We start from the raw sequence: 56,670 nt of genomic DNA, 5'->3' as shown, positions 1-56,670 counted from the left end.
TACCGGCGCCCTGGAGACCGGCGAGCATGATCACGGTGGGCGCGGTCTTGGCGAACCGCAGGCGCCGGGTCTCGCCGCCGAGGATGGAGACGAGCTCCTCGTTGACGATCTTGATGACCTGCTGGGCGGGGTTGAGAGCCTGCGAGACCTCGATGCCGAGGGCGCGCTCCTTGACCTGCTTGATGAAGGACCGGACGACCGGCAGGGCGACATCCGCTTCGAGCAGCGCGATACGGATTTCGCGCGCGGTGGCGTCGATGTCCGCCTCGGACAGACGGCCCTTGCCGCGGAGGTTCTTGAAGGTCGCTGCAAGGCGGTCGGAGAGGGTATCGAACACGGCGGTCGCGGATCCTCGGTGTCGGGGGCGGTCGGATTGCCCTCCAGGGTATCGGGCCGCTCGAAGTGTGTGCCCCCGCCCGCCGGATCCGGCGCGCGGGGGCGGTTGGGCCGGGGGTTCAGCGGAGCGCCGATTCCAGGGTGCGGGCCAGGTCGATGGCCTCCTCGTCGGGGAGGAGGGTGCCGTCGGGGCGGGTCACGTACAGGGTGTCGACGGCGTTCGCTCCGAGTGTCGACACGTGGGCGCTGCGGACGCGGACCTCGGCGCCCTCCAGGGCGCGGCCGATGCGGTGGAGGAGGCCGGGGGCGTCCTGGGCGCGGACCTCGATGACGGTGGCGAGGCGGGAGTCGGCGGCGGCGACGGTGACGCGGGGCGGGGGTGCGGTGAGGCCGCGGCGGCGCGGGTAGGCGGCTTCGCGTTCGGCGAGGCGGGCGGGGATGTCGAGGGAGCCGTCGAGGGCGCGGACGAGGTCGGCGCGGAGCCGGGCGGCCTCGGGGAGGGAGCCGTATTCGGCGGCGACCCGCCAGTCGAGGACGAGGACGGGTCCCGGTGCGGTGCCGAGGCCGGTGGGGAGGTCGACGGCGCGCAGGTCGGCGGCGCGGACGGTGAGCCGGTGCAGGGCGAGCACGCCGGCGACGGCGGGGAGGACGCCGGGCCGGTCGGGCAGGGCGATGGCGAGTTCGACGCCGATGGGTTCGGCGCGGTCGGGGTCGGCGGGGTCGGGGTCGGCGGGCGGTTCGGTGCGGGCGCGGAGGGTGAGGACGGGTTCGCCGGTGCGCAGGGCCTCGATGGCGAGGCGTTCCTGTTCGGCGCTGGGGGCGGCGGCCTCGGGGTCGGGCGGGGTCTCGCCCGCGAGGACGCCCGCGACGCGTTTGACCAGGTCGGCGACGAGGGAGGCGCGCCAGGAGGACCAGGCGGCGGGGCCGGTGGCGAGGGCGTCGGCCTCGGTGAGGGCGTGGAGGAGTTCCAGGGTGCCGACGGTGCCGACGGCGGTGGCGACGGAGCGGACGGTGGCGGGGTCGTCGAGGTCGCGGCGGGTGGCGGTCTCGACGAGGAGGAGGTGGTGGCGGACGGCGGTGGCGATGGTGGTGACGTCGGTGCGGTCGAAGCCGATGCGGGTGGCGAGGTCGCGGGCGATGGTCTCGCCGGCGACGGAGTGGTCGCCGGGCCAGCCCTTGCCGATGTCGTGGAGGAGGGCGGCGACGAGGAGGAGGTCGGGGCGGCCGACGCGGCGGGTGAGGGAGGAGGCGCGTACGGCGGTCTCGACGAGGTGGCGGTCGACGGTCCAGGTGTGGACGGGGTTGCGCTGGGGGCGGCAGCGGACGCGTTCCCAGTCGGGGAGGAAGAGGGTGATGAGCCCTTCGGCTTCGAGGGCCTCCCAGACGGGGACGGTGGCCTCGCCGGCGCCGAGGAGGGTGACGAGTTCCTCGCGGGCCTCGGCGGGCCAGGGCACGGGCAGGGGTTTGGCGGCGGCCGCGAGGCGGCGTACGGCGTGCAGGGAGATCGGCAGGGCGGACTGGGCGGCCGCGGCGGCGGCCCGCAGGGGCAGGACGGGGTCGCGTTCGGGGCGGGCGGTGCGGGCGAGGACGACCTCGCCGTCCATCTCGACGACGCCTTCGGCGAGCGGGGTGCGTTCGACGGGTGGTTTTCCGGCGCCGGCGCGGCCGGAGGCTCCGCGGCCGCCGAGGAGGGTGCGCAGGCGGGGTCGGGTGGAGCGGGCCTTGAGGACGCGGTGGACCTCGCGCCAGGTGACGTCGGTGGCGTACGAGATGGTCCGGGCGGCCTCGTACACCTCGCGGAGCAGGGTGTCGGCGTCGAGGAGGCCGAGTTCGCGGGCGACGGCGTCCTGTTCCTGGAGGGCGAGCCGGTCGGTGGCGCGGCCGGTGGTGAGGTGGAGGGCGTCGCGGGCGTCGAGGAGGCGGCGGCGGGCTCCGTCGAGGCCTTCGCGGGGGGCGTCGGCGACCCAGGTGGCGGCGACGGCGCGGAGGACCTGGGCGTCGCGGAGGCCGCCTCTGGCCTCCTTGAGGTCGGGTTCGAGGAGGAACTGCAGCTCGCCGGTGCGTTCGGCGCGTTCCCGGCAGAGTTCGTGGAGTTCGGGGAGTCGCTTCGGGGCCTGGTTGCGCCAGTCGGCGAGGACGGTCGTGCGGAGGGCGGCGACGAGTCCGTGGTCTCCGGCGAGGGGCCGGGCGTCGAGGAGGCCGAGGTGGACCTTGAGGTCGTCGGCGGCGGTGGCGCGGGCTTCGGCGGGGGTGCGGACGGAGTGGTCGAGGGCGAGCCCGAGGTCCCAGACGGGGTACCAGATCCGGTCGGCGAGGGCGGCGACGGCGGCCTTGTCGGCGGTGCCGTCGTGGAGCAGGAGGAGGTCGAGGTCGCTGCGGGGGGAGAGTTCGGCGCGGCCGTAGCCGCCGACGGCGACGAGGGCGGTGCCGCGGGGCGGGGCGGCGGCCGTGAAGAGCCCGGCCAGCCAGTCGTCGGTGAGCCGGGAGAGCGCGGTACGGCGCGGCGGCCCGGACCGCTCCTTCTCGTGGAGGAGGAGCAGCCGGGCCGCCGCGTAACCGCCGGGTCCCGATTCTTCGGTCTCTTCGCTGACTTCGAGGCTCGTCACCCGGCGGCTCCTTCGTGTGCTTACAGTGCGTCCGGACCGCGTTCGCCGGTGCGGACCCTTACGGCGGTCTCGACCGGCACGCTCCACACCTTGCCGTCTCCGATCTTGCCGGTTCGGGCGGCCTTCACGACGACGTCGATGAGCTGTTCGGCGTCCTCGTCCTCGACGAGGACCTCGATGCGGATCTTGGGGACCAGGTCGACGGTGTACTCGGCGCCCCGGTAGACCTCGGTGTGGCCGCGCTGGCGGCCGTAGCCGCTGGCCTCGGTGACGGTGAGGCCGTGGACGCCGAAGGCCTGGAGGGCCTCCTTGATCTCGTCGAGCCGGTGCGGCTTGACGACCGCGGTGATGAGCTTCATGCGTCCACCTTCGTGTTCTCCGTGACGGCCTGGGCGGTGGCGGTGGAGCGCGAGGACGCGCCGCCGCCGGCTCCGCTGAAGTCGTACGCGGTCTCGGCGTGCTCGACCTGGTCGATGCCGGAGACCTCGTCGTCCTCGCTGACCCGCATCCCCATCGTCTTGTCGATGATCAGGGCGAGGATCGCGGAGGCGATCAGAGAGTAGGCGAGGACGGCGAAGACGCCGACGGCCTGCTTGCCGAGCTGTTCGAGGCCGCCGCCGTAGAAGAGGCCCTTGGCGTCGGACTGGACGCCGCCGGTGGCGAAGAGGCCGACGAGGAGGGAGCCGATGACACCGCCGACGAGGTGGACGCCGATGACGTCGAGGGAGTCGTCGTAGCCGAACTTGTACTTGAGGCCGACGGCCATGGCGCAGAGGAGGCCGGCGATGGCGCCGACCGCGATGGCGCCGAGCGGGCTGACGGCGCCGCCGGCCGGGGTGATGGCGACGAGTCCGGCGACCGCGCCGGAGGCGGCGCCCAGGGTGGTGAAGGAGCCGTGGCGGATCTTCTCGTAGGCGAGCCAGGCGAGCATGGCGGCGGCGGTGGCGACCTGGGTGTTGACGAACATCACGGCACCGACGCCGTCGTCGTTGCCGAGCCAGGAGCCGGCGTTGAAGCCGAACCAGCCGAACCAGAGGAGACCGGCGCCGAGCATCACGAGCGGGAGGCTGTGGGGGCGCATCGGGTCCTTCTTGAAGCCGACGCGCTTGCCGATGACGAGGATGACGCCGAGGGCCGCGGCGCCGGCGTTGATGTGGACCGCGGTTCCGCCGGCGAAGTCGATGACGCCCATCTCGAAGAGCCAGCCGCCGGAGCCCCAGACCCAGTGGGCGACGGGGAAGTAGACGACGGTGACCCAGAGGGTGATGAAGAGGGCCCAGGCGGTGAACTTGACGCGGTCGGCGAGGGCGCCGCTGATCAGGGCCGGGGTGAGGATCGCGAACATCAGCTGGAAGACGGCGAAGACGTACACCGGGATGGTGTAGCCGTCCCACAGTTCGGTGACGCCGATGCCGCTGAGGCCGACGTAGTCGGAGGACCAGCCGATGATCGAGCCCGTGTCGGCGCCGAACGCGAGGCTGAAGCCGTACAGCACCCAGAGGATCGTGACGATCCCGAGGCTGATGAAGCTCATCATCAGCATGTTGAGGGTGGACTTGACGCGGACCATGCCTCCGTAGAAGAAGGCGAGTGCCGGGGTCATCAGCATGACCAGGGCGGAGCAGATGAGCATGAACCCGGTGTTGGCGGCAGACAGCTCGGGGGCGTCTGCTGCCAGGGTCGTGATGGCTGGTGCCATCGGCGTCTCCTCGTCGTCGGTACGGCCTGTGCGGGGCGGGGCCGGAGAGCGGCCGGCCGTGAGGGGTGGCCGGTTATGGGCCAGAGGTTGGCGCAGCGCGGTTTCCGCCGATGCCGCACGATGTTTCCGACCGGTGACGAAGGGGTGGGGCGTGTTACGCGACCGTGAACGGCCGTGTCGCGGCGGGGTGCCGTCCGTACCCTGCACAGCCCCCGCACAGCGGAAAAACCGGCCCCGCCGGGCGTCCGTGTGACCTTGCGGCGGGGGAGCCGAGTCGGGCAGTACGGGACGTCCGGCGCGGCCGGGGTCGGGGGCCTCGCGGGGGGCCGGGGGGGGTCAGACCGCTTCGGCGGCCTCGGGCAGCAGCTGGGTGAGGCGGTCGGTGAGCTGGACGACCTCGGCGACGTCGCCGAAGCCGCGGGCGGCGTGGTCGACGGTCTTGCGGAGCCGGGTGTTGACCCGCTCGGAGCGGATGCTCCGGGCGACCCCGAGGGCCTTCTCGGCGAGGACGACGGACTGCTCGGGCTCGCGCTTGAGGAGGTGCACGGTGGCCATGCCGATGAGGTTGAGCGCGTACGACCGCTGGTGGTCGGGGTCCTTCTCGAAGAGGGCGACGGCCCGCTCCATGACGGGCTCGGCGAGCGAGGCGTAGGTCGGGGAGCGCCCGGCGACGTAGGCGAGGTCGCGGTAGGAGTGGGAGTTCTCGCCGTTGAGTTCGGCCTCGGAGAAGAAGCCGATCCAGTCGGGCTCGGGCTCGCCGTCGAGGCCGACGTCGGAGAAGGTGTCCTCGGCCATCCGGACGGCCCGCTTGCACTTGGAGGGCTGGCCCATGTTGGCGTAGGCGCGGGCCTCCATCGCATACAGCATGGCCTGGGTGCGCGAGGTGGCGCAGTCCCGACTTCCGTACTGGGCGAGGTGGATGAGTTCGAGGGCGTCGTCGGGCCGGCCGAGGTGGATCATCTGGCGGCTCATCGAGGACAGGATGTACGAGCCGAGGGGCTTGTCGCCGGCTTCCTTGGCGGCGTGCAGGGCGAGGACGAAGTACTTCTGGGCGGTGGGCTGGAGGCCCACGTCGTAGCTCATCCAGCCGGCGAGTTCGGCGAGTTCGGCGGCGCAGGTGAAGAGGCGCTTCGCGGTGGCGGCGGGCTGGGGCTCCTGGAGGAGGTCGGTGACCTCGTGGAGCTGGCCGACGACGGCCTTGCGGCGGAGTCCGCCGCCGCACTGGGCGTCCCACTTGCGGAACATGGCGGTGGTGGATTCGAGGAGGTCGAGTTCGAGCTCGGAGAGCCGGTTGGGGCGGCGGGCGTCGGCGAGGGGATCGGGGCGCTCGATGTCGCCGGCGGGGGTGGGGACGAGCCAGCGCTGCATCGGTTCGATGAGGGCGGGTCCGGCGGCGAGCGACAGGGACGAGCCGAGGAAGCCGCGGCGGGCGAGCATGAGGTCGCTGCGGGAGAACTCGCTGAGCAGGGCGACGGTCTGCGGTCCGGCCCAGGGCAGGTCGACGCCGGAGACGGACGGCGACTGGTGGGCGGTGCGCAGGCCGAGGTCCTCGACGGCGACGACGGAGCCGAAGCGCTCGGAGAACAGCTCGGAGAGGATGCGCGGGATGGGCTCGCGGGGCTGTTCTCCGTCGAGCCAGCGGCGTACGCGCGAGGTGTCGGTGGAGATGTGGTGCGCGCCCATCTGGCGCGCCCGGCGGTTCACCTGCCGCGCGAGTTCGCCCTTGGACCAGCCGCTGCGCACGAACCACGAGCCCAGCTGCTCGTTCGGGCGCTTGCCGGCAGTCGTACCGTCTGCGCCGTTGCCGCCCACTGGAACGCCCCCATCCACCTGATTGCCTGTCTGCTGTGCGAACCCCTATCAGAATGCCGTGTCTTGCGGCACCCGTCCGGCGTTCGCACTCCTTCGAACTGGAAACCGGGTTGCCTCCGGCATACCCACGCGTGCGCGCCACCCCGGGGTTCGAGTACCGAAAGTAATCCTACGATCACGTCTCCACGAGGGCGATTCAAGAAACGCCACCATTCGCCACCCCTTCGAATGAACTCGTCCGCCGTGGAACGCGATTCACTTGACATGCGACGAACCGGAGTCGGCGGACGGATGCGCGGAGAGGCGTGCACACCGGCCCGCACCACCCCTCGCACGACCGCGCACCAGAAGCACGCGGCGGAGCGTGACGAAGGGTGACGACGGTGCTCCGGGTCGTAACCACCGGCGCGCTCGACCCGTTGGAGGGGACATGGGTTTCACGATCGGCGGCATTCGTGAGATGCGGTCCGGCGTACGCCGCCGCGTACGCACGACGGAGTGCACAGCGGTGGCCGAGTACACGGGGCTGTGGGGCTGGGACGTGACCCCCGGGGCGCGGGCCGTCTCGGGCCAGTGCTCCTGCGGGGATCCGGCGTGTGCCGCCCCGGGCGCGCACCCCCTCTCCTTCGCTGAACCGGTCCCGGCGGGCGCCGGGCTGGACGACGCGACGAAGGCGTGGTCCCGGTATCCGGGGGCGGCGCTGCTGCTGCCGGTGGGCAGGGCCTTCGACGTGATCGAGGTCGCGGAGGCCGCGGGCCGCCGGGCGCTCGTCCGTCTGGAGCGCATGGGGCTGCCGCTGGGCCCGGTGTGCGCGACGCCGACCGGGCGGGCACGGTTCTTCGTGGCGCCGGGTGCGGCGGCCGAGCTGCCGCAGCTGCTGTACCGGATGGGCTGGGACGACGCCGATCTGGATCTGCACTGTCTGGGGCCGGGCAGTCACATCACCGCTCCCCCGTCGGACCTGGGCGGGCTCGGGCCGGTGCGCTGGCTGCGGCCCCCGAGGCTCGACACGGCGGGCGCGCCGCCGCAGGCGCGGCTGCTGCTGGGCACCCTGGCGTACATCTGTCACCGGACGCACCTCTGATCCGCCTCGGGGTTCCGGTACGCGGAAGGGCCCTCGCCGTGTGACGGCGAGGGCCCTTCCGTGTGCCGTGCGGGGTGTCAGTCGCCGATCAGGGCGTCGACGAAGGCGCCCGGCTCGAAGGGGGCCAGGTCGTCCGGGCCCTCGCCCAGGCCGACCAGCTTGACCGGGACGCCCAGCTCGCGCTGGACGGCGACGACAATGCCGCCCTTGGCGGTGCCGTCGAGCTTGGTCAGGACGATGCCGGTGATGTCGACGACCTCGGCGAAGACGCGGGCCTGGGTCAGGCCGTTCTGGCCGGTGGTGGCGTCGAGGACGAGGAGGATCTCGTCGAGCGGGCCGTGCTTCTCGACGACGCGCTTGACCTTGCCGAGCTCGTCCATGAGGCCGGTCTTGGTGTGGAGGCGGCCGGCGGTGTCGATGAGGACGACGTCGGCGCCCTCGGCGATGCCCTCCTTGACCGCGTCGAAGGCGATCGACGCCGGGTCGCCGCCCTCCGGGCCGCGGACGGTGCGGGCGCCGACGCGCTCGCCCCAGGTCTGGAGCTGGTCGGCGGCGGCGGCGCGGAAGGTGTCGGCGGCGCCGAGGACGACGGACTTGCCGTCGGCGACGAGGACGCGGGCCAGCTTGCCGGTGGTGGTGGTCTTCCCGGTGCCGTTGACGCCGACGACCATGACCACGCCCGGTACGTCGGTGGGGCTGTCGGTCTTCACCGTGCGGTCGAGGTCGGGGCCGAGGAGGGTGATGAGCTCCTCGCGGAGCAGAGCACGGAGTTCCTCCGGGGTGCGGGTGCCGAGCACGCGGACCCGCTCGCGCAGCCGCTCGACGAGCTCCTGGGTGGGGGCGACGCCGACGTCGGCCGTGAGAAGGGTCTCCTCGATCTCCTCCCAGGTGTCCTCGTCGAGGTGCTCGCGGGACAGGAGCGTGAGCAGCCCCTTGCCGAGCGAGTTCTGGGAGCGGGCGAGGCGGGCGCGGAGCCGTACGAGCCGGCCGGCGGTCGGCTCCGGGACCTCGATCTCGGGGGCCGCGGGCTCGGCGACGACGGGGTCCTCGACGGCGACCGGCGTCTCGGTGGCCTCCTCGGCGGGGAGTTCGACCTCCTCGACCGTGCGGCGTGGTTCCTCCCGCGGCGTCTCCGCCTCCTCGCCGACGTGCGGTTCGGCGGGCGGAGCGGTGATGGTCGGCGTGGTGGACGGCGGCTCGGCCGGCGGCAGCTGCTTCTTCTTGCGGCCGCTGATCACGAGCCCGCTCGTCACGGCGACGGCGACGACCAGTGCGATGACTACAGCAAGGATGAGTTCCATAACCTGACCAGTATCGGCCAAGAAGAGACCGGAGACGGAGCACGTACGCTGGGTGGGTCCCCCACATCTGTACGGAGTACCCCCATGCCCCACGACGCCTCCGAAGCCGCAGGCGCGACGCACGACGGCGCGATGGAGACCCGCGGTCTCGAACCCGTCCCCGACGCGGAGCGGACCGGCCGTGTCCGCGAGCTCTTCCCGACCTGGGTCGCCGCCAACATCAGTGTGCTGCTGCTCACGATGGGTGCCGGCCTGATCGTCTTCAACGGTCTGAACTTCTGGCAGGTCCTGATCGTGGCGATCGCCGCGCCCGTGCTGTCGTACGGGATCGTCGGCCTGATCTCGATCGCGGGCAAGCGGGGCGGTGCGCCGGGGATGGCGCTGTCGCGGGCCGTGTTCGGCCAGCGCGGAAACCTTTTTCCCGGGTCGTTGATCTGGGTGGCCCGGTGGGGCTGGGAGACCATCAACGCGGTCACCGGCGCCTACGCGGTGCTGACCGTGCTCGACCTCCTCTTCGGCGTGAAGTCGAACACGCTCCTCATCGTGGTGACGCTGCTGCTCTTCGTGACCTGCACCTTCCTGGTGTCGGGGCTCGGGATCAACGCCCTGCGGGTGTGCAGCAAGTGGTCCACGTACCTCTTCGGTGCCTTCTCGGTCCTCGTCCTGGTCTACCTGGTGGCGAACACCGAGTGGTCGGCGGTCTTCGACAAGCCGGCCGGTTCGACGGCGATGATGATCGCGGGCATCGGCACGATCGCGGCCGGCGGCATCAGCTGGGTCCCCTCGGGCCCCGACTTCACCCGCTACCTGCCGCGTACGGCCTCCTCGAAGGCGATGGTCGGCTCGACGATCGGCGGCGCCGGGATCGTCGTCCTGCCGATGGTCCTGATGGGCGCGGTGATGGCGGTGTCGACCCCGGACCTGGCGTCGGCGCAGGACCCGGTCTCCTTCATCGGTGAGCTGCTGCCGATGTGGATCTCGGTGCCGTACCTGGTGATCGCCCTGCTCGGGATGCTGCTGATCAACTCGATGTCGATGTACTCGGCCGGGTTCACGGCGCAGACCCTCGGCATCAAGGTGTCGCGTGCGGCGGCGGTCAGCGTGAACGCGGTGATCAGCCTGGTCTTCGGCTTCCTGCTGATGGTGGTGGCGACCAGCTTCATCGGTTCGTTCATCTCGTTCCTGACGCTGCTCGCGGTGGCGTTCTCGGCCTGGATCGGCGTGTTCGGCGTGGACATGCTGCGGCGCCGGTCGTACGACGCGGTGGCGCTGATGGACACGGGCCGGACGAGCGCGTACTGGTACCGGGGCGGTTTCGCCTGGCAGGCGATGACGGCGTGGGCGGTGGCGCTGCTCGTGGGCCTGCTGTTCACGAAGGTCGACTGGTTCTCCGGCCCGCTCGCCTCCTCCTGGATCGGCGAGAACGGCCTGGGCTGGGCGGCGACGATCGTGGTGGCGGGCGTGCTGTACGCCGTGCTGCCGCGCTCGCCCGAGCCGGCTCCGGCGGAGTCCGCCGAGGTGCGCGAGACCGTTTCCATCTGACGCTGCGTCAGCTAACGTCCCCCTTCGCCGGTATCCCACTCGCGGAGGGGGACTTCCCATGCCCTTCACAGTCGTACGGTTCAACCTCGTCGATCCCCGCGCGACCCCGGAGTCCCTCTCGGAGCGCTACCGGGCCGCCCTCGCCATGGCCGCGTACGCCGACGGGCACGGGGTCGACACCGTGCAGACCGAGGAGCACCACGGGGTCGCGAACAACTGGCTGCCCTCCCCCTTCGCCTTCGCGGGCGCGGTCTTCGGCGCCACGGAGCGGATCGCGGTCACCGTCTCGGCGATCATCGGGCCGCTGCACGACCCGCTGCGCCTCGCGGAGGACATCGCGGTCCTGGACCTGCTGAGCGGGGGCCGCCTGGTGACGGTCGCCGGGATCGGCTACCGGCCGGAGGAGTACGAGGAGCGCGGCGTCGACTGGGGGCGGCGCGGCAAGCTCCAGGACCTGCTCCTGGAGACCTTGCTGACGGCGTGGACCGGTGAGCCGTTCGCGTATCGGGGCCGTACGGTACGGGTCACCCCGCGGCCCTTCACGCGGCCGCATCCGCTGCTCCTCGTCGGGGGTTCCTCGCGGGCGGCGGCCCGGCGGGCGGCCCGGCTCGGGCTGCCGTTCTTCCCGAGCGCGCACCTGCCGGAGCTGGAGGCGTACTACCGGGAGCGGTGCGAGGAGTACGGCACGGAGGGCTGGACGATGATGCCGGCCGAGGTGACCCCGCTGCTGCACCTGTCGGAGGACCCGGACCGGACCTGGGCGGAGTACGGGGAGCACTTCCTGCACGAGGCGCGGACGTACGCCTCCTGGCAGTCGAAGGACATCCGCTCGGCGGTGCGGTCGGCGGCGACGACGGTGGCGGAGCTGCGCGCGGAGGGGGTCTACCGGGTCGTCACGCCGCAGGAGTGCCTGACGCTCGGTCTGGAGAGCCTCGTGCTGCATCCGCTGTGCGGCGGGATGCCGGTGGAGGAGGGGTGGCGGAGCGTGCGGCTGTTCTGCGACGAGGTGCTGCCCGGATTGTCGGAGCGGGGGTGACGGCGAACCGCCCCGGTCCGGGGCTCGGGGCCTCGGACCGGGGCGGTCTCCGTGGGTGAGGAGCGGGGCAGCGGGGGGTTAGCCCATCTCCTCCAACGCCTTGCCCTTGGTCTCCTTGACGTACCTGAGCACGAAGGGGATCGAGAGCACGGCGAAGACCGTGTAGATGATGTAGGTGCCGGAGAGGTTCCAGTCGGCGAGGGACGGGAAGCTCGCGGTGATGGCCCAGTTGGCGATCCACTGCGCGGAGGCGGCGACGCCGAGGGCGGCGGCGCGGATCCGGTTGGGGAACATCTCGCCGAGGAAGACCCAGACCACCACGCCCCACGAGAGGGCGAAGAAGAGCACGAAGACATGGGCGGCGACGAGCGCCACGACGCCCTGGGTCTCGGGCAGTTTGCCGTCGACGAGGTCGGCGGAGAAGGCCCAGGCCTCGACGGCGAGGGCGATCGCCATGCCGATGGAGCCGACGAGGGCGAGCGGCTTGCGGCCGACGCGGTCGACCAGGACCATCGCGATCACGGTGCCGATGATGTTGATGATCGACGTGGTGAACGAGTAGAAGAACGAGCTCGACGGGTCGATGCCGACGGACTGCCAGAGGGTCGCGGAGTAGTAGAACGCGACGTTGATGCCGACGAGCTGCTGGAAGACCGAGAGCCCGATGCCGACCCAGACGATGGGCAGCAGCTTGAAGCGGGAGCCGATGACGAGCAGGTCCTTGAAGGTGGACTTGTGCTCGCTGCGCATGGCCCGGTCGATCTCGGCGACGCGCTGGTCGAGGTCGACGCCCTTGCCCTCGACCTCGGCGAGGACCTCCTTGGCCCGTTCGGTCTTCCCGACGGAGATGAGGAAGCGGGGGGACTCGGGGATGGCGAAGGAGAGCATGCCGTAGAGGAGCGCGGGCACGACCATCACGCCCAGCATCCACTGCCAGGCCTCAAGGCCGCCGATCTCGCCGCGCTGGTCGCCGTCGGCGAGCTGGAGGATGCCGTAGTTGACCAGCTGGGAGATGGCGATGCCGATGACGATCGCGGCCTGCTGGAAGGAGCCGAGGCGGCCGCGGTAGGCGGCGGGGGCGACCTCGGCGATGTAGGCGGGGCCGATGACGGAGGCCATGCCGATGGCGAAGCCGCCGATGACCCGCCAGAGGGCCAGGTCCCAGAGGGCGAAGGGCAGCGCCGAGCCGACGGCGCTGACGGCGAAGAGCACCGCGGAGATCTGCATGCAGCGGATGCGGCCGATGCGGTCGGCGATCCGGCCCGCGGTGGCGGCGCCGATGGCACAGCCGATCAGGGCGATGGCGATGACCTGGGCGAGGGTGCCGGAGCCGATGTCGTAGCGGTCGCGGATCGCCTCGACGGCGCCGTTGATGACGGAGCTGTCGTAGCCGAAGAGGAAGCCGCCCATCGCGGCGGAGGCCGTGATGAAGATGACGTGGCCGAGGTGGTCGGGGTGAGCCGCCCTGCCTTCGGACGGCGGCGGCGTGGGCGCCTGCGTGCTGGTCACATGGACTCCTGGAGGCTCCGGCTGCGTCGCCGGAACGGTGGGGGGCAAGCCCTTCCAGTGGCGCACAACTTCACGCCGCCCACCACGTGAAGGTAAAAGCAACGTTGCAGAGACTATGCCTTCAAGTTTCTAAGTCAAGAGGCGATGTCGTGTGACTTAATAGGCACTTCCCCACCCCTTGGATTCAATACTTGAACGACGTCAGGGCGAGATCGCCGAGCGGCCCGGTCAGCGGAGCCGTTGGCTGATGACTTTGGATACCCCGTCGCCCTGCATGGAAACGCCGTACAGCGCGTCCGCGACCTCCATCGTCCGCTTCTGGTGGGTGATCACGATGAGCTGCGAGGACTCCTGGAGCTCGCGCATGATCCGGATCAGCCGCTGGAGGTTGGTGTCGTCGAGCGCCGCCTCGACCTCGTCCATCACGTAGAACGGGCTGGGCCGCGCCTTGAAGATCGAGACGAGCAGCGCCACGGCCGTGAGCGAGCGCTCGCCACCGGAGAGCAGCGAGAGGCGCTTGACCTTCTTGCCCGGCGGGCGGGCCTCCACCTCGACGCCGGTGGTGAGCATGTTGTCGGGGTCGGTGAGGATCAGCCGGCCCTCGCCGCCCGGGAAGAGCCGCGAGAAGACGCCCTCGAACTCACGGGCCGTGTCCCGGTACGCCTCGGTGAAGACCTGCTCGACCCGCAGGTCGACCTCCTTCACGACCTGAAGCAGGTCGGTGCGGGTCTTCCTCAGGTCCTCCAGCTGCTCGGAGAGGAAGCGGTGCCGGTCCTCCAGGGCGGCGAACTCCTCGAGAGCCAGCGGATTGACCTTGCCGAGCTGGTGGTACGCCCGCTCGGCGGCCCTGAGCCGCTTCTCCTGCTCCGAACGGATGAAGGGGCGCGGCTCGTCGCCGCCCGCCTCCTCTCCTTCGGCGGCGGGCGAGGGCGGCACCGGCTGCTCCGGGCCGTACTCGGCGACCAGGGCGGCCGCCTCCACGCCGAACTCCTCCAGCGCCTTCGCCTCCAGCTGCTCGATCCGCAGCCGCTTCTCGGCGCCCAGCACCTCGCCCCGGTGGACGGAGTCGGTCAGCTTGTCGAGCTCGGCCTTGAGGTCACGGCCCCGGGTCCGGGCCGCCGTCAGGCCCTCCTCCCGGTCGGCCCGCGCCGCCTGGGCGGCCACCCGCTCCCGCTCGGCGCGGACCAGCGAGACCTCGACGTGGGCGAGGAGGGTCCGGGCGCCGGCGGCGACCGCGCCCGCGACCCGCTCCTCGTGGCGCAGACGGGCCCGGCGCTGCTCGGCACGCGCGCGTGCCTCCCGTTCGGCGCGGGCGGCCCGGTCGAGCGAGTCGGCGCGGCCGGCGAGCCCCTTGACGCGCTCCTCGTGGGTACGGACCTGGAGCCGCGCCTCCATCTCGGTCTGGCGGGCGTTGGATCCGTCGATCGCGAGCCGGTCGCGGGTCGCGGTGTCGGGCTCCTCGTCGCCGTCGTCCCCGAAGGCGGCGGCCTCCTGGGCCACGAGCAGCCGTTCGGCGAGCTCCTCCGCCTCGGCGGTGGCCCGCTCCAGGGCCTCCTGGGCGCGGGCGGCGGCCGCGGCGGCCCGCTCGGCCTCCCCCGCCGCTCCCCTGGCCTGCCCGGCGAGCCGGCCGAGCTCCTTGGCGACGGCGGACCTCTCGCGCTCGGCGGTGCGGCGGTGGGTGTCGAGTTCCTCGACGAGCGCGGCGGCGGTCCGGCGCCGCTCACCGGCCGTCTGCTGGGCCGTCGCCAACTCCTCGCAGCGTACGGCCAGTTCGTCGAGTTCCGCGGCGGCCTCGGCGACCGATGCCTGGACTTCGAGGAGACTCGGCGCCCCGGCGGAGCCGCCCTGCGCGAAGTGCGCCCCGAGGAGGTCCCCCTCGGCGGTGACGGCGGTGAGCGCGGGCCGAGCCCTGACCAGGTCGGCGGCCTCGTCCAGGTCGCCGACGACGACGATCCCGGCGAGCAGCCGGCGGACGGCGGAGAGGAGTTCCCCGGGTCCGCGCACGAGGTCGGCGGCGTAGGGGTGTCCCTCGGCCGGCGGAGCGGGGTCCGGTTCCGGGGCTCCGGTCAGGAGCAGGGAGGCGCGGCCCGCGTCCTGCTTGCGCAGCAGGCGGAGGGCCTCGGCGGCGGCGGAGGGTCCGGTGACGGCGACCGCGTCGGCGGCGGCGCCGAGGGCGGCGGCGACGGGGATCTCGTACCCCGGGGTGACGGTGAGGAGTTCGGCGGCCGGGCCGAGGAGTCCGCCGAGTCCGGCGGTGAGCAGGGCGCCCGTGCCGTCCTTGCGGCGCAGTCCGAGGGCGAGGGTGTCGTGCCGGGCCTGGGTGGCGGCGCGGCGGCGTTCGGCGGTGGCGGCGGCCTCGCGGGCGGCGCCGAGCGCGGCCTCGGCCTCGGCGCGTTCGCGGCGGGCGGCCTCGTACCGCTCGCCCTGTTCGGTGTCCGCCGCGTCGAGGCCGTCCACCTCCGCCGTGAGCTGCTCGTACTCCTCCTGCGCGGTGAGTGCCCGCTCCCCCGCCTCGTCGCGGGCGGTGGCGAGCCGGTCGATCTCGGCCTGGGCGGAGGAGGCGCGCGAGCGGGCCGCGTTGACCTGGCCGTGGAGGCGGGCGAGGCCCTCGCGCCGGTCGGCGAGGGCGCGGGCGAGGTCCTTGAGCCGGCGCTCCTCGGCCGCCAGCGCCTGTTCAAGTTCGGCGCGGTGGCTGACGGTGTCCTCCAGGGCGCGCTCGGCCGCCTCCAGGGCCGCTTCGAGTTCGGCCTCCTGTTCGCGGACGCGGGCGGCCTCGCGCTCCAGGTCCTCCGGGTCGCGGCCCCGGCGTTCCTCGGCGGGTGCGGCGGTGGCGCTCTTCACGCGCGCGTCGGCGAGGGAGACCGTGCCGCGGACGCGCTCGGCGAGCTGGGAGAGGCCGTACCAGTTCTGCTGGGCGCGCTCCAGGCGGGGCACGAGGGCGCGGGCCTCGGCCTCCAGCGCGGCCTCGCGGGCGAGGGCGGCGCGGAGCTCGGTCTCGGTGGTCTCCTTGCGGGCGAGCAGGGCCGCTTCGTCGGCGACCTCGGCGGTGAGCGCGCGCTGGAGCCGGACGAGGTCGTCGGCGAGGAGGCGGAGCCGGGCGTCGCGGAGGTCGGCCTGGATGACGACGGCGCGGCGGGCGACGGCGGCCTGCCGGCCGAGGGGTTTGAGCTGGCGGCGGAGTTCGTCGGTGAGGTCCTGCACGCGCGCGAGGTTCGCCTGCATCGCGTCCAGCTTCCGCAGCGCCTTCTCCTTGCGCTTGCGGTGTTTGAGGACGCCGGCGGCCTCCTCGATGAAGGCGCGGCGGCCCATCGGGTCGGCGTGCAGCACGGAGTCGAGCTGTCCCTGTCCGACGATGACGTGCATCTCGCGTCCGATGCCGGAGTCGGAGAGCAGGTCCTGGAAGTCGAGCAGCCGGCAGGTGTCGCCGTTGATCTGGTACTCGCTGCTACCGCCGCGGAACATGATCCGGGTGAGGGTGACCTCGGCGTAGTCGATGGGCAGCGCGCCGTCGGAGTTGTCGATGGTGAGGGAGACCTCGGCGCGGCCGAGGGGCGGGCGCCCGGTCGTGCCGGCGAAGATGACGTCCTCCATCTTGCCGCCGCGCAGCGACTTGGCGCCCTGCTCGCCCATGACCCAGGACAGGGCGTCCACGACGTTGGACTTGCCCGATCCGTTGGGGCCCACGACGCAGGTGATTCCCGGCTCGAACCGCAGGGTGGTCGCCGAGGCGAACGACTTGAACCCGCGGAGGGTCAGGGCCTTGAGGTGCACCCCGGGGACTCTACCGGGGCCCGTGCGTTTCACCCGCGAACGCGTAGGGCAGATCCTCCGGTGAGGAGGGGTGGGCCAAGGGGGAAACAACGGGTGAAAGAGAGAAGGGACGCCGAAGCGCCCCTTGCAATGTCCGGCTGAGCCGGCACGGGTGTTCCCACCTGGCCCCTCGGGGGCTGGGCTGTCAGGTGAGCGCAGGCTCCGCCTGGGGTACGTCGAGGTCGATGCTGTTCAGCAGCGACTCTCCCTGGTGGTGAGCGGCGGCAGCCGCGAGCGAGTCGTTCTCGGACTGAATCCGTACCAGCTCGGATTCGAGGTCCTGGACGCGCTGCTGAAGCCGTCGCATCTCGGCGAGGAGTCGCGGGTCGGAGCCGCCGACGTAACCGAGAAGCGCCTTTGCCATGATGGATGGTCCTCCACAATGAGTGACCGACCGAAGCGGTTGGGTCGTGAGGGATTTCGCACCCGCGGTGCTCGGCAGTACTGCTTGTCGTGCCGGTTCCACTGCCAAACAGCTAAGGTGCGCGGGGATTCCAGAGTCTCACCAAAAAGTTTGACGGTCAACACGATCACGCCCCGTTTGAAGGGGCGACCGAGGAGTCCACAGCCGCTCGAAGGGCGGTAGGGCCTCGCTGACTCGGTGCCTCGGGGCGTCGCGATCATCCTTACCGGGCAGCCTTCCATGACGGGCGCTCCTTGGCAACCACCAGGAGGTTTCCCCGTCACACCCCTGTTACCGCGCGTCCGCCGGGCCCCCTCCGAGGGTCACCGGGGACGGTGTCGGAGCGTGATCGTCAGCGGATGGCGAAGCCGTCGTATCCACCGCGCGGGGTGGCCCAGATCTCAGTGACGCCGTCCACGCGCCCGGGTGTGTCGTCGGAGTGGAGCCAGGCGAGCAGACGGTGGCAATTCTCACGCGCCCCTTCGGCCACCACCTGTACCCGGCCGTCGTCGAGGTTGAGGGCGAAGCCCACGAGGCCGCCGATCTCCAAAGCGTTTGCCCTGGTGAACCAGCGGAAGCCCACTCCCTGTACCCGGCCGCGCACCCAGGCGGTCATCCGTACGTCGTCACTCATGCCTGCACGCTAACGGGCGGATTGCCAGATGAGCACATCGCCCCGGCTTCTCATGGACTACAGTCCCGACCGAACACGCCTCACCCGTTCGGGCCCGCGCTGTTCGACTGGCGGTCCGAAACGGTACCGACAGCAAAGATCAGCAAAGGCCAGCAGAACCAGCAGAGGAAGGCAGAGCAGATGGGACGCCACCGTCGCGCCGGAGCCGCACCCGCCGCGGAAGAGTACGCGGCCGGTTCGGACCGCCGGCATGCGGGGGCCCGCCGCAAGCGGCGCTCCACCCCCGTGCGCACCGGACTGCTCGGCGCCTCCGCGGCCGTCGCGATGGGCGCCGTCGCCGTCGCCTCGGGCCTGCTGCCCGGCGGGGACACCTTCACGGTCGGCAGCGCCGGCACGAGCGAGCGCCCGAGCCAGTCCCGGCAGGCCCCGGAGCTGACGACACAGGGCGGGTCCACCCAGACCCCGACCGGCGACTCGGGCCCCACGGGCGGTACGCCGACCAGGGCCGGCACGGACGGCGGAAAGGCGGCCTCGCCGTCGGCCACCCCGTCCACGAAGCCGAGCCCGAAGGCCACGCCGAAGCCCAAGCCGAAGCCGACCCCGTCGAAGGCGAAGGCGGCGAGCACCGCGCCGACGAAGCCGAGGATCACGGTCGCGCCCTCCACGAAGGCCCCCGCGCCGAAGCCCAAGCCGAAGCCGGTTCCCACCACCGAGCCGCCGGCCGAGACGGCCTCGGCCCCCTCCACCGCCGACCGCGGCGAGGCCGCCGAGACGGAGGTCCTCCGTCTGGTCAACCTGGAGCGCGCCAAGGTGGGCTGCTCGCCGGTGAGCGAGGACGCCAAGCTCGCGGCGCTGGCCGGAGCGTTCAGCGCGGACATGGCGAACCGCGGCTTCTTCGACCACACGGACCCGGACGGGGCCACCCCGTGGGCGCGCGCGGAGAAGGCCGGTGTCTCGGGGCTGGGCGGCGAGAACATCGCGCGCGGCCAGGCGGACGCGGCGGCCGTGATGGAGTCCTGGATGAACAGCGACGGTCACCGCGCCAACATCCTGAACTGCGAGTTCACCACTCTGGGCGTCGGCGTGTACTTCGGTGACGGCGGCCCCTGGTGGACCCAGGACTTCGGCCGCTGAGCCGAGCCCGGTGAGGGGTGCGGGGACGACCCGTACCCCTGAGGGCACTAACTCCCCGACAGCGCCCCCGCTGCGGTAAGCGCTGTGCGGGAGTACGGTGGTGGACATGACCGAGGACCTCGCCTACGACGTGTTCGCACGGGCCTGCCCTTCGCGCGGGACGCTGGAGCACGTGACGGGCCGCTGGGGCAGCCTGACCCTGGGCGCCCTGCACGCCGGGACGTTCCGCTTCAACGAGCTGCGGCGCCGGGTCGACGGCGTCAGCGAGAAGATGCTGTCGCAGACCCTGCACGCGCTGGAGCGCGACGGCCTCGTCCATCGCGAGGCGCAGCCCACCAACCCGCCGCGCGTCGACTACCGGCTCACCCCGCTCGGCCGCGAGGTCGCGGAGCGGCTGATGGGTCTGATCGAGCTGGTGGAGGGCCGGATGCCGCAGGTCGAGGCGGCCCGGCGGAGCTACGACGCGGAGCGCACCGCTCCGGCCACCGCCCGACCGCCGGCTCCGGCCACCGCCTGAGCGCTGTCGGCGGTCGCGGCCCGACCGCTGTCTCCGGTCCTCGCCCGGCCGCTCCCCGGCACCCCGCCCGACCGCTCCCGCGTCACGCCGTGGCGCGCGGTGGGCGCTGGCAGCGCGGGCAGAAGTAGCTGGACCGGTTCATCCACGCCCGGCGCCGCATCGGCGTCCCGCAGCGGTGGCAGGGCTCGTCCTCGCGTCCGTACGCGTCGAGCGAGCGGTCGAAGTAGCCCGACTCGCCGTTGACGTTCACGTACAGGCTGTCGAAGCTGGTTCCGCCGACGTCGAGGGCCGCGTTCATGACGTCCCGGACGTGCCCGAGGAGCTCGGCGGAGCGCGGTCGGGTCAGGGTCGCGGTCGGCCGGTCGTAGTGCAGCCGGGAGCGCCAGAGTGCCTCGTCGGCGTAGATGTTGCCGACGCCGCTGATCAGCGACTGGTCGAGCAGCGCCCGCTTGACGGTGGTACGGCGCAGCCGCAGCGCGCTCTGGAAGGCCGCGTCGTCGAACGCGGGGTCCAGCGGGTCGCGGGCGATGTGCCCGATGACGTCCGGGAGGCCGTCGGGGGTCTGGTCGTGGAGGGAGAGCCCGCCGAAGGTGCGCTGGTCCACGAAGCGCAGCTCGGTGCCGGCGGCGCCCGTGGCGGAGTCGGCGGCGGACGGCGCGAAGCGGATGCGGATCCGCAGGTGCTTCTCGTCGGCCGCGTCCTCCGGCTGGACGAGCAGCTGACCGCTCATGCCGAGGTGTCCGAGGACGGAGACGCCGGTCTCGGCCAGCGGAAGCCAGAGGTACTTGCCGCGGCGCCGCGCCACCTCGAACCGCTGACCCTTCAGCCGGGCCGCGAAGTCGGCGCCACCCGCCGGATGGCGTCGCACGGCCCTCGGATGCAGCACCTCGACCTCGGTCACGGTCCGCCCGGCGACCCAGCGCTCCAGACCGCGCCGTACGACCTCGACCTCGGGCAGCTCGGGCACGGGACTCCTCCGGACGGACGTATGCGACGGTGCTTCAACCCTACCGGGGGCCGGTACGCGGAAAGACGAGAACCCCGCCCTGGGGCGGGGTTCTCGGGAAGCGGTGGTGCGGGGCCGTCAGGCCGACGCCCCGTGGACGGTCGGAGAGGGGTCGGCGACCTCTCCCGTTCCCGCCTCGGCCGCGGCCTTCGCCGCCGCCGCGCGTTCGTCCGCGGCGGCGCGAATCTCGCGCCACGCGGACTCCGCCGCCTGCTGTTCCGCTTCCTTCTTGCTGCGGCCGGTGCCGGTGCCGTACGAGACACCACCGACGCGGGCGGCAGCAGTGAAGGTCTTCTCGTGGTCCGGGCCCTCTTCGGAGACGATGTACTCCGGAACACCCAGACCCTCGGCCGCGGTGAGCTCCTGGAGACTGGTCTTCCAGTCCAGGCCCGCACCGAGGTTCGAGGACTTCTCGATCAGCGGGTCGAAGAGCCGGTGAACCAGCTCGGACGCCGCGTCGAGGCCCTGGTCGAGATAGACCGCGCCGATCACCGCTTCAAGGGTGTCGGCGAGGATGGACGCCTTGTCCCGGCCGCCCGTGCCCTCTTCGCCCCGGCCGAGCCGGATGAAGGAGCCGAGTTCGAGTCCGCGCCCGACCTCCGCCAGCGCACGAGAGTTGACCACCGCGGCCCGCAGTTTGGCCAGCTGGCCTTCCGGCAGATCGGGGTGGGTCGTGTACAGCGTGTCCGTGACCACCAGGCCGAGCACGGAGTCCCCGAGGAACTCCAGCCGCTCGTTGGTGGGCAGACCGCCGTTCTCGTACGCGTACGAACGGTGGGTCAGCGCACGCACCAGAAGGGCGGACTCGAGCCGATAGCCGAGCCGCCCTTCCAGAAGCGTGTGGGACGAGGCATGGTCCGTCTTGTCGTCCGTCTTGCGGGACTCAGACATTGCGCCTCTCACCAGCCCAATCAGACCGAGAGGACCTGGCGCTTGTTGTAGGTGCCGCAGCTCGGGCACGCGATGTGCTGCAGCTTCGGCTCCTGGCAACGCTCACACGAAACCAGGGTGGGGACCGCAGCCTTCCACTGCGACCGGCGGTGGCGCGTGTTGCTGCGCGACATCTTCCGCTTCGGAACAGCCACGGCTACTTCTCCTGCTTCTCGGCGGCGCTTCGGACGTCCCCGTCAGAGGCTTTGCCGCTCATGTTGTCCTTCTCATCGGTTCCCAGCGAACCGGCGAGTCCCTGCAGTGCCGCCCAACGAATGTCGACGGCGTCGTGGTGGTGGTCCGGGTTCTCGTTCAGGCTGGTTCCACACTCGGAACACAGGCCCGCACAGTCCTCCCGGCACACCGGCTGCATCGGCAGTGCGAGCACCACCGCATCACGCAGCACGGGTTCGAGGTCGAACATGCCGTCCTCGAGGGGGATCATGTCCTCGTCTGCCTCGGCTTCGTCGTCCGCGGCCGCCTTGGAGCGGCCCCGGTCGTCGGAGTCGGGGTACGAGAACATCTCCTGGAAGTCCACGTCGAGCGCCAGCTCGACGGGCTCCAGACACCTTACGCACTCCCCCTCGGCCGATGCACGGGCGGTGCCTGTGACAAGCACCCCTTCCATGACCGACTCAAGACGGAGATCGATTTCCACCGGAGAGCCCTCGGGCACTCCGATCACTCCTTCGACGCCCAGGTCCCGGGGGGCCTCGATCGAGCGGGAGATCCTCTGGAGGGCACCAGGACGCCGCCCCAGCTCGTGTGTGTCGAACACGAGGGGGTTGCGGTGGTCGAGGCGCGTGCTCAGGGCTCTTCCTGCTTTCGAATCGTTCTGCGTCGTGGGGTGGCCGCCAGACGTGGGCAGCAAGGATCGCGGAGATACGCGCGACCGAAGAGCCAGGATACTGGACGCTTCGCCCAGGGCCCAATCCGGGCCCCGGCGTCCCTACTGTCCCTGTTCGTACTGCCCCTGTTCGTACCTGCGGAGCTGCTCCAGGTCGATCATGCTCGTGTCGAAGAAGCTGGTCTCGTCGAGCGCGGCGGCCTGCTGCGGCTGGTGGACCGGCTGCTGGTACGCGTAGGGGTCCTGCTGCTGGTAGCCGTACGGGTCGCCCTGCTGCGGCTGCTGGTAGGCGGCGTACGGGTCGGGCTGCTGCTGGACCTGCTGGTAGGCCGCGTACGGATCGGGCTGCTGCGGCTGCTGGTAGGCCGCGTACGGGTCGGGCTGGGGCTGCTGCGCCTGCTGGGCCTGCTGGGCCGGGATCTGGACCGGCTCGGGGTCGGAGAGCTCCGCGAGCCCGGCCAGGTAGTCGGAGTCGCTGGTGTGCACGGCGCCGCCGAGACCGTCCTGGGCGGCCATGTGCTCCCCCAGGGCGTCGCTGGCGATCCGGCCGTGCAGCTTCTGCCGGCCGCGCCCGACGGCCTCCAGGGTCTTGCTGAGCACCGCCTCGAAGGCGCCGAGCTTGGCGTCGACGTACTCGTCGGCCCGGTGGATCAGGGTCTGCGGGTCGGCGCTGTACTCGGGGGCGTCCTCGTCCGGGTAGCCGTTCTGGTCGAGGCCCGGACCGCGGCCGAGGAGCTTCTCGCGGCCCCGGTCGACCGAGCCGATCGTCTTGTTGAGGACGACCTCGAAGTTGGCGAGCTTGGAGTCGACGTAGTCGTCGGCCTCGGCGCGCACCTCCTCGGCCTCGCGGCGGGCCTCGGAGAGGATGCGGTCGGCCTCCTCCTGCGACAGCCGGGCGACCTGGGTGTCGGAGACGATCGAGCCGCGCTCGGCGTGGGCGGCCTCGATGATCCGCTCGGCCTCCTGGCGGGCCTGCTCGACCATGTGCTCGCGGCCGCCGATCAGCTCCTGCGCCTGGGCGAGGGAGCCGGGCAGGGCCTCCCGTACCTCTTCGAGCAGGGAGAGCAGCTCGGCGCGGTTGACCACGCAGGATGCCGACATGGGCATGGAGCGGGCGCCCTGCACGGTCGCGACGATCTCGTCGAGCTTCTTCTGCACGTCCACCGGGTGCTCGCCACTCTCTACAGCTGGATGGAGACGGACGGGACGACTGTAAGGGCAGTCGGCGCCCGTCCGACACCAGATGACGGAGCGTCAGCGGAGGTGGCCGCGCGTCACTTCCGCGCCAGGCGCTCGGTCAGCCGGCCGAGGACCAGCGGCGGGACCAGGTGGGAGACGTCTCCGCCCCAGGCGGCCACCTCCTTGACCAGCGAGGAGGAGAGGAAGCTGTACGTCGGGTTGGTGGGGACGAAGAGGGTCTCCACGCCCGAGAGCCCGATGTTCATCTGGGCCATCTGCAGCTCGTAGTCGAAGTCGCTGACCGCGCGCAGCCCCTTGACGATGGCGGGGATGTCGCGCTGCTTGCAGAAGTCGACGAGCAGTCCGTGGAAGGACTCCACCTCGACGTTGCCGAAGTCGGCGGTCACCTCGCGGATCAGCTCGATCCGTTCGTCGACGGTGAAGAGGCCCTTCTTCGACTGGTTGATCATCACCGCGACGTGTACGACGTCGTACAGCTTGGAGGCACGGGCGATGATGTCGAGGTGTCCGTTGGTGATGGGGTCGAATGACCCCGGACAGACGGCGCGGCGCAACGTGGGTCCCTCGCTCTCCGGTCCGGTCATCGTGCGTCTTCGCACGTAGAGGCGGCGCGACCGTACCAAAACGTTCCCTCACCGTAACGACGGGCCCTCATGGGCTCGAAACCGTCCGGCCAGCCGAACTCCCCGCCTCGGGTGCTGCGCTCCACGGTGACGAGGGCATCGTCCGCGAGCCAGCCCCCCGAGCGGAGTGTGAGGAGGATCTCTCGAAGATCCTCGTCGGACACGGCGTACGGCGGGTCGAGAAAGAGCAGGTCGTAGGGGTCGGAGGGCGCCGGTCCCGTCACGATCTGCTCCGCTTTGCCGGTCCGGAGTTCGGCCCCGGGCAGGCCCAGCGTCCGGATGTTGTCCCGGATCGTCTTCGCGGCGCGCGGTTCGGCCTCCACGAGGAGGGCGTGCGCGGCGCCCCGGGAGAGCGCTTCGAGGCCCACGGCGCCGGAGCCCGCGTACAGGTCGGCGACCCGGGCCCCGTCGAGGGTGCCGAGGAACGCCTCCCAGGTGGAGAAGAGCCCCTCGCGCGCCCGGTCGGAGGTGGGGCGGGTGCCGTTGCCGGGCGGCACGGCCAGGCGGCGCCCGCCGGCCGTACCGGCGATCACGCGGGTCATCGGTGTCCTCGTCCTGCGTCGTCCAGTGCGTACGTCTCAGGATATGACCGCGGTCCGCGCCGTGCGGTCAGCCCTTCTCCAGGTACTCCTCCCGGTCCTTGTCGAGCAGGGCGTCGAGCGCGGTGCGCAGCCCGGGGTGGGCGGTGAGGTCCGGGTCGGCGAGGACGAGGGCGGTGGCCTCCTCGCGGGCGGCGGTGATGACCTCCTCGTCGTCGATGACGGTGAGCACCCGGAGGGAGGAGCGGACGCCGGACTGGGCCTGGCCGAGGACGTCGCCCTCGCGGCGCTGTTCGAGGTCGATGCGGGAGAGTTCGAAGCCGTCGAGGGTGGCGGCGACGGCGCCGAGGCGCTGGCGGGCCGGGGTGGCCTCGGGCATCTCGCTGACGAGGAGGCAGAGGCCGGGGGCGGAGCCGCGGCCGACACGGCCGCGGAGCTGGTGGAGCTGGGAGACGCCGAAGCGGTCCGCGTCCATGATCACCATGGCGGTGGCGTTGGGGACGTTGACGCCGACCTCGATGACGGTGGTGGCGACGAGGACGTCGAGCTCGCCCGCGCCGAAGCGGCGCATCACGTCGTCCTTGTCGTCGGGGTGCATCCGGCCGTGCAGGACGGCGATCCGGAGTCCGGCGAGGGGGCCGGCGCGGAGCTTCTCGGCGACGTCGAGGACGGCGAGCGGGGGGCGCTTCTCGGCCTCGTCCTCGGCGGACGCCCGGGACTTCTTCTTCTGGTCCTCCTCGTCGCCGATGCGCGGGCAGACGACGTACGCCTGGTGGCCCTTCCCGACCTCCTCGCGGACGCGCTCCCACGCGCGCGCCAGGAAGTGCGGCTTGTCGGCGGCGGGGACGACGTGGCTGGCGATCGGGGAGCGCCCGGCCGGGAGCTGGTCGAGGACCGAGGTCTCCAGGTCGCCGAAGACGGTCATGGCGACCGTGCGCGGGATGGGGGTGGCGGTCATCACGAGGAGGTGCGGGGGCTGCTTGCCCTTGCCCCGGAGGGCGTCGCGCTGCTCGACGCCGAAGCGGTGCTGCTCGTCGACGACGACCAGGCCCAGGTCGTGGAACTGGACCTTGTCCTCGATGAGCGCGTGCGTGCCGATGACGAGGCCCGCCTCACCGGTGACCAGGTCGAGCAGGGCCTGGCGGCGGGCGGCGGCACCCATGGACCCGGTGAGCAGGACGACCTTGGTGGCCCGCTCGGCCCCGCCGAGCATCCCTCCCTCGGCCAGCTCGCCCATCATCTCGGTGACGGACCGGTGGTGCTGCTGGGCGAGGACCTCGGTGGGGGCGAGCATGGCGGCCTGTCCCCCGGTGTCGACGACGGCGAGCATGGCGCGCAGGGCGACCATGGTCTTTCCGCTGCCGACCTCGCCCTGGAGCAGCCGGTGCATGGGGTGGTCGGTGGCGAGGTCGTCGAAGATCTCCCTGGAGACCTTCTTCTGGCCGTCGGTGAGGGTGAAGGGGAGCTTGGCGTCGAAGGCGTCGAGGATGCCGTCGGGGGCGGGGCGCCGTGCGACGGCGGGGAGTTGGGTGTCGGCGTGCCGGCGGCGGGCGAGGGCGACCTGGAGGACGAAGGCCTCGTCCCACTTGAGGCGCTCGCGGGCGGTGGCGATGTCGGCCTTGGTGCGGGGGCGGTGGATGAGCCGCAGGGCGTCGGGGAGCTCGGCGAGGCCGCGGCCCTCGCGCAGGGCGTCCGGGAGCGGGTCGACGGCGTCGACGGCGCTGGGCAGGACGGCGTCGACCGCCTTGGCGATCTTCCAGGACTCCAGCTTGGTGGTGGCCGGGTAGATCGGGATGAGCGCCCCGGCCCAGGTGTCCACGCTCTCCTCGCTGTCGCCGCGGAGGAGTTCGTACGAGGGGTGGGCGAGCTGGAGGCGCCGGTTGAAGAGCGAGACCTTGCCGGCGAACATCGCCCGGGTGCCGGGCAGGAGGTCCTTGTGCGGCTTGTGCACGCCCTTGCCGAAGAAGACCAGCTGGAGGCGGCCGCTGCCGTCGGTGATGGTCACTTCGAGGCGCTGGCCGCGTCCCTTGGAGCCGTTGAAGGTGAGCACACGGGCGTCGGCGACCTGTGCGACCACCGTGACGTGCTCGTCGAGCGGCAGGTCGGCGAGGGTGGTCAGCTCCCCGCGCTCGGCGTACCGGCGGGGGTAGTGGTGGAGGAGGTCACCGACCGTGTGCAGGTCGAGTGCCTCGGCCATGACCTTGGCGGTGGCGGGGCCGAGGGACTTCTTGAGTGGTTCGTCGAGCGCGGGCACGCCGTCCATTGCACACCACGCGACCGACAGTCGTGCGGATGCCTGTGGACAACCGCCGTGGGCGGGGCCTATTCGACCCCGATGAGCAGCGGCGGGGCACCGGCTCCGGCGTGGTACGTGGTGGTGTCGACGGCCAGGTAGCCGCGTCGGACGTGGGCTTCGAGGTCGGGGGCGAGTCCGGGCGGGGTGTCGTCGGCGACGACGAGGGTGACGAGTTCGCCGCCCGCGGAGAGCATCCGGTCGAGGACGGTGCGGGCCGTCTCGGTGAGGTCCTCGCCGATGACGGCGACGTCGCCCTCGATGAGGCCGAGGATGTCGCCGGCCTGGCAGACGCCGGCCGAGGTGAACGACCGGTGTTCGGCGACGGCGAGTTCGGCGTAGCGGGTGGCTCCGGCCGCGGCGGTCATGGCGACGACGTCCTCGTCGAAGCGGCGGTCGGGTTCGTGGACGGCGAGGGCGGCGATGCCCTGGACGGCGGCCCGGGTGGGGATGAGGGCGACGCGGATGCCCTCGACCCTGGCGCGTTCGGCGGCGGTGGCGGCGGCCTGTCGCAGGTCGGTGTCGTTGGGCAGGAGGACGACCTCGCGGGCGTGGGCGCGCCGGATGGCGTCGAGGAGTTCGTCGCCCGCGGGCTGTTCGCCGGGGCGGGTCCGTACGGTGGTCGCGCCGGCCTCGGCGCAGAGTCCGGCGAGGCCTTCGCCGGGGACGACGGCGACGACGGCGCGCTGGGCGCGCTCGCCGCGTACGGCGGTTCCGGCGGCGTCGGCCGCGAAGTGGGTGATCCGGATGCGGTGCGGCCGTCCGGCCTCGACGCCGGCCTCGACCGCGGCGCCCGCGTCGTCCACGTGCACGTGGACGTTCCAGAGTCCGTCGCCGCCGACGACGACGAGGGACTCCCCCAGGGCGTCGAGCCGGGCCCGCAGCAGTTCCACGGCCGGTTCCCCGGCCTCCAGGAGGTAGATCACCTCGTAGGCGGGCCCGTCCTCGGTGGGGCACTCCTCGTGGGGGGCGGGCGTGAGCGGGGTCGTGGCGGCGGGGGGCGGGGTCTGTCCGGTCACGGTTTCGAGGAGGGCGCCGAGGACGGTCACCAGGCCGCGGCCGCCGGCGTCGACGACTCCGGCGCGTTCGAGGACGTCGAGCTGGCCCGAGGTGGCGGCCAGGGCCGTCCTGGCGCCGTCGTGGGCGTTCCTGGCCACGTCGACGAGTCCGCCGCCGGCCGCGCAGGCCTCTGCTGCGGCGGCGGCCACGGTGAGGATGGTGCCCTCGACGGGGTGGGCGACGGCCCGGCGCGCGGCGGTGGAGGCCTCGGCGAGGGCGCGGGCGAGGTGATCACCGTCACATCCCTCGGCGAGGACGCCCGCCATGCCGCGCAGGAGCTGGGAGAGGATGGTTCCGGAGTTGCCCCGGGCGCCGAGCAGGGCGCCGTGGGCCATGGCCCGTGCGGTCTCGGCGGTGTCGGGCGCGGAGGCGGCGAAGACGGCCTCGACGGCCTGGTGGGCGGCTTCCGCGGTGAGGTACAGATTGGTGCCGGTGTCCCCGTCCGCCACGGGATAGACGTTGATCGCGTCGATCTCCTCGCGCTCCCGTCCGAGCGCGTCCAGCGACCGCGCGCACCAGGACCTGACCGCTTCGGCGTCGAGCTCGACGAGCTCCTCGGAGGGCTGAAGGGCTCGCGACAACGGGGGGTCCTCCTTCGGCGGTGAGTTCACCGCAGGGTAGACCCGGGGTGTCCCTCCCCCAAGTTCTCGGCCTCGCCGGAGCAGGGGGGACCCCCGGTGACCTGGGCCCGGGGCGGGGTCCGCCCAGAGCATGGTAGTTTCGTTCCACCGAGGCAGGCGTTGTATGCTGCTTCGGTTGCCCGGTCCACACCGGGCCATCCCCCGGCAAGCCACTTCAGACTCCTGATTCCGGTGCGCCGGATTTCACTGTAAATCTGAAGTCTTTGGAGTGACCCGTGGCTGCCAACTGCGACGTCTGCGGCAAGGGGCCGGGCTTCGGCAACAACATTTCGCACTCGCACCGCCGTACGCCTCGTCGCTGGAACCCGAACATCCAGCGTGTGCGTGCCGTGGTCGGTCGGACGCCGAAGCGGCTCAACGTCTGCACCTCGTGCATCAAGGCCGGCAAGGTCTCGCGCTAATTGCGACGTTCTGTCGTAGCGCAGCCCCTGCGGTTGCCTTGAAAGGCCGGTTCACCTAGGTGAACCGGCCTTTTGCCTTGCCCGGAAACGCCTGACCTGCGGCTGCGCGGATACGCCTGCGCGGACCGGTGCGGGCTCCGGACGGCCGGGGCCGGGGACCCGTGGGTCCGCGGCCCCGGCCTTCTCAGTCCCTGAACCGCCAGCCGTGGTCGACCGGGCCGATGCCCTCGCCCAGGGCGAAGCCGGCGCCGATGGCCCCCGTCACGTACTCCTTGGCCCGCCGCACCGCCTCCGGCACCGCCAGGCCACCGGCGAGCCCGGACGCGATCGCGGAGGCGAGCGTGCAGCCCGTCCCGTGGGTGTGCCGGTTGTCCAGGCGCGGGGCGCGCAGCCAGTGTTCCTCCGAGCCGTCCGTGAGCAGGTCGACGGCCTCCCGGCCGGTGGGCAGGTGCCCGCCCTTGATCAGGACCCACTCGGGTCCGTACGACAGGATCCCCTCGGCGGCGACCCGCATGTCGCTCTCGTACACGACGTGCACGCCGATGAGCTGCGTCACCTCGTCCAGGTTCGGGGTCGCGACGGTGGCGCGGGGCAGCAGCCGTGTGCGTACGGAGTCGAGGGCGCTCGCGGCGAGGAGCGGGTCCCCGTGCTTGGAGACGCCGACCGGGTCGACGACGACCGGGGCCGCGGTGTCGCCGAGGAGGTCGGCGACGGTCTCCACCAGTGCGGCCGAGGCGAGCATGCCGGTCTTGACCGCCTGGACCCCGATGTCGTCGACGACGGCCCGGTACTGGGCGCGGACGGCTTCCACGGGCAGTTCCCAGACGCCCTGGACGCCGCGCGAGTTCTGGGCGGTGACGGCGGTGAGCACGCTCATGCCGTGGACGCCGAGGGCGAGCATCGTCTTCAGGTCGGCCTGGATGCCGGCGCCGCCGCCGGAGTCGGATCCGGCGACGGTGAGCACGAGCGGGGGCCGGGAGGTCACTCGGTCTCCCCGAAGTGGTCCCAGCCGCCCACGCTGTGCCAGGGCGCGCCGTCCACGGTGACCTGCGGCAGGGCGGAGGGGTTGAGGACCTCGCCGATGACCTTCCAGCGGGCGGGGAGCTTCACGTCGGGCGGGAAGGTGGCCACGATGGCGTGGTCCTCTCCCCCGGTGAGCACCCACTGCATGGGGTCGACGCCGACGGCCTGGCCGATGTCGTTCATCTGGGTGGGGATGTCGATGAGGCCGGAGCGCAGGTCGATGCGGACCTTGCTGGCCTCGGCGATGTGGCCGAGGTCGGCGATGAGGCCGTCGCTGACGTCGCACATGGCGGTGGCGCCGAGTCCGGCGGCTGCGGGGCCGGCGTGGTAGGGCGGTTCGGGCCTGCGGTGGGCCTCGACGAAGGCCCGCGGGGAGCGGAAGCCCCGGGAGAGGACCGCGTATCCGGCGGCGGACCAGCCGAGCCAGCCGGTGTAGGCGACGACGTCGCCGGGCTGGGCGCCGCCCCGGGTGACCGGGTCGTGGTTGCGGAGGTCGCCGAGGGCGGTGATGGAGACCATGATCGTGTCGCCCCGGACGACGTCGCCGCCGACCACCGCCGCGCCCGCGACCTGACATTCGTCGCGGAGGCCGTCCATGAGTTCGGTGGCCCAGGTGACGGGGAGTTCGGCGGGGACGACGAGGCCGAGGAGGAGTGCGGTGGGGACCGCGCCCATGGCGGCGATGTCGGCGAGGTTCTGCGCGGCGGCCTTGCGGCCGACGTCGTACGCCGTCGACCAGTCGCGCCGGAAATGACGTCCTTCGAGGAGGATGTCCGTGCTGGCCACCACGCGCCGGTCGGGGGCGGAGACGACCGCGGCGTCGTCGCCCGGCCCGATCCGTACCGCCGGGGTGGAGGTGAGCCGGGACGTGAGCTCCCTGATGAGCCCGAACTCGCCCAGCTCTCCGACTGTGCCCTTCACCGCGCCTCACCTCGTGTCTTCGTGTCGGCCGGCGGGCGGGGGCGCGTCCGTGCGCGCCGCGGGTCGCGGGCCGTCACCGTGCTGGGTACCGTCAAGTAGACCGTCAACTTCTGTCCTGCGTACGCCACCCCGCGAACGCCCCGGGACGCGCAGGTCTCCCCGCGGCCCGCGGCGACGCGGTACCGTGGCGTCCCTTTCTCCCACAAGATCCTCGTGGTCGCCCTGGAGGTTCCGTGGTTCAGGCGTACATCCTTATCCAGACCGAGGTGGGCAAGGCGTCGACCGTCGCCGACACCATCTCCAAGATCCCGGGGGTGCTCCAGGCCGAAGACGTGACCGGACCGTACGACGTGATCGTGCGCGCGCAGGCGGACACGGTCGACGAGCTCGGCCGCATGGTGGTCGCCAAGGTCCAGCAAGTGGACGGCATCACGCGCACCCTCACCTGCCCGGTCGTTCATCTGTAGCCCCCGTCTACGCTTGGCCGGTGACCTCTTCCCACCGGCCCTTCGGCCTGCCCGCCGCCGTCTCGGCAGCCGTTCTGCTGCTGGCCGCCGCCGGCTGTTCCTCGTCGGACGCCGCGGCGTCCGTCGAGGTTCCCAGCCCCCCGGCGGTGGAGGCCGCCTTCTGCCAGGCCCTGGCGAAGGAGCTTCCCGACACCGTGGCGGGGCTGGAACGGAGTGACCCGGAGCCCGGCTCCGAGTTGACCGCCGGCTGGGGTGACGGTGCGATCGTACTGCGCTGCGGGGTGCCCCGGCCCGAAAAGATGAGCGATCCCAAGGCGCAGGGCGTCGAGGCGAACGGTGTGAACTGGATGCTGGAGCGTCCCGAGGGCCACGGGCCCCGTTTCACCTCGACGTACCGGAAGGCGTACGTCGAGCTGACGCTCGACGAGCGGTTCGCGCACGACGTGGCGCCGCTGGTGGATCTCGCCGCCCCCGTACGGAAGACCGTGCCCCCGAGCCTCTGAGAGGCGGCGGCACGGTCTTCGGGTGCGTCCGGTCAGCGCAGGCCCGTGGAGCGGGTCAGCGCGGCCTGGATGAGCCGGTCGACGAGCTCGGGGTAGCCGACGCCGCTCTCCTGCCACATGCGCGGGTACATCGAGATCGGCGTGAAGCCCGGCATGGTGTTGATCTCGTTGATGACGAACTCGCCGTCGTCGGTGAGGAAGAAGTCGGCGCGGACCAGGCCCTCGCAGGAGACCGCCTCGTAGGCGGCGACGGCCAGCCGCTGGATCTCGGCGGTGGCCTCGTCCCCGATGGGGGCGGGCACGATGCCGGAGGCCGAGTCGATGTACTTCGCCTCGAAGTCGTAGAAGTCGTGGTCCGTGACCGGCGGGATCTCGGCCGGCACGCTGGCGCGCGGGCCGTCCTCGAACTCCAGGACGCCGCACTCGATCTCGCGGCCGCGCAGCAGCGACTCGACGAGGATCTTGGGGTCGTGGCGGCGGGCCTCCTCGATGGCCTCGTCGAGGCCGGAGAGGTCGTCGACCTTGGTGATGCCCATGGAGGAGCCGCCGCGGGCCGGCTTCACGAAGAGCGGCCAGCCGTGGTCGGCGGCGAACTCGACGATCTTCTTGCGGGCGGCGGCCGGGTTCTGCTCCCACTCGCGGGGGCGGATGACCTCGTACGGGCCGACGGGGAGGCCGAAGGAGACGAAGACGCGCTTCATGTACTCCTTGTCCTGGCCGACGGCGGAGGCGAGGACGCCCGCGCCGACGTAGGGGACGCCGGAGAGCTCCAGGAGGCCCTGGAGGGTGCCGTCCTCGCCGTAGGGGCCGTGGAGCATGGGGAAGACCACGTCGACCTCGCCGAGGGCCTTCGGCACGGCGCCGGGCTCGGTGAGGACGACCTCGCGGTTGGCGGGGTCGACGGAGAGGACGACGCCGCCCTCCTCGGACTCGGCCAGGTCGGCGACGTTCGGCAGGGCGCGGTCGGCGATGGCCATGCGCTCGGGGGCGTCGGCGGTGAGCGCCCAGCGCCCGTCCGTCGTGATGCCGATGGGCAGCACGTCGTACTTGTCCCGGTCGATGGCGCTCAGGACGGCGCCCGCCGTGACGACGGAGATGGCGTGCTCGGAGCTGCGTCCGCCGAAGACGACGGCCACGCGCGGCTTGCGGGGGCTCTGGGTGTTCTCGCTCATATCGCGATGAGCGTACCTTGCGCGTCCCGAACGGCCGTGCGCCCCGTTCCCCCGCGCGCGTCCGGCCCAGCGGCGTGAAGGGGGCGCGGGGCGGCGCCCGGTGGCCCGGGCGGCACCCGGGCCGGACGGGTCAGCGGCGCTCGGCCTTGGCGCTGCGCGACATCAGTTCCTTGAGGGCGACGACCGGCGGCTTTCCGTCGTGGACGATCGAGACGACGGTTTCGGTGATGGGCATGTCGACGCCGTGGCGGCGGCCCAGATCGAGCACGGACTCGCAGGACTTGACGCCCTCGGCGGTCTGCTTGGTGGCCGCGATCGTCTCCTGGAGGGTCATCCCGCGGCCGAGGTTGGTGCCGAAGGTGTTGTTCCGGGAGAGCGGCGAGGAGCAGGTGGCGACGAGGTCGCCGAGGCCCGCGAGGCCGGAGAAGGTGAGCGGGTCGGCGCCCATCGCGAGGCCCAGCCGGGTGGTCTCGGCGAGGCCGCGGGTGATGAGCGTGGCCTTGGAGTTGTCGCCGAGGCCCATGCCGTTGGCGATGCCGACGGCGAGCCCGATGACGTTCTTGACCGCGCCGCCGAGTTCGCAGCCCACCACGTCGGTGTTGGTGTACGGGCGGAAGTACGGGGTCAGGCAGGCGGTCTGGAGGCGCTGGGCGACCGTCTCGTCGACGCAGGCGACGACGGCGGCGGCGGGCTGCCGGGCGGCGATCTCCTTGGCCAGGTTGGGTCCGGTGAGGACGGCCACGCGCTCGGCGGGCACGTCGGCGACCTCGGTGACGACCTCGCTCATCCGCTTGGCGGTGCCGAGTTCGACGCCCTTCATGAGGGAGACGAGGACGGTGTCGGGCGCGAGCATCGGCGCCCAGGCGGCGAGGTTGCCGCGGAGGGTCTGGGAGGGCACGACGAGGACGGTGAAGTCGGCGTCGTGCGCGGCCTCGGCGGGGTCCGCGGTGGCCGTGATCGCCGCGGGGAGTTCGACACCGGGCAGGTAGTCGGGGTTGACCCGGGTGGTGTTGATCTCCTTGGCGAGTTCGGCGCGGCGGCCCCAGAGGCTCACCTCGCAGCCCGCGTCGGCGAGCACCATGGCGAAGGCGGTGCCCCAGGATCCGTTGCCGAAGACGGCTGCCTTGGTCACTTGGTGCCTCCTTCGGCGGCCTTGCGCCGCTGTTCCAGGCGGGCCTTGCGGTGGTCGTACGGTTCCGGGGGCGCCTGCTCGCCGCGGACCTGCTCCAGGATCGCGGTGATGGCGGCCATGATGACCTCGGTCGCCTCGCGGAGCACCTCGGGCGTCGGCTCCAGTCCGTAGAAGCGGGAGAGGTCGACGGGCGGACCCGCCTGCACGGTCAGCGTCTTGCGGGGGAACAGGCTGAGCTTGTTCTCCCTGGCGTACGGCGGCATCGCCAGGTTGGCGCCCCACTGGGCCACCGGGATGACGGGGGCCCGGGTGAGCAGCGCGACGCGCGCGGCGCCGGTCTTGCCGGCCATGGGCCACATGTCGGGGTCGCGGGTCAGGGTGCCCTCGGGGTAGAAGGCGACGCACTCCCCGCGCTCGATCGCGTCGACGGCGGCGCGGAACGCGTCGAGCGCGTTGGTCGTCTCGCGGTAGACGGGGATCTGTCCGGTGCCGCGCAGCATCATGCCGACGAAGGGGGTCCTGAACAGGCCCGCCTTGGCGAGGAGGCGCGGGACGCGACCGGTGTTGTACTGGTAATGCGCGTACGACAGCGGGTCCAGGTAGGAGTTGTGGTTGACCGCGGTGATGAATCCGCCATCGGCCGGAATGTGCTCCATACCGCGCCAGTCCCGCTTGAACAGAACCACCAGGGGGGGTTTGGCGATGACCGCCGCGAGGCGGTACCAGAAGCCGATTCTGCGGCGGGGCACTCGGACACCTTTCTCCGGGACTGGCTGGCAGGGGGTCAAGTGTCGCCCCGTGCTCCTGGTCTGTCGAGTGACACCGTACGCCCCGGGCCCTGGGGAGGACCGCCTGGGCGGGACAGAATGAAGCCGATGAACCCGATGCGCACCGACGCGGACGACGGCTGGTCCCTGGTCGTCCCCCTGAAGCCCCTGGCCCTGGCGAAGAGCAGACTGGCCGCGGCGGCCGGGGCCCGGCTGCGCCCCCGGCTCGCGCTGGCGTTCGCGGAGGACACGGTGGGCGCGGTGCTGAACTGCCCGCGGGTACGGGATGTGGCGGTCGTCACGGACGATCCGGCGGCCGCCGCGGCCCTGGCGGCCCTGGGCGCGCGCATCGTCCCGGACACCCCGGCGGCGGGGCTCAACGCGGCGCTCGCGCACGGGGTCCGTGCCGTGCGGTCCCGGCGGCCCCGGGCACGCGTGGCGGCGCTCAACGCGGATCTTCCGGCGCTGCGGCCCGAGGAGCTGACCCGGGTCCTGGACGCGGCCCGAAATTTTTCCAGAGCATTTCTCGCGGATGCCGCCGAAATAGGTACGACATTCCTCTCGGCGGGTCCGGGGGTGGAATTGGAACCGGCATTCGGAGGCGCGTCGAGGCTCCGGCATTTGTCTTCGGGAGCGGTGGAAATCACGCTGACCGGGGTGGATTCCGTGCGCCAGGACGTGGACACCGGTGAGGATCTCGCGGTGGCCGGCGCCCTCGGGCTCGGCCCGCGGACGGCAGCCCGGTGGCTCTCCGCGGCCGGATAGGCTGCGGTCCATGCAGGCGACCGCGTTCACGTACGACCCCGAGACCCGCAGCGGCAGTGTGCTGCTCGACGACGGCACCCCCGTGGAGTTCGGGACGGAGGCCTTCGCGGCGGGCGGGCTGCGGCTGCTGCGGCCGGGGCAGCGGGTCCGGATCGAGACCGAGCCGGGCACGTCCGGGGCCGGCCTGCGGATCACGCTCGTGACGCTCCAGACCTTCTGACCCCCGGCTCCCGGGGGTCCGGCGGGTCCCCGGACGCGCCGCGGGCCGGGCTCCCCGGTGGGAGCCCGGCCCGGCGGGTGTCTACCGCTCGTCCTACTTCTTGGCGGCGGCCTTCTTGGCGGTCGTCTTGCGCGCCGTCGTCTTCTTGGCGGGCGCCTTCGTCGCCGTGGCCTTCTTCGCGGCCGGCGCGGTCTTCTTGGCCGTGGCCTTGGTGGCCTTCTTCGCGGCGGCCGTGGTGGTCTTCTTGGCGGCGGCGGACGTCTTCTTCGCCGCGGCCGTGGTGGTCTTCTTCGCGGGGGTCGCCTTCTTGGCGGCCGCCGTCGTGACCTTCTTCGCGGGGGTCGCCTTCTTCGCGGCGGCCGTCGTGGTCTTCTTCGCCGGGGTCGCCTTCTTCGCGGCGGCCTTCTTGGCGGTGGAGGCCCGCTTCGCGGCGGCCTTCTTCACGGTCGCGGAGGCGCCACCGGTGAGGGAGCCCTTGGGGGCCTTCTTGACGGAGACCTCGCCGCCCTTGGGGAGCTTCTTCGAGCCGCTGACCAGGTCCTTGAAGCCCTGACCGGCACGGAAGCGCGGGACCGAGGTCTTCTTGACCCGCACCCGCTCACCCGTCTGCGGGTTGCGGGCGTAGCGGGCCGGACGGTCGACCTTCTCGAACGAGCCGAAACCCGTCACCGAGACCCGGTCGCCCCCGACCACGGCACGCACGATGGCGTCGAGCACGTGGTCGACGGCTTCGGCGGCCTGCTGGCGACCGCCCATCTTGTCGGCAATCGCTTCTACGAGCTGCGCCTTGTTCACGTCTTCCCCTTCGGAGACATTGCCAGAACGAAAGTGTTCAAGCTTTTTCGCACGTTAGGCATGTATATACCGCAAATCAAACACGAAACGGGCTAATCACCCTAGTGCCGCAACGCGGAAGAGCCGTTGCGGAGTTCTTGGTGTCAGTCGTCCTCTGGGAATCGGCCCTCGTCGAGGTCCTTCATCAACCGGTCCAGACGCGTTGCCGCGTCCTTGAGATCGTGCTTCGCCGCGGCCGTCACGACCAGCAGCTTCCGGGACAGCGCCATCCTTACGCCCTCCGGGACTTGCAGTGAGCGCACTCTTGTGTGCGCTTCCTTCAATCGGGCGGCGACTGACTCGTAGAGCTCGAGTTGGCTGTCGCGTTCCATGCACCGATTGTGCCATCTAGGGCGAGTTGTCGCCCGACAGGGTCTCAACAAGCGACTGCGCCCCCCACCGGGCGGTGGGGGGCGCAGTCTTGGAAAAGCGCTGCTCAGACCGTAATTGTACGGGGCTTGAAGGCCGGTCGTGCCGCCTCGTAGGCCGCGATGTCGGCTTCGTTCTGAAGGGTGAGGCTGATGTCGTCGAGTCCGTTCAGGAGCCGCCAGCGGGCGTTCTCGTCGAGCTCGAAGTCGGCGTCGATCCCGGCGGCCAGGACCTTGCGCTGCTCCAGGTCGACGGTGATCTCGGCGGTGGGGTCGGCCTCGGTCAGCTCCCAGAGGGCGTCCACCGTCTCCTGCGGCAGGACCACGGTCAGCAGGCCGTTCTTCAGCGAGTTGCCGCGGAAGATGTCGGCGAAACGGGCGGAGATCACCGTCTGGAAGCCGTAGTTCTGGAGCGCCCAGACGGCGTGCTCGCGGGAGGAGCCGGTGCCGAAGTCGGGGCCGGCGACCAGGACGGAGGCGCCCTGCCGCTCGGGGCGGTTGAGGACGAACTCGGAGTCCTTGCGCCAGGCCTCGAAGAGACCGTCCTCGAAGCCGTCGCGGGTGACCTTCTTCAGCCAGTGCGCGGGGATGATCTGGTCGGTGTCGACGTTGCTGCGGCGCAGCGGGACGGCCCGGCCGGTGTGCGTGGTGAAAGCTTCCATGGTTCCTCAGACCCCCGCGGTGGTGACGGCGTCGGACAGATCGGCCGGGGAGGCCAGATGGCCCAGGACGGCGGTGGCGGCGGCGACCTGGGGCGAGACCAGGTGGGTCCGCCCGCCCTTGCCCTGCCGACCCTCGAAGTTGCGGTTGGAGGTGGACGCGGAACGCTCACCCGGCGCCAGTTGGTCGGGGTTCATGCCCAGGCACATCGAGCAGCCCGCGTGCCGCCATTCGGCGCCGGCCTCCTTGAAGACCTTGTCCAGGCCCTCCTCGACGGCCTGCAGGGCGACCCGGACCGAGCCCGGGACGACCAGCATGCGGACGCCGTCGGCGACCTTGCGGCCTTCGAGCAGACCGGCGGCGTTGCGCAGGTCCTCGATGCGGCCGTTGGTGCAGGAGCCTACGAAGACGGTGTCGACCCTGATGTCGCGCAGCGGCTGTCCGGCGGTCAACCCCATGTACTCCAGGGCCTTTTCGGCCGCCAGGCGCTCCGAAGCGTCTTCGTACGAAGCCGGGTCGGGGACGTGCCCCGAAAGCGGCGCGCCCTGGCCGGGGTTGGTCCCCCAGGTGACGAACGGGGCCAGCGCGGCCGCGTCGACGACGACCTCGGCGTCGAAGACGGCGTCCTCGTCCGACTTCAGGGTCTTCCAGTACGCGACGGCGGCGTCCCAGTCCTCGCCCTCGGGGGCGTGGTCGCGGCCCTTGAGGTAGGCGAAGGTGGTCTCGTCGGGGGCGATCATGCCCGCGCGGGCGCCGGCCTCGATCGACATGTTGCAGATGGTCATCCGGGCCTCCATCGAGAGCTTCTCGATGGCGGAGCCGCGGTACTCCAGGATGTAGCCCTGGCCGCCGCCGGTGCCGATCTTGGTGATGATCGCCAGGATCAGGTCCTTGGCCGTGACATCCTCGGGCAGCTCGCCGTCGATCGTGATGGCCATGGTCTTCGGGCGGGCCAGGGGCAGCGTCTGGGTGGCGAGGACGTGCTCGACCTGGCTGGTGCCGATGCCGAACGCCAGCGCGCCGAAGGCGCCGTGCGTGGAGGTGTGCGAGTCGCCGCAGACGACGGTGGTGCCGGGCTGGGTCAGGCCCAGCTGCGGTCCCACCACGTGGACGACGCCCTGCTCGACGTCGCCCAGCGGGTGCAGGCGGACGCCGAACTCGGCACAGTTCTTACGGAGGGTCTCCAGCTGTGCGCGGGAGACGGGGTCGGCGATCGGCTTGTCGATGTCGAGGGTCGGGGTGTTGTGGTCCTCGGTGGCGATGGTGAGGTCGAGGCGCCGCACCTGCCGGCCGTTCTGGCGCAGACCGTCGAAGGCCTGGGGGCTGGTCACCTCGTGCAGCAGGTGCAGATCGATGAAGAGGAGGTCGGGCTCGCCCTCGGCGCGCCGGACGACGTGGTCGTCCCAGACCTTCTCCGCGAGTGTCCTACCCATCGCTTTCCCTCCGGCCGACGTCTACGCCGGCACAACTAGAGACCCGTTTCGCGGGCCGTTGTGCGGCCGCCTCACCAGAGTGACAAGTTCCTCGGGAAATTGAACTTGCGTTTCACAGAGTGAGACGCGAATATCGTTTCATGGACAACTCTAGCGGCGTAGGCGTTCTCGACAAGGCAGCCCTTGTCCTGAGCGCCCTGGAGTCCGGTCCGGCCACCCTCGCAGGACTGGTCGCGGCGACGGGACTCGCACGACCCACGGCACATCGTCTCGCCGTGGCACTGGAACACCACCGGATGGTGGCGCGTGACATGCAGGGCCGGTTCATCCTCGGACCGCGCCTCGCGGAGCTCGCCGCCGCGGCCGGCGAGGACCGCCTGCTCGCGACCGCGGGCCCGGTTCTCACGCATCTGCGCGACGTCACCGGCGAGAGCGCCCAGCTCTACCGGCGCCAGGGCGACATGCGCATCTGCGTGGCGGCGGCCGAGCGTCTCTCGGGCCTGCGGGACACCGTCCCGGTCGGCTCGACGCTGACGATGAAGGCCGGCTCGTCCGCGCAGATCCTGATGGCCTGGGAGGAGCCGGAGCGGCTCCACCGCGGCCTCCAGGGCGCCCGCTTCACGGCGACGGCCCTGTCGGGCGTACGGCGCCGCGGCTGGGCCCAGTCGATCGGCGAGCGGGAGCCGGGCGTCGCGTCCGTCTCCGCGCCCGTGCGCGGGCCGTCGAACCGCGTGGTGGCCGCCGTCTCGGTCTCCGGGCCGATCGAGCGCCTGACGCGCCACCCGGGCCGTATGCACGCCCAGGCCGTCATCGACGCCGCCGCCCGTCTCTCCGAGGCGCTCCGCCGCACCGGCTGACGTCCTCCCTCTCCTCCGTTCGTCCCGGCCCACCGCTTCAACGCCGCAGCGGTGGGCCGGAGTTGTGTGCGCCGCACGGAACAGCGAAGAAGCCCTCCCCCGAAGGGAAGGGCTTCTTCGTCTCGTACCCCCGACCGGATTCGAACCGGCGCTACCGCCTTGAGAGGGCGGCGTGCTAGGCCGCTACACAACGGGGGCCTTGCGGATCAGATCCGCGGTGCAGATGAGCTCTGCGAGCTGGCCTACCTGGACTCGAACCAAGAATGACGGTACCAGAAACCGTAGTGTTGCCAATTACACCATAGGCCATGGTGGTTACACCGTACCCCCGACCGGATTCGAACCGGCGCTACCGCCTTGAGAGGGCGGCGTGCTAGGCCGCTACACAACGGGGGCCCTAGCGATCCCACCCGGTCGGAACCGGGTGATGTCACCGTAGATCCACCGGGAGCTACCCAAGTGATCTACAGGATGGATCTGTACCCCCGACCGGATTCGAACCGGCGCTACCGCCTTGAGAGGGCGGCGTGCTAGGCCGCTACACAACGGGGGCTTTGTGGATGCCATCCACGATTGCAGATAAAGCTCTGCGAGCTGGCCTACCTGGACTCGAACCAAGACTAACGGAACCAGAAACCGTCGTGCTGCCAATTACACCATAGGCCACCGGGGCAATGTCCCCCACCAGGGAGGATCTTGCTCGGCTTGCGCTTTCCGGGTTCTTGCCTTTCGGCTTGTTCCCCTCGGCGCAGGAAGAACATTACCCGAAGGTGGACGGTGCTCCAAAACGGGTATGCCCGCCGAGCAGGGCGGGGAGCTGGCGGAGGTCCGTGATCCGGTTCAGCTCGGGCCTGCCGCCGGTGCCCGCGCGGTCCAGCCAGACGCCCCGCAGCCCCGCCTCCACCGCGCCCCTGGCGTCGATGTCCGGCTGGTCCCCCACGTACACGACCTGGTCCGGACGCAGGTCAAGAGCGGTGCAGGCGGCGTGGAAGGCCTCCGGGGCCGGTTTGGCCACCCCGAGCTCCGCGGCGCAGAGGAGGACCTCGAAGCGGTCCCGCACGCCCAGGACCCGGAGCTTGCGCTCCTGGTTGTGGAGGCTGGAGTTGGACAGAATCCCGTGACGATAGTCATCGGCCAGGAGGTCCAGGACGGGGACGGTGTCGGGGAAGAGTTCCCAGGCCGCCTCGTAGTGGGAGACGTAGCGGTCGAACCAGTCGTCGGCCTCGGCGGCGGTGAGCTCCGGGAGCGCGAGGAAGTCACGGACGCGCTCCCGCCGCTGCTCCTGGAAATCGACCCCGCCGGCCTCGAAGCGGCGCCAGTGGAGCGCGGTCAGCTCCCGCCAACGACGGAGGGCCTGGTCGACGGAGTCGAATCCGTCCACCAGGCCCTCGGCCGTCAGGTGCGCGCTCATGCCGACGTGGTCGGCGCGGGCGTAGTCGAAGATCGTGTCGTCGACGTCCCACAGCACCGCGCGGATGGTCATGGATCGACCGTACCGCGCGGCGGGGGTCAGGCGGTGAGCTTCGCCAGAGCCGCGTCGACGCGGGCCAGGGTCTTCTCCTTGCCCAGGATCTCCAGGGACTCGAAGAGGGGCAGGCCGACCGTGCGGCCGGTGACCGCGACGCGGACCGGGGCCTGGGCCTTGCCGAGCTTGAGGCCGTGGGCCTCGCCGGCCGCCAGGACCGCGTTCTTGAGGGACTCGGGGTCGCTCCAGTCGGCGGCGTCGAGCTTCTCGCGGGCGGTGGTGAGAAGGGCCGCGGGCTCGCCCTTCATCGCCTTGTCCCACGAGGGCTGGTCGAAGACCGGCTCGGGCAGGAAGAGGAAGTCGACGTTGGCCGTGATGTCCGAGAGGACGGTGACGCGCGTCTGGGCGTGCGGCGCGATGGCCTCCCAGGCGGCCTGGTCGAAGTCCTCGGGCGCCCAGTTGGCGTGCGGGGCCCGCAGCCAGGGCTCGCAGGCCGTGGCGAAGGCCTTCACGTCCAGCATCCGGATGTGGTCGGCGTTGATCGACTCGGCCTTCTTGAGGTCGAAGCGCGCCGGGTTGGCGTTCACGTCGGCGATGTCGAACGCCGCCACCATCTCGGGGATGGTGAAGATGTCCTGGTCGGCCGAGAACGACCAGCCGAGGAGCGAGAGGTAGTTCAGCAGGCCCTCGGGGAGGAAGCCGCGCTCCCGGTAGAGGTTGAGGGAGGCCTCCGGGTCGCGCTTGGAGAGCTTCTTGTTGCCCTCGCCCATCACGTACGGCAGGTGGCCGAAGGCGGGGATCTGCTTGGCGACGCCCAGCTCGATCAGCGCCTTGTAGAGCGCGACCTGGCGCGGGGTGGAGGAGAGCAGGTCCTCGCCGCGCAGGACGTGGGTGATCTCCATCAGCGCGTCGTCGACCGGGTTGACCAGGGTGTACAGCGGGGCGCCGTTGGCCCGGAGGATGCCGTAGTCCGGCACGTTCTCCGGGGTGAAGGTGAGCTCGCCGCGGACCAGGTCGGTGAAGGTGATCGGCTCCTCGGGCATCCGGAAGCGGACGATCGAGGTGCGGCCCTCGGCCTCGTACGCGGCCTTCTGCTCGGCGGTGAGGTCGCGGCAGTGGCCGTCGTAGCCGGAGGGGCGGCCGGCGGCGCGGGCGGCGGCGCGGCGCTCGTCGAGCTCCTCGGTGGTGCAGTAGCAGGGGTACGCGTAGCCGCCGGCGAGCAGCTTCTCGGCGACGTCCTTGTAGATGTCCATCCGCTGCGACTGCCGGTACGGGGCGTGCGGGCCGCCGATCTCCGGGCCCTCGTCCCAGTCGAGGCCGAGCCACTTCAGGGAGTCGAGCAGCTGCTCGTACGACTCCTCGGAGTCGCGGGCGGCGTCGGTGTCCTCGATGCGGAAGACCATGGTGCCCTCGTTGTGCCGGGCGAAGGCCCAGTTGAAGAGAGCGGTGCGGACCAGACCCACGTGGGGGTTGCCGGTCGGCGAGGGACAGAAACGGACGCGGATCGCGTTAGCCACGCTTGATCACCTTATTGGTGAGAGTGCCGATGCCTTCGATGGTGACGGCGACCTCGTCGCCGACGTTGAGGGGGCCGACCCCGGCGGGGGTGCCGGTGAGGATGACGTCGCCGGGGAGCAGCGTCATGGCCTCGGTGATGTGGACGACCAGGTCCTCGATGGAGCGGATCATGTCGCTCGTACGACCCAGCTGGCGCTGTTCGCCGTTGACCGTGGCCTGGATGGCCAGGTCGCTCGGGTCGAGGTCGGTCTCCACCCAGGGCCCCAGGGGGCAGGAGGTGTCGAAGCCCTTGGCGCGGGCCCACTGCTTCTCGCGCTGCTGGGCGTCGCGGGCGGTGACGTCGTTGGCGCAGGTGTAGCCGAAGACGACGTCCTTGACGCGCTCGCGCGGAACCTCGCGGCACATGCGGCCGATCACCACGGCCAGTTCGGCCTCGTGGTGCAGCTCGTCGGAGAAGGAGGGGTACTCGATGGCGTCGCCGGAGCCGATCACCGAGGTGGTGGGCTTGAAGAAGGCGACGGGGACGTCGGGGACCTCGTTGCCGAGTTCGGCGGCGTGCTCGGCGTAGTTGCGGCCGATGGCCACGACCTTGTTGGGGAGCACGGGCGGCAGGAGCCGTACCTTGCTCAGCGGGACCTTGGTGCCGCTGAGCTCGAAGTCGGTGTACGGGATGCCCTTGATGATGTCGAGGACGAGGCCGCCCGATTCGACGGTTCCCTCGCCCTCGACGGCGCCGAAGGCCACATTGCCGTCGATGGAGAATCTGGCGATGCGCACGAGTGCTGTCGCCCCTCACTTGGTACTGGCTGGAGTCTGACGCTCCAGGCTAACGCGGCGCGGGGGCGCTCGACCGGCGGTGCCGCCGGTCGATGACAAGGATGACGCGGGTGGGTCCCGGGGCGGGTCAGCGGGACGCGACGGCGTACGGCTGGGGCTGGAAGGGGGCCGGGGGCTGCATGAGGATCGTGCGGCGGGGGTTGGCCGTCTTCGCGGGGAGCTCGGCCGCGTACTCGGGCAGGGCGGGCCGGCCGAGGTCCGCGGCGTCCGTGAGGTGGACGAGGGTGGAACGGCGGGGGTTGGCCGTGGTGCCGGGCGTCGTCGTCTTCATCGCGGTGACCTGACCTTGTTCCGGAACGGGCGCCGCGTGCGGGCGCGAAGGGGTGTAAAGCGTCAGGCTAAACATGCGATTCCCTTCGAATGCATGGCTAAGGCAACGATCATCGTGTGAGTTTGCTCACCATAGGCGACATAATCCGGGCATTACGGACCGCTCCTCGTCGTCACGGAAAGGGACATTCCGCCACTGAATGCTCTATTCCGCTCCTGATCATGGCGACTGGGACACACGGGTACGCGGAGTCATTGGAGAGGAAAAGTCCCAATCCTCCGTGATCATCTTCTACATGCGGTGACACTGTGCGCACGGGTTGTCATGACCCTCCCGGCGCGACACGCGGCCCTTGTTGGAGATCCGGCACTGTGCTGGAATTCCACGCACCGCCGCGGGTTTCAAGCCGGCGCGCAGGGGGCGCAACGCAGCGCCGGCCGAGTGGCGGGGAAGGGGGAACTGCGCCGGTCACCGACGACCACCTGGGGTGCTCCACACACCCCGATTGACGCCGACACCGTCCTCTCCGTTCATCCGGAAGGACGCCTGGTCCAGAGGTTGCGACGCTAGTGCAGGGACGTTTCAAGAGGGATGGCTCGGGGTCACCCCAGGCCCGCCAGGGCCGAGCGGATGCTCCGGCGGAGCAGGAACCGCGTGCCGGGACCGACCGCGGTCCCTCGGCCTCGCACACCCCGAACCAGGGTCAGGGACCGTCAGGCGAGGGCGGTGACGGCGGCAGGCGCACCAGCGCCGCGGCCGCGTCCGCCGAGCCGTCCGCCACCCCCACCAAGCCCCGGGCCGAGAACGAGGTCGGCCCGCGAATAGCCCTGCGCAACTGGCGCATCTCGACGCGCCTGGTCGCGCTGCTCACCCTCCCCGTGGTCGCCGCGACCACCCTGGGCGGCATCCGCATCAGCGAGTCGCTCCAGGACATGGAGCAGCTCGACCACATGCAGCTGCTCACCAAGCTGACCCGAGAGGCGACCGACCTCGCGCAGGCCCTCCAGGCCGAGCGGGACCTGTCCGCGGGTCCGCTGGCCAACGGCCGCCCGGTCAGCGACTACCAGGTCGCCAACCCGCGCCGTAAGACGGACCTGGAGTACAAGGCCTTCCTGGAGGCCACCGAGGACATCCCGGCGACCGAGGGCGACGAGGCCCTGCGCAGCATCCGGCAGAACGTCAGCCAGATCGCCTCGCAGGTCATCCAGCTCAACACCATCCGGGGCAACGCCTACGAGAAGGGCGTCTCCCACTCGGTGACGGTCGAGGCGTACAGCCGCCTGATCCGTTCGCTGCTCAGCCTCTCCCAGGACATGGCGCAGGCGACCAGCAACCCCGAGATGATCAAGCGGACCCGGGCGCTCGCCGCCTTCTCGTCCGCCAAGGAGTACGCCTCCATCCAGCAGGCGATCATCGCGTCGGCGCTGCCCGCGAGCGACCGGACCTCCGGGGACATCCAGCAGGGCGACCGCCTCTACGGCGAGGCCGCGCTCAACTCCGAGGGCGTCGAGCTCAAGTCCTTCCAGGCGATCTACGAGTCGACCGGTGGTGACGCCAACGAGCGGACCGCGTCCCTGAACACCGGCAATCCGTCGATCACCGCCGCCGAGAAGTACGCCGAGCGCGTCCTCAACATGGACGACGCCATGAAGAGCGGCCCCAGGCGGGGTCACCTCAACTTCACGGACGAGTACGGCACCAAGATCACCGCCATGAACCGCATCGAGCGCGGTCTGCTCGGCGACATGGAGACCATGGCCCGTGAGCTGCGGCAGGAGTCGCAGCGCGAGGCCATCATCAACGGTGCGCTGATCCTCCTCGTCCTCGGCGTCTCGCTCATCGGCGCCTTCGTCGTGGCCCGGTCCATGATCCGCTCGCTACGCCGGCTCCAGGACACCGCGACCAAGGTCGCCCAGGAACGCCTGCCCGAGCTGGTCAAGCAGCTCTCCGAGTCCGACCCGCAGGACGTCGACACCTCCGTCGAGTCCGTCGGTGTGCACTCCCGGGACGAGATCGGCCAGGTGGCCGCGGCCTTCGACGACGTGCACCGCGAGGCCGTCCGCCTCGCCGCCGAGCAGGCCCTCCTCCGGGGCAACGTCAACGCGATGTTCACCAACCTCTCGCGCCGCTCCCAGGGCCTCATCCAGCGTCAGCTCTCGCTCATCTCCGAACTGGAGTCCCGCGAGGCCGACCCGGACCAGCTCTCCTCGCTCTTCAAGCTCGACCACCTCGCGACGCGTATGCGCCGTAACGGTGAGAACCTCCTCGTCCTCGCCGGTGAGGAGCCGGGCCGCCGCTGGACCCGCCCGGTCCCGCTGGTCGACGTCCTGCGCGCCGCCGCCTCCGAGGTGGAGCAGTACGAGCGCATCGAACTCGCCTCGGTCCCCGCGACCGAGGTCGCCGGCCGGGTCGTCAACGACCTCGTCCACCTCCTCGCCGAGCTGCTGGAGAACGCCACCTCGTTCTCCTCTCCGCAGACCAAGGTCCGGGTCACGGGTCACGCCCTGCCCGACGGCCGGGTGCTCGTCGAGATCCACGACACCGGCATCGGCCTCTCCCCCGAGGACCTCGCCGCGATCAACGAGCGGCTCGCCTCGCCGCCCACCGTGGACGTCTCGGTCTCCCGCCGCATGGGTCTCTTCGTGGTCGGCCGCCTGTCCCTGCGACACGGCATCCGCATCCAGCTGCGCCCCTCCGACTCGGGCGGCACCACCGCGCTCGTCATGCTGCCGGTCGACGTCGCCCAGGGCGGCAAGAAGCCGATGCCCAAGCCGGGCGCCGGTGGCCAGGGCGCGATGCCGCCGGGTGCCTCCGCCCCGGGCGGCCGGCTCCCCGCCGGTCCCGGCGCGGCCGGTGGCCCCGGCGGTGGACGTCCGGGCCAGGGCGGTGCGCCGTCGGGCGGCCTGCTCGGCGCGGGCGCTCCGCGCGGCCAGGTCGGCACGAGCGGCCCCCGGGCCGCGCTGCCCGCCCGTGACGGTGGCCCGCAGGGCGCGCCGCAGGGTGCCCCGCAGTCCCGCACCCCGCAGCCGCAGAACGCCCAGCTGGACCGGACCGGACAGCTGCCGCAGATCCCGCAGGCGCCCCAGGCCCCGCAGGGCAACGACCCGCTGCGGCCGGGCCCCGGCGGCGGCGGCCTCATCGGTGGCGCCGCGAGCGCCATCCCCTCCCGTACGGACGTGTGGGGCAGCCAGGGCGGCCCGCAGGCCGGTCCCGGCACCCCGCAGCAGCAGGGCCAGCAGGGCCAGGCCCCCGGTGGCAACCAGACCGGTGGGTACGAGTTCCCGCGCGCCGAGCTGCCGGGAGGCAACCCGCAGCCGCAGCGCCCGCAGGCCGCGAGCTGGGGCAACGAGCAGGGGCAGCAGCCGGTCCGCCGGCCGCAGCAGGAGATGTCCCCGCTGGACGCCCCCCGCGGTCACGAGGACCCGGACACGACGGGCCGCTTCCCGGCTCCGCAGGGTCCCGGCTCCACCGGCCAGTTCCCGCGTCCCGACTTCAACAGCCCCCAGCAGGGCCGCCCGCAGCAGCCCCAGGCCCCGCAGGCCTACCAGGGCGGTTCCGTGGACCCGGCGTCGACGGCGGCGTTCCCGCGCCCCGACTTCGGTGCCCCGCAGGGTCCCGGCTCCACCGGCCAGTTCGCGCGCCCCGACTTCAACAGCCCCCAGCAGCAGGCGCCGCAGCAGGCGGCCCCGCAGCAGCAGGGCTACCAGGGCGGTCAGCAGCAGCAGTTCGGCCGGCAGCCGTACGTACCGCAGGCTCAGCAGCAGGCCCCGCAGCCGCCGGCCCCGCGTCAGCGCACCGGTGGCGGCAGCGGCGACTTCGGCGCCCCGCGCCCGGAGCCGCAGCAGCCGCAGCTCCAGCAGCCGCGCCGTCCGGAGGCGCTGCCGCCGGCCGGTGCGGGCGACGGCCGCACCCCGCTGTACGACACCCTTGAGACCAACTGGTTCCACCAGGAGCAGGCACAGCAGCAGGCGCAGGCCCCGGCCGCGCCGCAGCCGTCCGCTCCGGCTCCCCGTCCGGCCGCCGACCCGGCCACCGACGGCGGACGCCAGAACGGCGGGGCCGCCTGGCGGACCTCGCCCAACGACGAGCTGGTGCGCCAGGCCGAGCGGGTGCGCAAGCCCGCGGCCGGCGGTGTCACCACCTCAGGCCTCCCCCGGCGCGTGCCGAAGGCCAACCTCGTACCCGGGACCGCACAGGAGCAGGCCCACACGGCCGGCCCCCAGGTCTCGCGTGCACCCGACGACGTCCGCGGCCGGCTGACCAATCTGCGCCGCGGCATCCAGCAGGGCCGACAGGCGGGCAACTCGACCACGGGTAGCATCGACCTCGGTCCGAACCATCAGCAGGAGCGTTAGTTGAACGCGATGAGCCAGGCGGCGCAGAATCTGAACTGGTTGATCACCAACTTCGTGGACAACACCCCTGGGGTGTCGCACACGGTGGTGGTCTCCGCCGACGGACTCCTGCTGGCCATGTCCGAAGGATTCCCCCGCGACCGTGCCGACCAGCTGGCGGCGGTCGCGTCCGGACTGACCTCGCTGACCGCGGGCGCGTCCAGGATCTTCGAGGGGGGCCCCGTCGCACAGACCGTGGTGGAGATGGAGCGCGGCTTCCTCTTCCTCATGCAGGTCTCCGACGGTTCCTCGCTGGCCGTGCTCGCACACCCCGAGTGCGACATCGGCCTGGTGGGCTACGAGATGGCGCTGCTGGTCGACCGGGCCGGCAGCGTTCTCACCCCGGACCTCCGCGCGGAGCTCCAGGGCAGCCTGCTCCACTAGCCGGTTCCGCTTTCCGGACACACCCCACGTTCGACCGATCGACAGGGCGGTACGCCCCTCCGTACCGCCCTGGGCACCGTTCACCGTCCGGCCGCCCCATCCGGCCCCCCACCGGCCCCATCAGACGGCAGAGAGCTTGCTGTCACGCCCGGAGGATTCATGACCCCGCCCCCCGCCTCTCACGATCCGTACGGCGCCTCAGTCGACGAGTACGGACACGAGGGCGACCAGCCGCTGGTGCGTCCGTACGCGATGACCGGCGGCCGGACCCGGCCGCGCTACCAGCTCGCCATCGAGGCGCTGGTCAGCACCACGGCCGACCCGGCGCACCTCGCCACGCTCCTCCCGGAGCACCAGCGGATCTGCCACCTGTGCCGTGAGGTCAAGTCGGTGGCCGAGGTGTCGGCGCTGCTCAACATGCCGCTCGGTGTCGCCCGGATCCTCGTCGCCGACCTGGCGGAGGCCGGCATGGTGGCGATCCACCAGCCGGGCAACGGAGAGACCGGCGGCACGCCGGACGTGACTCTGCTCGAAAGGGTGCTCAGTGGACTTCGCAAGCTCTAGCGGCGGCGCGGCCCGTTCAACCACCAGCGCGAAGATCGTGGTGGCGGGTGGCTTCGGCGTGGGCAAGACCACGTTCGTCGGCGCCGTCTCCGAGATCAACCCGCTGCGTACCGAAGCCGTCATGACCTCGGCGTCGGCGGGTATCGACGACCTCACGCACACCGGTGGCAAGACGACGACGACCGTCGCCATGGACTTCGGCCGCATCACCCTGGACCAGGACCTGATCCTGTACCTGTTCGGTACGCCGGGTCAGGACCGTTTCTGGTTCATGTGGGACGACCTGGTGCGCGGCGCCATCGGCGCCGTGGTCCTCGTCGACACCCGTCGGCTCGCCGACTGTTTCCCGGCGGTCGACTACTTCGAGAACTCGGGCCTGCCGTTCGTCATCGCCCTCAACGGCTTCGACGGATCCCAGCCGTACCAGCCGGAGGAGGTCCGTGAGGCCCTTCAGATCGGTCCCGGCACCCCCATCATCACCACCGACGCCCGCCACCGCGCGGACGCCAAGAGCGCCCTCATCACGCTCGTCGAGCACGCTCTGATGGCCCGGCTCAAGTAGCGGTTCGGCCAGGGCGGTTGTCATATGCCTCCGCCAGGGGCGGTCTGTGTCCTTCGACACGGCCGCCCGTGTGTTCATAACGTTTCGACAGAGAATTGGGGCGCCTCGGACACCCGATGCATCCGATCGGTGTCACTGCGCTCACATGAGCCCCGCCATTTGGCGGGGCTCGCTCTTTATGCCCGTTTTATGCGAGGCCTGGACCACTGAAAGCGGTCGGTTCCCACTGTTTGGAACCGACACCCTTCACGTGCTGCAATTCATGAACTCCCGAGTAGTACGGCCCTGAACGAAACACCGGCACAACGTAGGTGCCGACGCCGAGAGGTTGTTGGTCGAGTGAGGCGAAGCAAGGAAAGCTCCGCGGAGCAGGAGACGCGGGGCAACTTCACGCCGCCGTCGCGCACAGCCGTGTCGCCCGCGGACGTGCCCGTCACGCCGCCGCCCGCCGCGGCGGCCGGCAAGGGAAGCTCCAGCAAGCTGTCGCCCCGCAACTGGCGGGTGCCCACCCGGCTGAACGCGATCCTCCTCATACCCGTGCTCGTCGGCCTCGTCATGGGCGGCTTCCAGGTCAAGGGAGCGATCGACACCTGGCAGGAGGCGCAGGACGCCGAGAAGACGGCGCTCATCGTGAGCGCCGCCTCGGAGTACAGCACCGCACTCCTCAACGAGCGCGACCTCACCGCGGGGCCCCTGCTGGCCGCGAAGACCGCCGAGGACCGCAAGGCCGACGAGGTCCAGCGGGCGTACGCCGCGACCGACGCCGCCCGGCTGAAGTTCGACGAGGCCGCCAAGAACCTGCCCTCGGGCCAGGGCCTCGAACGCCGGCTGCGTCTCTTCAAGGACGAGGAGCCGAAGCTCGACGCGCTCCGCAAGGCCGCGTACACCCGCGCCCTCGACCCGGTGAACACCCAGCTCGGGTACACCGGCGTCCAGCACTACCTCACCGAGTTCTCCAACGAGCTCGGCCTGGGCACCGGCAACGTCACGGCCTACGGCCGCAGCGTCTACGCCGTCCAGCTCGCCAAGGGCGCCGAGTCGCTCCAGCGCTCCATCGGCACCCAGCTCCTGGTCCGGCCCAGCCGCCAGGAAGCCGTCTTCGCCCAGCAGTCCGTGGCGTTCAACTCGTACAACTACCTGGAGCAGATCGCCCTCGGCGAGTTCGCCTCCGGTGGTATGCCCGAGGACGTCGAGCTGATGAAGAAGGTCATGGCGGCCAAGGCCGCCGAGGGCGCCAAGCAGATGCAGTCCGCCGGCGTCGAGCTGCCCAAGGGCAAGGACGGCTCCGTCTACTCCGGCGTGGCCTCCGCGATCGGCTCCGCCAAGGACCCCGAGGGCCTCGCGGCGCTCAAGTCCAAGGGCATCACGGACGAGACCTGGATGGCCGTCGCGACCGCCAAGTTCGACGGCTACTCCGAGGTGGAGAAGGCCCTGGTCGACAAGGCCGTCGCCGAGGCCGTCAAGATCTCCGACGAGGCCAAGACGGACGCCTGGGTCATCGGCGGCATCGTCGTCGTCGCCCTGCTCGCCGCCTTCATCCTGGCCGGGATGATGGCCCGCCAGATGAGCCGCTCGATGCGCGAGCTGCGGACCGCCGCCTTCGGCATCGCCGAGCAGCGCCTGCCGATGCTGGTCGACCAGCTCTCCCGCACCGAGCCGGGCCGCGTCGACACCCGTGTGCAGCCGATCCCGATCGACTCGCAGGACGAGATCGGCGAGGTCGCCCGCGCCTTCGACCAGGTCCACCGCGAGGCCGTCCGGCTCGCCGCCGAGCAGGCCATGCTCCGGGGCAACGTCAACGCGATCTTCACCAACCTCTCGCGCCGCAACCAGTCGCTGATCGAGGGCCAGCTGACCCTCATCACCGACCTGGAGAACAACGAGGCCGACCCGGACCAGCTGGAGAACCTCTTCCGCCTGGACCACCTGGCGACCCGTATGCGCCGCAACGGCGAGAACCTCCTCGTCCTCGCCGGCGAGGAGCCGGGCCGCCGCTGGGACCAGCCGGTCCCGCTGGTCGACGTCATGCGCGCCGCCTCCTCCGAGGTGGAGCAGTACGAGCGCATCGAGCTCGCCGGCGTCCCGGAGGCCGAGATCCACGGCCAGGCCGTGACCGACCTCGTGCACCTGCTCGCCGAGCTCCTGGAGAACGCCACCACGTTCTCCTCCCCGCAGACCAAGGTCCGCGTGACCGCGACCCGTCTCCCCGACGGCCGCGTGATGGTCGAGATCCACGACAAGGGCATCGGCCTCACCGCCGAGGACTTCGCGGACATCAACCACAAGCTGGCGAACCCGCCGACCGTCGACGCCGCCGTCTCGCAGCGCATGGGCCTCTTCGTGGTCGGCCGGCTCGCCGACCGCCACGGCATCCGGGTCCAGCTGCGCCCCTCGGGCGAGCAGGCCGGCACGACCTCGCTGGTCATGCTGCCGGACGCGATCACGCACGGTGGCGGCGGCGAGCAGCCGCTCCAGGACGACTTCACCGTCTCCCAGATCATTCCCGAGCAGCAGCGGAGCGCCTTCGAGAGCGCACCGCCGCAGCAGCAGCCGATGCTGACCGCCGCCGACCTCGGTTTCGACGACTCGCGTTACGAGCAGCCGGCCGAGGAGGAGCGTCCGGTCGACCCGGTCGACCGCTCGCTGAAGCGCGAGGGGCGGCGCGCCGCCCTGGAGGCCCAGGCGCAGGGCGGTGACCGTCCGCTCTTCCGCGACGAGGCGGAGCCGCGCGCGGAGGAGTACGGGCAGGGCCAGGAGTACGCGCAGCAGGGCCAGGCCCAGGAGTACCCGCAGGGTCAGGAGTACGGGCAGCAGCAGCCCCAGCAGACGCAGGAGTACGCGCAGGAGCAGTACGCCCCGGCGCAGGAGTACGGGCAGCAGCAGCCCCAGCAGACGCAGGGGTACGGCCAGGAGTACGGGACCGGCTTCCCGCAGCAGCAGGACGGCTACGCGTACCCGCAGCAGGGTTACGAGGCGTACCCCCAGCAGGGCTATGCGGAACCCTCGTACGAGGCTGCGGAAACCGAACACCAGCAGTACGGCAATGCGTTCGATGCCCAGCCCCACCAGGGCGAGTGGCAGGATCAGAGCGCGTACCAGGGCGGCTACCAGCAGCCGTACGGGGCGGAATCGGAATCTGCTCCGGGCGCTCCCGAACAGGCCCCCGACCGCGTAGGCTTCGACCGTCCGGGTCCGACCCCGAGTGCCGCCCCGGACGCCGGTCACGCGCTGACCGACGCCGGTCTGCCGCGCCGCGGCAGCGTCGCCCCGCCGAACCGGCAGGCGCCGCAGCAGCAGGCACCGCAGCCGGTCGAGCCCGCGCAGCCGGCGCAGGAGCAGCAGAACGAAGCCGCCGGTCCCGACGAATGGCGCTCGACCAACGACGAGCGCTGGCAGCGGGCCGGGAAGCTCAAGGACCCGAAGGCGGGCGGGGTCACCTCGTCCGGTCTCCCCCGCAGGGTCCCGAAGGCCAACCTGGTCGAGGGCACGGCGGAGCAGACCCCGCAGGGCGGCCCCCAGGTCTCCCGCGCACCCGAGGACGTCCGGGGCAGGTTGAGCAACCTGCGCCGGGGCGTCCAGCAGGGACGCAGCGCGGGAACGGACACGAACGGATCGGGCCTCGGCCCGGGCAGTACCTACAACCAGGAGCGTTAGTGTGAGCATGAGCCAGGCGGCGCAGAATCTGAACTGGTTGATCACCAACTTCGTGGACAACACCCCTGGGGTGTCGCACACGGTGGTGGTCTCCGCCGACGGACTCCTGCTGGCGATGTCCGAGGGATTCCCCCGGGACCGCGCCGACCAGCTGGCGGCCGTCGCCTCCGGACTGACCTCGCTGACCGCGGGCGCGTCCCGGATCTTCGAGGGTGGTGCGGTCAATCAGACCGTGGTGGAGATGGAGCGCGGCTTCCTCTTCCTCATGTCGATCTCGGACGGCTCCTCGCTGGCCGCGCTCGCTCACCCGGAGGCCGACATCGGCCTCGTGGGGTACGAGATGGCGCTGCTCGTGGACCGCGCGGGCACCGTCCTGACCCCCGACCTCCGGGCGGAGCTTCAGGGAAGCCTTCTCAACTAGAAGTTCTCTCAACCAACAGACAGACAGTGCGTTTCGCGCCACCGCCCCGTAAGGTGCGGTGGCGCGGCTCCAAGGGACATGGACCGCGACGCAGTCGGAGGAGGAGACGTGGGAACACCACCGGGCTCAAGCCCCTACAACGGTTATGACGCGCACCAGGCGCCGCTTGGCGACCCCGCGCAGAACCGGTTCAACTTTCCCTCCACCCCGAGCAGACAGGGTGTGTCGCAGCCCTACCGGCAGCCGCACGCTCCGGCCGCGGGTGGACACGGCGCCTCGCGCGCCCAGTCCGCAGCGGGTTCCAGCAGTTCGGGCGGGCACAACCCGCTGGTGCGTCCCTACGCGATGACCGGCGGCCGGACCCGGCCGCGCTACCAGCTCGCCATCGAGGCGCTGGTCAGCACGACCGCCGATCCGTCCAGGCTGCAGGGGCAGTTGCCCGAGCACCAGCGGATCTGCCGGCTGTGCTTCGAGATCAAGTCGGTCGCGGAGATCTCGGCCCTTCTCTCCATCCCCCTCGGCGTCGCCCGAATCCTCGTCGCCGACCTGGCCGAGGCCGGACTCGTCGCCATCCACCAGCCGGGCGGCGACGAGTCCGCCGGCGGTCAGCCAGACGTGACACTGCTCGAAAGGGTGCTCAGTGGACTTCGCAAGCTCTAGCGGCGGCGCGGCCCGTTCAACCACCAGCGCGAAGATCGTGGTGGCGGGTGGCTTCGGCGTGGGCAAGACCACGTTCGTCGGCGCCGTCTCTGAGATCAACCCGCTGCGTACCGAAGCCGTCATGACCTCCGCCTCCGCGGGCATCGACGACCTCACGCACACCGGCGACAAGACGACGACGACCGTCGCCATGGACTTCGGCCGCATCACCCTGGACCAGGACCTGATCCTGTACCTGTTCGGCACCCCCGGACAGGACCGTTTCTGGTTCATGTGGGACGACCTGGTCCGCGGCGCCATCGGCGCCGTCGTCCTCGTCGACACCCGCCGCCTCGCCGACTGCTTCCCCGCGGTCGACTACTTCGAGAACTCGGGCCTGCCCTTCGTCATCGCCCTCAACGGCTTCGACGGGAACCAGCCCTACCAGCCCGAGGAAGTGCGCGAGGCTCTGCAGATCGGCCCCGACACCCCCATCATCACCACCGACGCCCGCCACCGCGCGGATGCCAAGAGCGCCCTCATCACGCTCGTCGAGCACGCCCTCATGGCACGACTGCGGTAGCCGTCCCCCGGCGTTCACGTACCGAAGGCCGCGCTCCCCCTCCGGGAGCGCGGCCTTCGGCGTTCCCGCGCCCGCCGTCCGGGCCCGCTCGGGGGTCCGGGCAGCGGAAAGGGCCGGACCCCGGCGTCACACCGGGGTCCGGCCCTTCTGCGGCTCCGTCGGGCCTCAGGGGGCGCCGACGGGGCCTTCGTGCGGTCTCAGCGCCAGCTGTGCGGCGCGCGGAAGCCGTGCTCGCGCTCCAGACGGCGCCAGCCGGCCGGGGTGCGGCCGTGGTGGCCCGCCGCCGGGTCCTCGTCGGACCGGGAGGCGGCGCGGGCGAGGAGGACCGCGGTGATGGCGGCGAGTTCCTCGGGGTCGGCGTTGCCCTTCTCCACTCGGAGAAGGTTGGCAGGGGTGGTCACGTGGCTGACTCCTCTTACTGAGGCGGGTTGCCGTGCTTGCGGGACGGCAGGTCGGCGTGCTTGGTACGGAGCATCGCGAGGGACCGGATGAGCACCTGGCGGGTGTCGGCGGGGTCGATGACGTCGTCGACCAGGCCGCGCTCCGCCGCGTAGTACGGGTGCATCAGTTCCGCCTTGTACTCCTTGACCATGCGGGCCCGCATGGCTTCGGGGTCCTCGGCCTCCGCGATCTGCTTGCGGAAGATCACGTTGGCGGCGCCTTCGGCGCCCATGACCGCGATTTCGTTGGTGGGCCAGGCGTACGTGAGGTCGGCGCCGATGGACTGGGAGTCCATCACGATGTACGCGCCGCCGTAGGCCTTGCGCAGGATCAGTGAGATCCGGGGCACGGTCGCGTTGCAGTACGCGTACAGCAGCTTCGCGCCGTGGCGGATGATTCCACCGTGCTCCTGGTCGACGCCCGGCAGGAAGCCGGGTACGTCCAGAAGGGTGATGATCGGAATGTTGAAGGCGTCGCACATCTGCACGAAGCGCGCGGCCTTCTCGGAGGCCTCGATGTCCAGGACACCGGCCAGCGTCTGGGGCTGGTTGGCGACGATGCCGACGACCTGGCCGTCCAGGCGGGCGAGGGCGCAGATGATGTTGCGGGCCCAGCGCTCGTGGATCTCCAGGTAGTCGCCGTCGTCGACGAGCTCCTCGATGACCTTGTGCATGTCGTACGGACGGTTGCCGTCGGCGGGCACCAGGTCGAGCAGGACCTCGGAGCGGCGGTCGGCCGGGTCCTCGGATGCCACGGTCGGCGGGTTCTCGCGGTTGTTCTGGGGGAGCATCGACAGGAGGTAGCGGACCTCGGCGATGCAGGTCTCCTCGTCGTCGTAGGCGAAGTGGGAGAC

General features: G+C 71.4%; 53 protein-coding genes and 5 tRNA genes (1 of these 58 only partly in view). 19 read left to right on the top strand and 39 right to left on the bottom strand.

Features of this window, described 5'->3' with window-relative positions; translation table 11 throughout:
* The 5 genes from ffh to nsdA all read right to left on the bottom strand — a co-directional run.
* Positions 1-337: the 5' portion of a signal recognition particle protein gene (gene ffh, locus ABT129_RS28695; RefSeq protein ID WP_351907371.1), read on the bottom strand. Its footprint begins 1,217 nt before the window's first position; the window shows 337 of its 1,554 coding nt (coding positions 1-337); it begins with the start codon at positions 335-337; its stop codon lies off the left edge, out of view.
* Positions 338-455: 118 nt separating this feature from the next.
* Positions 456-2,942, bottom strand: coding sequence for a [protein-PII] uridylyltransferase (locus tag ABT129_RS28690; protein WP_351907369.1), 2,487 nt, complete (start codon positions 2,940-2,942; stop codon positions 456-458).
* A gap of 20 nt (positions 2,943-2,962) precedes the next feature.
* Positions 2,963-3,301, bottom strand: coding sequence for a P-II family nitrogen regulator (locus tag ABT129_RS28685; protein ID WP_015036464.1), 339 nt, complete (start codon positions 3,299-3,301; stop codon positions 2,963-2,965).
* The gene (locus ABT129_RS28680) at positions 3,298-4,641 is read right to left on the bottom strand and encodes an ammonium transporter (protein ID WP_351907367.1); all 1,344 of its coding nucleotides are present in this window, start codon (positions 4,639-4,641) and stop codon (positions 3,298-3,300) included. Before ABT129_RS28680 ends, ABT129_RS28685 begins: the two co-directional genes overlap by 4 nt.
* 336 nt (positions 4,642-4,977) lie before the next feature.
* Positions 4,978-6,453 (bottom strand): transcriptional repressor NsdA, encoded by a 1,476-nt coding sequence (gene nsdA / locus ABT129_RS28675; RefSeq protein ID WP_351907365.1) that lies wholly within the window; start codon positions 6,451-6,453, stop codon positions 4,978-4,980.
* Between the two features lie 430 nt (positions 6,454-6,883).
* Between nsdA and ABT129_RS28670 the strand changes: the two genes are divergently transcribed.
* A complete protein-coding gene (locus ABT129_RS28670) occupies positions 6,884-7,537 on the top strand; it encodes a bifunctional DNA primase/polymerase (protein WP_351907363.1) in 654 nt (217 codons plus the stop codon).
* 77 nt (positions 7,538-7,614) lie between these two features.
* On the opposite strand, the gene ftsY is transcribed toward ABT129_RS28670, so the two are convergent.
* The gene (ftsY, locus tag ABT129_RS28665) at positions 7,615-8,838 is read right to left on the bottom strand and encodes a signal recognition particle-docking protein FtsY (protein WP_351907361.1); all 1,224 of its coding nucleotides are present in this window, start codon (positions 8,836-8,838) and stop codon (positions 7,615-7,617) included.
* An 84-nt stretch (positions 8,839-8,922) separates the two neighbouring features.
* Between ftsY and ABT129_RS28660 the strand changes: the two genes are divergently transcribed.
* Together ABT129_RS28660 and ABT129_RS28655 are read left to right on the top strand one after the other, a co-directional pair.
* Entirely contained in the window at positions 8,923-10,380 is a 1,458-nt protein-coding gene (locus ABT129_RS28660) for a cytosine permease (RefSeq protein ID WP_351907359.1), read from the top strand.
* Between the two features lie 58 nt (positions 10,381-10,438).
* Complete coding sequence (locus tag ABT129_RS28655) at positions 10,439-11,416, top strand: LLM class flavin-dependent oxidoreductase (RefSeq protein ID WP_351907357.1); 978 nt, start codon at positions 10,439-10,441, stop codon at positions 11,414-11,416.
* Positions 11,417-11,494: 78 nt separating this feature from the next.
* Here ABT129_RS28655 and ABT129_RS28650 read toward each other — a convergent pair whose 3' ends face one another.
* The 4 genes from ABT129_RS28650 to ABT129_RS28635 form a co-directional block, all read right to left on the bottom strand.
* A complete protein-coding gene (locus ABT129_RS28650; protein WP_351907355.1) occupies positions 11,495-12,925 on the bottom strand; it encodes a sugar porter family MFS transporter in 1,431 nt (476 codons plus the stop codon).
* Between the two features lie 228 nt (positions 12,926-13,153).
* Positions 13,154-16,696 (bottom strand): chromosome segregation protein SMC, encoded by a 3,543-nt coding sequence (smc, locus tag ABT129_RS28645; protein ID WP_351907353.1) that lies wholly within the window; start codon positions 16,694-16,696, stop codon positions 13,154-13,156.
* A 184-nt stretch (positions 16,697-16,880) separates the two neighbouring features.
* On the bottom strand, positions 16,881-17,099 hold the full coding sequence (locus tag ABT129_RS28640) for a hypothetical protein (RefSeq protein WP_030206333.1): 219 nt from the start codon (positions 17,097-17,099) through the stop codon (positions 16,881-16,883).
* Positions 17,100-17,490: 391 nt separating this feature from the next.
* Positions 17,491-17,772: an acylphosphatase gene (locus tag ABT129_RS28635; protein WP_327164421.1), complete on the bottom strand. Its 282-nt coding sequence runs from the start codon at positions 17,770-17,772 to the stop codon at positions 17,491-17,493.
* 180 nt (positions 17,773-17,952) lie between these two features.
* On the opposite strand from ABT129_RS28635, the gene ABT129_RS28630 reads away from it, so the two are divergent.
* A complete protein-coding gene (locus ABT129_RS28630) occupies positions 17,953-18,906 on the top strand; it encodes a CAP domain-containing protein (RefSeq protein WP_351907351.1) in 954 nt (317 codons plus the stop codon).
* 106 nt (positions 18,907-19,012) lie between these two features.
* Positions 19,013-19,423: a winged helix-turn-helix transcriptional regulator gene (locus ABT129_RS28625; RefSeq protein ID WP_351907349.1), complete on the top strand. Its 411-nt coding sequence runs from the start codon at positions 19,013-19,015 to the stop codon at positions 19,421-19,423.
* A gap of 82 nt (positions 19,424-19,505) precedes the next feature.
* Here the strand turns inward: ABT129_RS28625 and mutM are convergent, their stop codons facing one another.
* The 9 genes from mutM to ABT129_RS28580 form a co-directional block, all read right to left on the bottom strand.
* Positions 19,506-20,390, bottom strand: coding sequence for a bifunctional DNA-formamidopyrimidine glycosylase/DNA-(apurinic or apyrimidinic site) lyase (gene mutM / locus ABT129_RS28620; protein WP_351907347.1), 885 nt, complete (start codon positions 20,388-20,390; stop codon positions 19,506-19,508).
* Between the two features lie 117 nt (positions 20,391-20,507).
* Positions 20,508-21,320, bottom strand: a complete 813-nt coding sequence (rnc, locus tag ABT129_RS28615) for a ribonuclease III (RefSeq protein ID WP_351907345.1) — start codon at positions 21,318-21,320, stop codon at positions 20,508-20,510.
* 20 nt (positions 21,321-21,340) lie between these two features.
* Positions 21,341-21,514, bottom strand: a complete 174-nt coding sequence (gene rpmF / locus ABT129_RS28610) for a 50S ribosomal protein L32 (protein WP_015036448.1) — start codon at positions 21,512-21,514, stop codon at positions 21,341-21,343.
* Positions 21,515-21,516: 2 nt separating this feature from the next.
* Positions 21,517-22,170, bottom strand: coding sequence for a YceD family protein (locus ABT129_RS28605; protein ID WP_351907402.1), 654 nt, complete (start codon positions 22,168-22,170; stop codon positions 21,517-21,519).
* Between the two features lie 138 nt (positions 22,171-22,308).
* The gene (locus ABT129_RS28600) at positions 22,309-23,370 is read right to left on the bottom strand and encodes a F0F1 ATP synthase subunit B (RefSeq protein WP_351907343.1); all 1,062 of its coding nucleotides are present in this window, start codon (positions 23,368-23,370) and stop codon (positions 22,309-22,311) included.
* A gap of 110 nt (positions 23,371-23,480) precedes the next feature.
* Positions 23,481-23,960: a pantetheine-phosphate adenylyltransferase gene (coaD, locus tag ABT129_RS28595; protein WP_351907400.1), complete on the bottom strand. Its 480-nt coding sequence runs from the start codon at positions 23,958-23,960 to the stop codon at positions 23,481-23,483.
* 26 nt (positions 23,961-23,986) lie between these two features.
* Entirely contained in the window at positions 23,987-24,571 is a 585-nt protein-coding gene (gene rsmD, locus ABT129_RS28590) for a 16S rRNA (guanine(966)-N(2))-methyltransferase RsmD (RefSeq protein ID WP_351907341.1), read from the bottom strand.
* Between the two features lie 67 nt (positions 24,572-24,638).
* Complete coding sequence (gene recG / locus ABT129_RS28585; RefSeq protein WP_351907339.1) at positions 24,639-26,831, bottom strand: ATP-dependent DNA helicase RecG; 2,193 nt, start codon at positions 26,829-26,831, stop codon at positions 24,639-24,641.
* Positions 26,832-26,890: 59 nt separating this feature from the next.
* Complete coding sequence (locus ABT129_RS28580; RefSeq protein WP_351907338.1) at positions 26,891-28,501, bottom strand: DAK2 domain-containing protein; 1,611 nt, start codon at positions 28,499-28,501, stop codon at positions 26,891-26,893.
* A 275-nt stretch (positions 28,502-28,776) separates the two neighbouring features.
* Here ABT129_RS28580 and rpmB point away from each other — a divergent pair, with 275 nt between their 5' ends.
* Positions 28,777-28,962: a 50S ribosomal protein L28 gene (rpmB, locus tag ABT129_RS28575; RefSeq protein ID WP_015036441.1), complete on the top strand. Its 186-nt coding sequence runs from the start codon at positions 28,777-28,779 to the stop codon at positions 28,960-28,962.
* Between the two features lie 184 nt (positions 28,963-29,146).
* Here rpmB and thiD read toward each other — a convergent pair whose 3' ends face one another.
* Both thiD and ABT129_RS28565 read right to left on the bottom strand, forming a co-directional pair.
* The gene (gene thiD, locus ABT129_RS28570) at positions 29,147-29,947 is read right to left on the bottom strand and encodes a bifunctional hydroxymethylpyrimidine kinase/phosphomethylpyrimidine kinase (RefSeq protein ID WP_351907337.1); all 801 of its coding nucleotides are present in this window, start codon (positions 29,945-29,947) and stop codon (positions 29,147-29,149) included.
* Positions 29,944-30,906 carry a thiamine-phosphate kinase gene (locus tag ABT129_RS28565; protein ID WP_017235962.1) on the bottom strand — a complete coding sequence of 321 codons (963 nt, stop codon included), beginning with the start codon at positions 30,904-30,906 and terminating at the stop codon, positions 29,944-29,946. Before ABT129_RS28565 ends, thiD begins: the two co-directional genes overlap by 4 nt.
* Positions 30,907-31,139: 233 nt before the next feature.
* On the opposite strand from ABT129_RS28565, the gene ABT129_RS28560 reads away from it, so the two are divergent.
* Together ABT129_RS28560 and ABT129_RS28555 are read left to right on the top strand one after the other, a co-directional pair.
* Positions 31,140-31,373, top strand: a complete 234-nt coding sequence (locus ABT129_RS28560) for an Lrp/AsnC family transcriptional regulator (RefSeq protein ID WP_015036438.1) — start codon at positions 31,140-31,142, stop codon at positions 31,371-31,373.
* Between the two features lie 20 nt (positions 31,374-31,393).
* Entirely contained in the window at positions 31,394-31,876 is a 483-nt protein-coding gene (locus ABT129_RS28555; RefSeq protein WP_351907334.1) for a DUF3515 domain-containing protein, read from the top strand.
* A 32-nt stretch (positions 31,877-31,908) separates the two neighbouring features.
* Here the strand turns inward: ABT129_RS28555 and ABT129_RS28550 are convergent, their stop codons facing one another.
* From ABT129_RS28550 to ABT129_RS28540, 3 genes are all read right to left on the bottom strand, one after another.
* A complete protein-coding gene (locus tag ABT129_RS28550) occupies positions 31,909-33,048 on the bottom strand; it encodes a D-alanine--D-alanine ligase family protein (RefSeq protein WP_351907332.1) in 1,140 nt (379 codons plus the stop codon).
* A gap of 130 nt (positions 33,049-33,178) precedes the next feature.
* Positions 33,179-34,180 carry an NAD(P)H-dependent glycerol-3-phosphate dehydrogenase gene (locus ABT129_RS28545; RefSeq protein WP_351907330.1) on the bottom strand — a complete coding sequence of 334 codons (1,002 nt, stop codon included), beginning with the start codon at positions 34,178-34,180 and terminating at the stop codon, positions 33,179-33,181.
* Complete coding sequence (locus ABT129_RS28540) at positions 34,177-34,929, bottom strand: lysophospholipid acyltransferase family protein (protein WP_351907328.1); 753 nt, start codon at positions 34,927-34,929, stop codon at positions 34,177-34,179. The genes ABT129_RS28545 and ABT129_RS28540 overlap by 4 nt, the downstream gene beginning before the upstream one ends.
* 135 nt (positions 34,930-35,064) lie before the next feature.
* On the opposite strand from ABT129_RS28540, the gene cofC reads away from it, so the two are divergent.
* Positions 35,065-35,712 carry a 2-phospho-L-lactate guanylyltransferase gene (cofC, locus tag ABT129_RS28535; RefSeq protein WP_351907398.1) on the top strand — a complete coding sequence of 216 codons (648 nt, stop codon included), beginning with the start codon at positions 35,065-35,067 and terminating at the stop codon, positions 35,710-35,712.
* A gap of 10 nt (positions 35,713-35,722) precedes the next feature.
* The gene (locus ABT129_RS28530) at positions 35,723-35,932 is read left to right on the top strand and encodes a hypothetical protein (protein WP_351907326.1); all 210 of its coding nucleotides are present in this window, start codon (positions 35,723-35,725) and stop codon (positions 35,930-35,932) included.
* 93 nt (positions 35,933-36,025) lie between these two features.
* On the opposite strand, the gene ABT129_RS28525 is transcribed toward ABT129_RS28530, so the two are convergent.
* The 4 genes from ABT129_RS28525 to leuC form a co-directional block, all read right to left on the bottom strand.
* Positions 36,026-36,727: an HU family DNA-binding protein gene (locus ABT129_RS28525; RefSeq protein WP_351907324.1), complete on the bottom strand. Its 702-nt coding sequence runs from the start codon at positions 36,725-36,727 to the stop codon at positions 36,026-36,028.
* Positions 36,728-36,870: 143 nt separating this feature from the next.
* On the bottom strand, positions 36,871-37,098 hold the full coding sequence (locus ABT129_RS28520) for an SCO5555 family protein (protein ID WP_030325570.1): 228 nt from the start codon (positions 37,096-37,098) through the stop codon (positions 36,871-36,873).
* 104 nt (positions 37,099-37,202) lie between these two features.
* Entirely contained in the window at positions 37,203-37,796 is a 594-nt protein-coding gene (leuD, locus tag ABT129_RS28515) for a 3-isopropylmalate dehydratase small subunit (RefSeq protein WP_351907322.1), read from the bottom strand.
* A 6-nt stretch (positions 37,797-37,802) separates the two neighbouring features.
* The gene (gene leuC, locus ABT129_RS28510) at positions 37,803-39,227 is read right to left on the bottom strand and encodes a 3-isopropylmalate dehydratase large subunit (protein ID WP_351907320.1); all 1,425 of its coding nucleotides are present in this window, start codon (positions 39,225-39,227) and stop codon (positions 37,803-37,805) included.
* 140 nt (positions 39,228-39,367) lie between these two features.
* Between leuC and ndgR the strand changes: the two genes are divergently transcribed.
* Positions 39,368-40,084 (top strand): IclR family transcriptional regulator NdgR, encoded by a 717-nt coding sequence (gene ndgR, locus ABT129_RS28505; RefSeq protein ID WP_015036427.1) that lies wholly within the window; start codon positions 39,368-39,370, stop codon positions 40,082-40,084.
* A 125-nt stretch (positions 40,085-40,209) separates the two neighbouring features.
* On the opposite strand, the gene ABT129_RS28500 is transcribed toward ndgR, so the two are convergent.
* The 9 genes from ABT129_RS28500 to ABT129_RS28460 form a co-directional block, all read right to left on the bottom strand.
* Positions 40,210-40,282 (bottom strand) — tRNA-Glu (locus ABT129_RS28500).
* Between the two features lie 39 nt (positions 40,283-40,321).
* Positions 40,322-40,393 (bottom strand) — tRNA-Gln (locus ABT129_RS28495).
* Positions 40,394-40,407: 14 nt separating this feature from the next.
* Positions 40,408-40,480 (bottom strand) — tRNA-Glu (locus ABT129_RS28490).
* Between the two features lie 84 nt (positions 40,481-40,564).
* A tRNA-Glu gene (locus tag ABT129_RS28485) sits at positions 40,565-40,637 on the bottom strand.
* Between the two features lie 41 nt (positions 40,638-40,678).
* Positions 40,679-40,750, bottom strand: a tRNA-Gln gene (locus tag ABT129_RS28480).
* A 94-nt stretch (positions 40,751-40,844) separates the two neighbouring features.
* Positions 40,845-41,567, bottom strand: coding sequence for an HAD family hydrolase (locus ABT129_RS28475; protein WP_351907318.1), 723 nt, complete (start codon positions 41,565-41,567; stop codon positions 40,845-40,847).
* Between the two features lie 26 nt (positions 41,568-41,593).
* The gene (gltX, locus tag ABT129_RS28470; protein WP_351907316.1) at positions 41,594-43,066 is read right to left on the bottom strand and encodes a glutamate--tRNA ligase; all 1,473 of its coding nucleotides are present in this window, start codon (positions 43,064-43,066) and stop codon (positions 41,594-41,596) included.
* Entirely contained in the window at positions 43,059-43,844 is a 786-nt protein-coding gene (locus ABT129_RS28465) for a fumarylacetoacetate hydrolase family protein (protein ID WP_351907314.1), read from the bottom strand. Before ABT129_RS28465 ends, gltX begins: the two co-directional genes overlap by 8 nt.
* Positions 43,845-43,971: 127 nt before the next feature.
* Complete coding sequence (locus ABT129_RS28460) at positions 43,972-44,175, bottom strand: hypothetical protein (protein WP_351907312.1); 204 nt, start codon at positions 44,173-44,175, stop codon at positions 43,972-43,974.
* A gap of 569 nt (positions 44,176-44,744) precedes the next feature.
* On the opposite strand from ABT129_RS28460, the gene ABT129_RS28455 reads away from it, so the two are divergent.
* The 8 genes from ABT129_RS28455 (at position 44,745) to ABT129_RS28420 (ending at position 55,376) form a co-directional block, all read left to right on the top strand.
* Positions 44,745-48,530, top strand: coding sequence for a sensor histidine kinase (locus ABT129_RS28455; RefSeq protein WP_351907310.1), 3,786 nt, complete (start codon positions 44,745-44,747; stop codon positions 48,528-48,530).
* 9 nt (positions 48,531-48,539) lie between these two features.
* A complete protein-coding gene (locus tag ABT129_RS28450) occupies positions 48,540-48,953 on the top strand; it encodes a roadblock/LC7 domain-containing protein (RefSeq protein ID WP_015036421.1) in 414 nt (137 codons plus the stop codon).
* A gap of 159 nt (positions 48,954-49,112) precedes the next feature.
* Positions 49,113-49,517 (top strand): DUF742 domain-containing protein, encoded by a 405-nt coding sequence (locus tag ABT129_RS28445; RefSeq protein WP_015036420.1) that lies wholly within the window; start codon positions 49,113-49,115, stop codon positions 49,515-49,517.
* The gene (locus ABT129_RS28440) at positions 49,498-50,079 is read left to right on the top strand and encodes a GTP-binding protein (RefSeq protein WP_055602619.1); all 582 of its coding nucleotides are present in this window, start codon (positions 49,498-49,500) and stop codon (positions 50,077-50,079) included. The genes ABT129_RS28445 and ABT129_RS28440 overlap by 20 nt, the downstream gene beginning before the upstream one ends.
* 339 nt (positions 50,080-50,418) lie before the next feature.
* Positions 50,419-53,733, top strand: a complete 3,315-nt coding sequence (locus ABT129_RS28435) for a sensor histidine kinase (protein ID WP_351907308.1) — start codon at positions 50,419-50,421, stop codon at positions 53,731-53,733.
* A 7-nt stretch (positions 53,734-53,740) separates the two neighbouring features.
* On the top strand, positions 53,741-54,154 hold the full coding sequence (locus ABT129_RS28430) for a roadblock/LC7 domain-containing protein (protein WP_317877038.1): 414 nt from the start codon (positions 53,741-53,743) through the stop codon (positions 54,152-54,154).
* 108 nt (positions 54,155-54,262) lie between these two features.
* Positions 54,263-54,814, top strand: a complete 552-nt coding sequence (locus ABT129_RS28425; RefSeq protein ID WP_351907306.1) for a DUF742 domain-containing protein — start codon at positions 54,263-54,265, stop codon at positions 54,812-54,814.
* A complete protein-coding gene (locus ABT129_RS28420) occupies positions 54,795-55,376 on the top strand; it encodes a GTP-binding protein (protein WP_015036414.1) in 582 nt (193 codons plus the stop codon). Before ABT129_RS28425 ends, ABT129_RS28420 begins: the two co-directional genes overlap by 20 nt.
* 197 nt (positions 55,377-55,573) lie before the next feature.
* On the opposite strand, the gene ABT129_RS28415 is transcribed toward ABT129_RS28420, so the two are convergent.
* Positions 55,574-55,777, bottom strand: coding sequence for an acyl-CoA carboxylase subunit epsilon (locus ABT129_RS28415; RefSeq protein WP_351907304.1), 204 nt, complete (start codon positions 55,775-55,777; stop codon positions 55,574-55,576).
* Positions 55,778-55,791: 14 nt separating this feature from the next.
* On the bottom strand, positions 55,792-56,670 hold an 879-nt coding region (locus ABT129_RS28410), incomplete at its 5' end, for an acyl-CoA carboxylase subunit beta (RefSeq protein WP_351907302.1).

The sequence above is a fragment of the Streptomyces sp. NPDC002057 genome, from assembly GCF_040296665.1.
In the GTDB taxonomy this organism is placed as follows: Bacteria; Actinomycetota; Actinomycetes; order Streptomycetales; family Streptomycetaceae; genus Streptomyces.
The sequence above is the reverse complement of the archived record's forward strand: the minus strand, read 5'-3'. Positions and strand labels throughout refer to the sequence as shown.

Excerpts from the sequence above, each read along its gene's own strand:
- ABT129_RS28670 (WP_351907363.1), top strand. The coding sequence starts at position 6,884 with ATGGGTTTCACGATCGGCGGCATTCGTGAGATGCGGTCCGGCGTACGC.
- ftsY (WP_351907361.1), bottom strand. The coding sequence starts at position 8,838 with ATGGAACTCATCCTTGCTGTAGTCATCGCACTGGTCGTCGCCGTCGCC.
- cofC (WP_351907398.1), top strand. The coding sequence starts at position 35,065 with ATGCGCACCGACGCGGACGACGGCTGGTCCCTGGTCGTCCCCCTGAAG.
- rsmD (WP_351907341.1), bottom strand. The coding sequence starts at position 24,571 with ATGACCCGCGTGATCGCCGGTACGGCCGGCGGGCGCCGCCTGGCCGTG.
- recG (WP_351907339.1), bottom strand. The coding sequence starts at position 26,831 with ATGGACGGCGTGCCCGCGCTCGACGAACCACTCAAGAAGTCCCTCGGC.
- ABT129_RS28475 (WP_351907318.1), bottom strand. The coding sequence starts at position 41,567 with ATGACCATCCGCGCGGTGCTGTGGGACGTCGACGACACGATCTTCGAC.
- ABT129_RS28655 (WP_351907357.1), top strand. The coding sequence starts at position 10,439 with ATGCCCTTCACAGTCGTACGGTTCAACCTCGTCGATCCCCGCGCGACC.
- ABT129_RS28430 (WP_317877038.1), top strand. The coding sequence starts at position 53,741 with ATGAGCCAGGCGGCGCAGAATCTGAACTGGTTGATCACCAACTTCGTG.
- rnc (WP_351907345.1), bottom strand. The coding sequence starts at position 21,320 with ATGTCTGAGTCCCGCAAGACGGACGACAAGACGGACCATGCCTCGTCC.
- ndgR (WP_015036427.1), top strand. The coding sequence starts at position 39,368 with ATGGACAACTCTAGCGGCGTAGGCGTTCTCGACAAGGCAGCCCTTGTC.
- ABT129_RS28685 (WP_015036464.1), bottom strand. The coding sequence starts at position 3,301 with ATGAAGCTCATCACCGCGGTCGTCAAGCCGCACCGGCTCGACGAGATC.
- ABT129_RS28530 (WP_351907326.1), top strand. The coding sequence starts at position 35,723 with ATGCAGGCGACCGCGTTCACGTACGACCCCGAGACCCGCAGCGGCAGT.
- ABT129_RS28445 (WP_015036420.1), top strand. The coding sequence starts at position 49,113 with ATGACCCCGCCCCCCGCCTCTCACGATCCGTACGGCGCCTCAGTCGAC.
- ABT129_RS28550 (WP_351907332.1), bottom strand. The coding sequence starts at position 33,048 with ATGAGCGAGAACACCCAGAGCCCCCGCAAGCCGCGCGTGGCCGTCGTC.
- ABT129_RS28625 (WP_351907349.1), top strand. The coding sequence starts at position 19,013 with ATGACCGAGGACCTCGCCTACGACGTGTTCGCACGGGCCTGCCCTTCG.
- ABT129_RS28520 (WP_030325570.1), bottom strand. The coding sequence starts at position 37,098 with ATGGAACGCGACAGCCAACTCGAGCTCTACGAGTCAGTCGCCGCCCGA.
- ABT129_RS28450 (WP_015036421.1), top strand. The coding sequence starts at position 48,540 with ATGAGCCAGGCGGCGCAGAATCTGAACTGGTTGATCACCAACTTCGTG.
- leuD (WP_351907322.1), bottom strand. The coding sequence starts at position 37,796 with ATGGAAGCTTTCACCACGCACACCGGCCGGGCCGTCCCGCTGCGCCGC.
- ABT129_RS28460 (WP_351907312.1), bottom strand. The coding sequence starts at position 44,175 with ATGAAGACGACGACGCCCGGCACCACGGCCAACCCCCGCCGTTCCACC.
- ABT129_RS28630 (WP_351907351.1), top strand. The coding sequence starts at position 17,953 with ATGGGACGCCACCGTCGCGCCGGAGCCGCACCCGCCGCGGAAGAGTAC.
- ABT129_RS28640 (WP_030206333.1), bottom strand. The coding sequence starts at position 17,099 with ATGGCAAAGGCGCTTCTCGGTTACGTCGGCGGCTCCGACCCGCGACTC.
- leuC (WP_351907320.1), bottom strand. The coding sequence starts at position 39,227 with ATGGGTAGGACACTCGCGGAGAAGGTCTGGGACGACCACGTCGTCCGG.
- ABT129_RS28660 (WP_351907359.1), top strand. The coding sequence starts at position 8,923 with ATGCCCCACGACGCCTCCGAAGCCGCAGGCGCGACGCACGACGGCGCG.
- ABT129_RS28680 (WP_351907367.1), bottom strand. The coding sequence starts at position 4,641 with ATGGCACCAGCCATCACGACCCTGGCAGCAGACGCCCCCGAGCTGTCT.
- ABT129_RS28635 (WP_327164421.1), bottom strand. The coding sequence starts at position 17,772 with ATGAGTGACGACGTACGGATGACCGCCTGGGTGCGCGGCCGGGTACAG.